The sequence below is a fragment of the Streptomyces sp. NPDC023541 genome, assembly GCF_055559995.1.
This window is the reverse complement of the sequence record NZ_JBVHJO010000001.1, coordinates 730215-785277: the sequence shown is the minus strand read 5'-3', so window position 1 is coordinate 785277 and position 55063 is coordinate 730215. Positions and strand designations below refer to the sequence as shown.

At 73.3% G+C, this 55063-nt stretch carries 54 protein-coding genes (2 of these 54 only partly in view); 27 read left to right on the top strand and 27 right to left on the bottom strand.

Going from position 1 to position 55063, the window contains the following annotated elements:
* A protein-coding gene (locus tag ACZ3X1_RS03740; RefSeq protein ID WP_391698838.1) for a lipase maturation factor family protein crosses the window boundary here: on the bottom strand, positions 1-341 show its start. The gene continues 1099 nt to the left of window position 1, outside the view; only the first 341 of its 1440 coding nucleotides appear in the window; the start codon lies at positions 339-341; its stop codon lies off the left edge, out of view.
* A 20-nt stretch (positions 342-361) separates the two neighbouring features.
* A complete protein-coding gene (locus ACZ3X1_RS03735) occupies positions 362-487 on the bottom strand; it encodes a DUF1990 family protein (protein ID WP_467276147.1) in 126 nt (41 codons plus the stop codon).
* A 171-nt stretch (positions 488-658) separates the two neighbouring features.
* On the opposite strand from ACZ3X1_RS03735, the gene ACZ3X1_RS03730 reads away from it, so the two are divergent.
* From ACZ3X1_RS03730 to ACZ3X1_RS03710, 5 genes are all read left to right on the top strand, one after another.
* The gene (locus tag ACZ3X1_RS03730; RefSeq protein WP_467276145.1) at positions 659-1942 is read left to right on the top strand and encodes a DUF6777 domain-containing protein; all 1284 of its coding nucleotides are present in this window, start codon (positions 659-661) and stop codon (positions 1940-1942) included.
* A gap of 7 nt (positions 1943-1949) precedes the next feature.
* A complete protein-coding gene (locus tag ACZ3X1_RS03725) occupies positions 1950-4013 on the top strand; it encodes a SpoIIE family protein phosphatase (protein ID WP_467276141.1) in 2064 nt (687 codons plus the stop codon).
* Between the two features lie 228 nt (positions 4014-4241).
* The gene (locus ACZ3X1_RS03720) at positions 4242-5495 is read left to right on the top strand and encodes a hypothetical protein (protein WP_467276137.1); all 1254 of its coding nucleotides are present in this window, start codon (positions 4242-4244) and stop codon (positions 5493-5495) included.
* A gap of 20 nt (positions 5496-5515) precedes the next feature.
* Complete coding sequence (locus ACZ3X1_RS03715; protein WP_467276134.1) at positions 5516-6376, top strand: Fpg/Nei family DNA glycosylase; 861 nt, start codon at positions 5516-5518, stop codon at positions 6374-6376.
* Positions 6377-6402: 26 nt separating this feature from the next.
* The gene (locus ACZ3X1_RS03710; RefSeq protein ID WP_356815451.1) at positions 6403-6789 is read left to right on the top strand and encodes a hypothetical protein; all 387 of its coding nucleotides are present in this window, start codon (positions 6403-6405) and stop codon (positions 6787-6789) included.
* A 3-nt stretch (positions 6790-6792) separates the two neighbouring features.
* Here the strand turns inward: ACZ3X1_RS03710 and ACZ3X1_RS03705 are convergent, their stop codons facing one another.
* Positions 6793-7257, bottom strand: coding sequence for a hypothetical protein (locus ACZ3X1_RS03705; protein ID WP_356815453.1), 465 nt, complete (start codon positions 7255-7257; stop codon positions 6793-6795).
* A 230-nt stretch (positions 7258-7487) separates the two neighbouring features.
* Complete coding sequence (locus tag ACZ3X1_RS03700) at positions 7488-8027, bottom strand: sigma-70 family RNA polymerase sigma factor (RefSeq protein ID WP_356815452.1); 540 nt, start codon at positions 8025-8027, stop codon at positions 7488-7490.
* 302 nt (positions 8028-8329) lie between these two features.
* On the opposite strand from ACZ3X1_RS03700, the gene ACZ3X1_RS03695 reads away from it, so the two are divergent.
* A complete protein-coding gene (locus ACZ3X1_RS03695) occupies positions 8330-9526 on the top strand; it encodes a CapA family protein (RefSeq protein WP_467276129.1) in 1197 nt (398 codons plus the stop codon).
* A gap of 99 nt (positions 9527-9625) precedes the next feature.
* Here the strand turns inward: ACZ3X1_RS03695 and ACZ3X1_RS03690 are convergent, their stop codons facing one another.
* Positions 9626-10087 carry a universal stress protein gene (locus ACZ3X1_RS03690; RefSeq protein ID WP_356815882.1) on the bottom strand — a complete coding sequence of 154 codons (462 nt, stop codon included), beginning with the start codon at positions 10085-10087 and terminating at the stop codon, positions 9626-9628.
* 82 nt (positions 10088-10169) lie between these two features.
* On the opposite strand from ACZ3X1_RS03690, the gene lysX reads away from it, so the two are divergent.
* Together lysX and ACZ3X1_RS03680 are read left to right on the top strand one after the other, a co-directional pair.
* Positions 10170-13472: a bifunctional lysylphosphatidylglycerol synthetase/lysine--tRNA ligase LysX gene (gene lysX, locus ACZ3X1_RS03685; protein ID WP_467276125.1), complete on the top strand. Its 3303-nt coding sequence runs from the start codon at positions 10170-10172 to the stop codon at positions 13470-13472.
* A gap of 90 nt (positions 13473-13562) precedes the next feature.
* Complete coding sequence (locus ACZ3X1_RS03680; protein ID WP_467276123.1) at positions 13563-14477, top strand: polysaccharide deacetylase family protein; 915 nt, start codon at positions 13563-13565, stop codon at positions 14475-14477.
* 63 nt (positions 14478-14540) lie between these two features.
* Here the strand turns inward: ACZ3X1_RS03680 and ACZ3X1_RS03675 are convergent, their stop codons facing one another.
* Positions 14541-15203: a class F sortase gene (locus tag ACZ3X1_RS03675; protein WP_356815885.1), complete on the bottom strand. Its 663-nt coding sequence runs from the start codon at positions 15201-15203 to the stop codon at positions 14541-14543.
* Between the two features lie 514 nt (positions 15204-15717).
* On the opposite strand from ACZ3X1_RS03675, the gene ACZ3X1_RS03670 reads away from it, so the two are divergent.
* On the top strand, positions 15718-16098 hold the full coding sequence (locus tag ACZ3X1_RS03670) for a hypothetical protein (protein ID WP_467276120.1): 381 nt from the start codon (positions 15718-15720) through the stop codon (positions 16096-16098).
* 165 nt (positions 16099-16263) lie between these two features.
* On the opposite strand, the gene ACZ3X1_RS03665 is transcribed toward ACZ3X1_RS03670, so the two are convergent.
* Both ACZ3X1_RS03665 and ACZ3X1_RS03660 read right to left on the bottom strand, forming a co-directional pair.
* A complete protein-coding gene (locus tag ACZ3X1_RS03665; RefSeq protein WP_356811007.1) occupies positions 16264-16905 on the bottom strand; it encodes a hypothetical protein in 642 nt (213 codons plus the stop codon).
* A gap of 183 nt (positions 16906-17088) precedes the next feature.
* Positions 17089-17859, bottom strand: coding sequence for a bestrophin-like domain (locus ACZ3X1_RS03660; protein ID WP_356811006.1), 771 nt, complete (start codon positions 17857-17859; stop codon positions 17089-17091).
* 1077 nt (positions 17860-18936) lie between these two features.
* Between ACZ3X1_RS03660 and ACZ3X1_RS03655 the strand changes: the two genes are divergently transcribed.
* Both ACZ3X1_RS03655 and ACZ3X1_RS03650 read left to right on the top strand, forming a co-directional pair.
* A complete protein-coding gene (locus ACZ3X1_RS03655) occupies positions 18937-19767 on the top strand; it encodes an SAM-dependent methyltransferase (RefSeq protein ID WP_362623408.1) in 831 nt (276 codons plus the stop codon).
* A 98-nt stretch (positions 19768-19865) separates the two neighbouring features.
* On the top strand, positions 19866-22007 hold the full coding sequence (locus ACZ3X1_RS03650) for a putative bifunctional diguanylate cyclase/phosphodiesterase (RefSeq protein ID WP_362623406.1): 2142 nt from the start codon (positions 19866-19868) through the stop codon (positions 22005-22007).
* A gap of 72 nt (positions 22008-22079) precedes the next feature.
* Here the strand turns inward: ACZ3X1_RS03650 and ACZ3X1_RS03645 are convergent, their stop codons facing one another.
* On the bottom strand, positions 22080-23159 hold the full coding sequence (locus ACZ3X1_RS03645) for an FAD-dependent monooxygenase (protein ID WP_467276116.1): 1080 nt from the start codon (positions 23157-23159) through the stop codon (positions 22080-22082).
* 106 nt (positions 23160-23265) lie between these two features.
* Between ACZ3X1_RS03645 and ACZ3X1_RS03640 the strand changes: the two genes are divergently transcribed.
* The gene (locus ACZ3X1_RS03640; RefSeq protein ID WP_356811004.1) at positions 23266-23919 is read left to right on the top strand and encodes a TetR/AcrR family transcriptional regulator; all 654 of its coding nucleotides are present in this window, start codon (positions 23266-23268) and stop codon (positions 23917-23919) included.
* 28 nt (positions 23920-23947) lie between these two features.
* Here ACZ3X1_RS03640 and ACZ3X1_RS03635 read toward each other — a convergent pair whose 3' ends face one another.
* Complete coding sequence (locus ACZ3X1_RS03635; RefSeq protein ID WP_356811003.1) at positions 23948-24826, bottom strand: LysR family transcriptional regulator; 879 nt, start codon at positions 24824-24826, stop codon at positions 23948-23950.
* Positions 24827-24898: 72 nt separating this feature from the next.
* On the opposite strand from ACZ3X1_RS03635, the gene ACZ3X1_RS03630 reads away from it, so the two are divergent.
* From ACZ3X1_RS03630 to ACZ3X1_RS03615, 4 genes are all read left to right on the top strand, one after another.
* A complete protein-coding gene (locus ACZ3X1_RS03630) occupies positions 24899-25594 on the top strand; it encodes a succinate dehydrogenase (RefSeq protein WP_362622551.1) in 696 nt (231 codons plus the stop codon).
* A 2-nt stretch (positions 25595-25596) separates the two neighbouring features.
* On the top strand, positions 25597-27546 hold the full coding sequence (locus ACZ3X1_RS03625) for a fumarate reductase/succinate dehydrogenase flavoprotein subunit (protein ID WP_356811001.1): 1950 nt from the start codon (positions 25597-25599) through the stop codon (positions 27544-27546).
* Positions 27543-28289 carry a succinate dehydrogenase/fumarate reductase iron-sulfur subunit gene (locus tag ACZ3X1_RS03620; RefSeq protein WP_356811000.1) on the top strand — a complete coding sequence of 249 codons (747 nt, stop codon included), beginning with the start codon at positions 27543-27545 and terminating at the stop codon, positions 28287-28289. Before ACZ3X1_RS03625 ends, ACZ3X1_RS03620 begins: the two co-directional genes overlap by 4 nt.
* Before the next feature lie 123 nt (positions 28290-28412).
* Entirely contained in the window at positions 28413-29063 is a 651-nt protein-coding gene (locus ACZ3X1_RS03615; protein ID WP_356810999.1) for a hypothetical protein, read from the top strand.
* Between the two features lie 3 nt (positions 29064-29066).
* Here ACZ3X1_RS03615 and ACZ3X1_RS03610 read toward each other — a convergent pair whose 3' ends face one another.
* The 5 genes from ACZ3X1_RS03610 to ACZ3X1_RS03590 all read right to left on the bottom strand — a co-directional run bounded on the left by ACZ3X1_RS03610 (position 29067) and on the right by ACZ3X1_RS03590 (position 33718).
* Positions 29067-29372 (bottom strand): hypothetical protein, encoded by a 306-nt coding sequence (locus tag ACZ3X1_RS03610; protein WP_467276111.1) that lies wholly within the window; start codon positions 29370-29372, stop codon positions 29067-29069.
* 76 nt (positions 29373-29448) lie between these two features.
* Positions 29449-31863 (bottom strand): excinuclease ABC subunit UvrA, encoded by a 2415-nt coding sequence (locus ACZ3X1_RS03605; protein ID WP_467276109.1) that lies wholly within the window; start codon positions 31861-31863, stop codon positions 29449-29451.
* 355 nt (positions 31864-32218) lie between these two features.
* The gene (locus ACZ3X1_RS03600; RefSeq protein ID WP_467276107.1) at positions 32219-32365 is read right to left on the bottom strand and encodes a hypothetical protein; all 147 of its coding nucleotides are present in this window, start codon (positions 32363-32365) and stop codon (positions 32219-32221) included.
* A gap of 39 nt (positions 32366-32404) precedes the next feature.
* Entirely contained in the window at positions 32405-32677 is a 273-nt protein-coding gene (locus ACZ3X1_RS03595) for a hypothetical protein (RefSeq protein ID WP_390074038.1), read from the bottom strand.
* Between the two features lie 45 nt (positions 32678-32722).
* On the bottom strand, positions 32723-33718 hold the full coding sequence (locus ACZ3X1_RS03590; protein ID WP_467276105.1) for an LLM class flavin-dependent oxidoreductase: 996 nt from the start codon (positions 33716-33718) through the stop codon (positions 32723-32725).
* Between the two features lie 149 nt (positions 33719-33867).
* Between ACZ3X1_RS03590 and ACZ3X1_RS03585 the strand changes: the two genes are divergently transcribed.
* The gene (locus ACZ3X1_RS03585) at positions 33868-34362 is read left to right on the top strand and encodes a phosphatase domain-containing protein (protein WP_356810993.1); all 495 of its coding nucleotides are present in this window, start codon (positions 33868-33870) and stop codon (positions 34360-34362) included.
* A gap of 28 nt (positions 34363-34390) precedes the next feature.
* Here ACZ3X1_RS03585 and ACZ3X1_RS03580 read toward each other — a convergent pair whose 3' ends face one another.
* Complete coding sequence (locus tag ACZ3X1_RS03580) at positions 34391-34606, bottom strand: dodecin (RefSeq protein WP_030663252.1); 216 nt, start codon at positions 34604-34606, stop codon at positions 34391-34393.
* Positions 34607-34770: 164 nt separating this feature from the next.
* Here ACZ3X1_RS03580 and ACZ3X1_RS03575 point away from each other — a divergent pair, with 164 nt between their 5' ends.
* From ACZ3X1_RS03575 to ACZ3X1_RS03565, 3 genes are all read left to right on the top strand, one after another.
* Positions 34771-36033 (top strand): extracellular solute-binding protein, encoded by a 1263-nt coding sequence (locus ACZ3X1_RS03575; RefSeq protein WP_467276101.1) that lies wholly within the window; start codon positions 34771-34773, stop codon positions 36031-36033.
* Between the two features lie 177 nt (positions 36034-36210).
* Positions 36211-37050, top strand: a complete 840-nt coding sequence (locus tag ACZ3X1_RS03570; protein ID WP_467276099.1) for a GNAT family N-acetyltransferase — start codon at positions 36211-36213, stop codon at positions 37048-37050.
* Positions 37047-37994, top strand: a complete 948-nt coding sequence (locus ACZ3X1_RS03565; protein WP_467276097.1) for a lysophospholipid acyltransferase family protein — start codon at positions 37047-37049, stop codon at positions 37992-37994. The genes ACZ3X1_RS03570 and ACZ3X1_RS03565 overlap by 4 nt, the downstream gene beginning before the upstream one ends.
* Here the strand turns inward: ACZ3X1_RS03565 and egtD are convergent.
* From egtD to egtA, 4 genes are read right to left on the bottom strand one after another with little or no spacing between them, the layout of a single operon-like run.
* Positions 37877-38851 (bottom strand): L-histidine N(alpha)-methyltransferase, encoded by a 975-nt coding sequence (gene egtD, locus ACZ3X1_RS03560; protein ID WP_356810990.1) that lies wholly within the window; start codon positions 38849-38851, stop codon positions 37877-37879. The two genes, ACZ3X1_RS03565 and egtD, sit on opposite strands and share 118 nt — an antisense overlap.
* Complete coding sequence (gene egtC, locus ACZ3X1_RS03555) at positions 38848-39606, bottom strand: ergothioneine biosynthesis protein EgtC (RefSeq protein WP_356810989.1); 759 nt, start codon at positions 39604-39606, stop codon at positions 38848-38850. Before egtC ends, egtD begins: the two co-directional genes overlap by 4 nt.
* Complete coding sequence (egtB, locus tag ACZ3X1_RS03550; protein WP_467276094.1) at positions 39606-40910, bottom strand: ergothioneine biosynthesis protein EgtB; 1305 nt, start codon at positions 40908-40910, stop codon at positions 39606-39608. Before egtB ends, egtC begins: the two co-directional genes overlap by 1 nt.
* The gene (gene egtA / locus ACZ3X1_RS03545; RefSeq protein WP_467276092.1) at positions 40907-42223 is read right to left on the bottom strand and encodes an ergothioneine biosynthesis glutamate--cysteine ligase EgtA; all 1317 of its coding nucleotides are present in this window, start codon (positions 42221-42223) and stop codon (positions 40907-40909) included. Before egtA ends, egtB begins: the two co-directional genes overlap by 4 nt.
* 107 nt (positions 42224-42330) lie before the next feature.
* Here egtA and ACZ3X1_RS03540 point away from each other — a divergent pair, with 107 nt between their 5' ends.
* Positions 42331-43200, top strand: a complete 870-nt coding sequence (locus ACZ3X1_RS03540; RefSeq protein ID WP_467276090.1) for a TIGR02452 family protein — start codon at positions 42331-42333, stop codon at positions 43198-43200.
* A 615-nt stretch (positions 43201-43815) separates the two neighbouring features.
* Here ACZ3X1_RS03540 and ACZ3X1_RS03535 read toward each other — a convergent pair.
* The 6 genes from ACZ3X1_RS03535 to ACZ3X1_RS03510 all read right to left on the bottom strand — a co-directional run bounded on the left by ACZ3X1_RS03535 (position 43816) and on the right by ACZ3X1_RS03510 (position 48876).
* The gene (locus ACZ3X1_RS03535) at positions 43816-44280 is read right to left on the bottom strand and encodes a type II toxin-antitoxin system PemK/MazF family toxin (RefSeq protein ID WP_467276088.1); all 465 of its coding nucleotides are present in this window, start codon (positions 44278-44280) and stop codon (positions 43816-43818) included.
* Positions 44281-44320: 40 nt separating this feature from the next.
* Positions 44321-44983, bottom strand: coding sequence for an O-methyltransferase (locus ACZ3X1_RS03530; RefSeq protein WP_467276086.1), 663 nt, complete (start codon positions 44981-44983; stop codon positions 44321-44323).
* Positions 44984-45039: 56 nt separating this feature from the next.
* Positions 45040-45486, bottom strand: a complete 447-nt coding sequence (locus ACZ3X1_RS03525) for a DUF7144 family membrane protein (RefSeq protein ID WP_391698915.1) — start codon at positions 45484-45486, stop codon at positions 45040-45042.
* Positions 45487-45682: 196 nt separating this feature from the next.
* Entirely contained in the window at positions 45683-47116 is a 1434-nt protein-coding gene (locus tag ACZ3X1_RS03520) for an amidase (RefSeq protein WP_467276083.1), read from the bottom strand.
* A 61-nt stretch (positions 47117-47177) separates the two neighbouring features.
* Positions 47178-47852 (bottom strand): hypothetical protein, encoded by a 675-nt coding sequence (locus tag ACZ3X1_RS03515; RefSeq protein ID WP_467276081.1) that lies wholly within the window; start codon positions 47850-47852, stop codon positions 47178-47180.
* A 244-nt stretch (positions 47853-48096) separates the two neighbouring features.
* The gene (locus ACZ3X1_RS03510; protein WP_467276079.1) at positions 48097-48876 is read right to left on the bottom strand and encodes a DUF4190 domain-containing protein; all 780 of its coding nucleotides are present in this window, start codon (positions 48874-48876) and stop codon (positions 48097-48099) included.
* A gap of 222 nt (positions 48877-49098) precedes the next feature.
* On the opposite strand from ACZ3X1_RS03510, the gene ACZ3X1_RS03505 reads away from it, so the two are divergent.
* The 5 genes from ACZ3X1_RS03505 to ACZ3X1_RS03485 all read left to right on the top strand — a co-directional run bounded on the left by ACZ3X1_RS03505 (position 49099) and on the right by ACZ3X1_RS03485 (position 54287).
* On the top strand, positions 49099-49284 hold the full coding sequence (locus ACZ3X1_RS03505; protein WP_467276077.1) for a hypothetical protein: 186 nt from the start codon (positions 49099-49101) through the stop codon (positions 49282-49284).
* 252 nt (positions 49285-49536) lie between these two features.
* Positions 49537-50736, top strand: a complete 1200-nt coding sequence (locus tag ACZ3X1_RS03500; RefSeq protein WP_390074043.1) for a thiolase family protein — start codon at positions 49537-49539, stop codon at positions 50734-50736.
* A 155-nt stretch (positions 50737-50891) separates the two neighbouring features.
* Positions 50892-52331, top strand: coding sequence for an aldehyde dehydrogenase family protein (locus tag ACZ3X1_RS03495; protein ID WP_467276075.1), 1440 nt, complete (start codon positions 50892-50894; stop codon positions 52329-52331).
* Positions 52332-52413: 82 nt separating this feature from the next.
* Positions 52414-52821, top strand: a complete 408-nt coding sequence (locus ACZ3X1_RS03490; protein WP_356810978.1) for a thioredoxin family protein — start codon at positions 52414-52416, stop codon at positions 52819-52821.
* Between the two features lie 41 nt (positions 52822-52862).
* The gene (locus ACZ3X1_RS03485) at positions 52863-54287 is read left to right on the top strand and encodes a dihydrolipoyl dehydrogenase family protein (protein WP_467276072.1); all 1425 of its coding nucleotides are present in this window, start codon (positions 52863-52865) and stop codon (positions 54285-54287) included.
* 33 nt (positions 54288-54320) lie between these two features.
* On the opposite strand, the gene ACZ3X1_RS03480 is transcribed toward ACZ3X1_RS03485, so the two are convergent.
* Positions 54321-54521, bottom strand: a complete 201-nt coding sequence (locus ACZ3X1_RS03480) for a DUF5988 family protein (RefSeq protein WP_362622487.1) — start codon at positions 54519-54521, stop codon at positions 54321-54323.
* Between the two features lie 348 nt (positions 54522-54869).
* Here ACZ3X1_RS03480 and ACZ3X1_RS03475 point away from each other — a divergent pair, with 348 nt between their 5' ends.
* Positions 54870-55063, top strand: the beginning of a protein-coding gene (locus tag ACZ3X1_RS03475; RefSeq protein WP_467276069.1) for a metallophosphoesterase. Its footprint extends 568 nt past the window's final position; only the first 194 of its 762 coding nucleotides appear in the window; it begins with the start codon at positions 54870-54872; its stop codon lies beyond the right edge, outside the window.

Here is a 55063-nt window from a genome sequence, read left to right as displayed (position 1 = left end):
ACGATGGAGAGGTACAGCACCCACAGCACGGCCCACATCGCCATGGCCGCGGCCAGCGGCACCTCGTCCCCGGCCCCGGCCGCCAGGGCCGCCGCGAGCGCGGCTCCTGTCCAGGCGCAGCCCGCGAAGAGCCGGTCCGAGTAGCGCAGTTGGAACAGGCTCGGGGCGCGCCGGAAGGGCACGTACCGTACGTAGCGCGGTACGGGCAGCATGCCGTGCGCCCCGATCAGGGCCCGGAACTGCAGGGCGGCCCCGACGAAGGCGACGAGGTAGACACCGGCCAGGGCCCGCTGGAAGACCAGCCGGGCGAGCCAGTACCCGGGCGCCGTGAACCAGTCCATCTCCTCCAGTATCGGCCTGGTCAGCCGGCGCCGGCCAGCTCGCGCAGCCGACGGCCGATCCGGCGGGCGCAGTGCCGCCGGAGGAAGGGGACCCCCGGTCCGGCGAGGCGGGTGTACCAGCGGTTCGGGCGGCTGAAGGCGGTCACGGCCGTCCCCGCCGACTCGGAGACGGCCCGCGTGCCGACGCCCTGAACGTGTTCAACTCGAAGCGGTGAGCCTATGGGGTCCCTTGGACATGTTCAAGGAGCGCTCCGGTTGCGGCTCACGCGCGGATGCGGCAGACAAGAGGGAGTAATCGGGGCGAAAAGGGAGAAATTGTGAACGGACCGTCACTTCCGACACCTCGTCAGGCGTCGCGTCGTCAGGCACCGGCCGGCGCCGCCCTCTTCGCCCTGCTCGGGCTGTTCGCCGCAGCCTGCGGCGGACACGACGAGCCGACCGGGGGCGCCGGACCCGAGAGCCAGGAGGTGTACCTCCAGCCGGTGGCCAACGTCGGCCCGGACCCCTTCACCGCATCCTCGGCCACCGGCGAGTCGGCCCCCGTCCAGCCCCCGCTGCCCAACCCCACCGGGCAGGGCATCCGCACGGTCAACGCGGCCACCCCCGGCCTCTACGGCGGTACCCAGCGGCTCGGCAGCTGCGACGTGGAACAGCAGGTCCGCCACCTGACCGACGACAGCGCGAAGGCCCGGGCCTTCGCCCAGGCGTCCGGCATCGAGGAGGCGGGCATCCCCGACTTCCTGCGCGGGCTGACCCCCGTCGTACTGCGCGCCGACACCCGCGTCACCAACCACGGCTTCCGCGGCGGCCGCGCCGACGGCTACCAGTCCGTCCTCCAGGCGGGCACCGCCGTCCTCGTCGACGAGCACGGCATGCCCCGGGTCCGGTGCGGCTGCGGCAACCCGCTGGGCTCCCCCCGCGCGGCCAAGGGGAGCCCCGTCCACAAGGGCGACCCGTGGCACGGCTACCAGCCCAACCAGGTCGTCGTCATCGAACCCACCACCCACGTGATCAACAACCTGGTGATCGTCAACATCGCCGACAACACCTGGATCGAGCGCAGGCGCGGTGACGACGGCGCGCAGGACCGGACCCCGCAGGCCCTGCCCCCGTACGACCCGGCCGACGGCATCCCGGAAGGCCCCGCCGTCCCGTCCGGTGCCGCGTCGGCCGAGCCCTGCCCGAGCACAGCGGGATCCGGTCCTGCGGCCTGCCCGTCGAACCCGTCCTCGCAGAGCTCGCCGGGCGGGAACGCGCAGCAGAGCCCCTCCGTGCCCCTGGGCCCTTCCACCCGGCCGCGCCAGCCCCAGCAGCCGCAGAAGCGGCCGCCGTCGGACGTCCCCTCGGACGTCCCCTCCGACCAGCTGACGCAGGACCCGGCCGATCCGGTGCTCCCGCCCTGGCCCGGCGGATCGACGACGCAGCCCGGCGATCCCCAGGACCCGTACGCCGATCCCCCCGCGGACCCCTCCACGGATCCGTACGCCGAGCCCTACGCCGATCCGTACACGAACCCCTCCGCCGATCCCTCCACCGACCCCTACGTCGACCCGGACCTGATGCCGACCTCCGAACCGGGCCACCCGCTGGAGAGCGCCTGACCGGCCCGTGTGTCATGGTGGACCGGTGCCGACCACCGTATCGCTGCCGGACGACTGGCCCGCACACCCGGACCGGTCGCTCTCGCTCAACCGCATGGGAAGTTTCGACTGGGACCTGGTCACCGGGCTCATGCACATGGACGAAGCCGCCCTCGACGTCTTCGACACGACCCCCGACGAGTACGACGGCCGGCCCGAGTCCCTCTCCCCGCGCGTCCCGCCAACCGAGTCGGCCCGGCTCGACGCCATGGTCTCCTCCGCCCTCAAGAGCAAGGGCGACAGCTACGGCGCCTACTTCCGCATCCGCTGCCGGGACGGGCGGCTGCGCTGGACGCACACCCAGGGCCGCGTCATGCGCGGCCCGGACGGGCGGCCCCACCGGATCATCGGCATCGTCCGGGACGCGACGGAGGAACTCAGCCACTCGGCGGAACGGCTCGGACTCGACGAGGAACGCCGCCGGCAGACCTCGGTGGTCGAGAGCACCACCGCCGCCCTCGCCCACGCCCGCACCGTGCAGGACGTCATCGACGCGCTCGGCGACGCCCACGGCCTGGAACGGCTGGGCTCGATGGGCATGGTGATGGGACTCGTCGAAGCCGGCCGGATCCACCTCGTGGCGGAAGGCCCGGAAGGCAGCTTCGTCCCCGGGACCCGCTACACCCGCATCGACGAGCAGTACCCGATGAGCGAGGTCGTCCGCTCCCTCCAGCCCCGCTTCCTCGACTCGGCCGAGGAATTCGCCCAGGACTATCCGGCGCTCTGGACGAAGATCTCCTACATGCGGATCTCGGCGGCCGCCTATCTGCCGCTCATCGCCCAGGCCCGCCCGATCGGAGCCATCGGACTGCTCTACCAGGACAAGGACGGCTTCACCCAGGAGGAGCGCAACCTGCTCGTCGCCCTCGGCAGCAGCATCGCGCAGAGCCTCCAGCGCGCCATGCTGCTGGAACAGGAGCACGACCTGGCCGAGGGCCTCCAGCAGGCCATGCTGCCCCGGCGGATCCCCGCGGTGCCCGGCGGGGAGATCGCCGTACGGTACCGCTCCGCCCGGATGGGCCAGGACATCGGCGGCGACTGGTACGACGTCATCCCGCTGCCCGGCGGCCGCGTCGGCGCCGTCATCGGCGACGTCCAGGGCCACGACACCCACGCGGCCGCGGTCATGGGCCAGCTGAGGATCGTGCTGCGCGCCTACGCCGCCGAGGGGCACTCGCCCGGCACGGTCATGGCCAGGGCCTCCGTCTTCCTCCACGAACTGGACACCGAACGCTTCGCGACGTGCACGTACGTGGAGGCCGACCTCTCCACCGGGGTGCTCCAGGTGGTCCGCGCGGGCCACATCGACCCGCTCCTGCGCACCCGCGACGGCGACTGCCACCGGCTGCCGGTGGGCGGCGGCATGCCGCTCGGCCTCTCGGCGGAGTTCGGCCGGCTCGAATATCCGGTGACCACGGTGGAACTCGATCCGGGAGAAACGCTCCTGCTGTGCACCGACGGCCTCGTCGAACACCCCGGCGCCGACCTCGACGACGGGATCCACGCGCTGGCCTCCCACATCCGCAGCGGTCCCGCCGACCTCCAGCTGCTGGCCGACCGGCTGTGCGAGATCGCCACCGAACGCGGCGGCAACGACGACATGGCCCTCCTGCTGCTGCGCCGCCGACCCGCACCCGCCCCGCCCGGCGGCGGCCGGCTGCAGCAGCACGTGGCACCGGGCGACCCGGAGGCCCTGGTGGCCGCCCGCCACATGATCGGAGCGGCGGTGCGCGCCTGGGGCGCGCGGGAGCGGGCCGACGAGATCGAGCTGGTCGCCGACGAGCTGATCGTGAACGCGCTCATGCACACGGACGGCCCCGCCCTCGTGACCCTGCGCATCCTGGCGGGCCACCAGCGCAGACTGCGCGTGGAGGTCGCCGACCGCTCCAGCGCTCTCCCGCGCCGACGGGAGGCGGGCGACTCCGGGGTCTCGGGCCGGGGCCTGATGCTGGTGGACCGGCTGGCCGACGTGTGGGGAGTGGAGCCGCGCGGCAGCGGCAAGTGCGTGTGGTGCGAGTTCGTCATGGGCTAGGCGCCGTCCGGCCGGTGTTGGCAGGGCCGATTGCCGACTCCCCGCCACTGCGGGGCAGCTGCACCGATCCAGCGGGAAACGCTGCGGTGAGAAGCGCGCGCTGCCACCCCAGCTCCTGCCACGCTTCCACGTCGTCCTGCCGCTCCACCCGCCGCCCGGGCGCGACGGGTGCCGGGGCCGGGAAAGTCCGTTGCGGGGACGGTGCGGGGTCCGTGAGGATCGGGGGCGATGACCAACGCCATGGACGAAGTACGCCGTTTGCTGCAGCAGGACGATCTGCCCGGAGCGGTCCGGTGTCTGCGACCGCACGCCGAGACGGCACCGATCGCCGAACTCGCCGAGGCCACCAGGGCCCTGGCCGACAGGGCCGGGTTCGAGGATCTGGCCGACGCCGCCCGCAAGGCCGCCGAACGCACCCACGAACCGCAGGCGCTCTACGACTTCGGGTACGCCTGCGTCGAGCGCGGCATCGCCTTCCTCGCCGTCGCACCCCTGCGCGAGGCCCTCCGGCTGCTTCCCGAATCGCGCACGCTCCTCGCCGAGCTGGTCTCCGCCTTGGAGGACGAGCACCGGCACACCGAGGCCGCCGCACTGCTCGCCGCCCGCGGCGACCGGCTGCCCGCCTGGCCCGAGACGTACCTCCTGGTGCACAACACCCTGTTCGCCGGAGACCTGGACACCGCCGAGGGGCTGCTGCCGGGTCTCCCCGCGCCCGAGGACCCGCAGTGGTCGCCGGCCCGGGAACGCCAGGCCCGCCAGGTCCTGCGTAGCGGGCAGTCCCGCCGCGCACAGCGGAGCGCCGGACACCCCGACCCGCTCGGCCCGGCCGACCTGCGCGGCTGGCACTACGGCCTCACGGGCGGACTGCTCGGCACCCTGTCCCCGTACGGCTGGGACGCCGGGATGACCGGCCGGTACGCCTACCTCGGCGACACCCACGAGCAGTGCCGCCTCGGCCTGGCCCGCCTCGGCCTCGCCCTGGAGGCCGCCGGGCGCCGCCCCGGGAGCGTCTCGCTGCTGCCCGGCCGGTCCGAGCGGATCCTCGGCCTCGCCGCCGCCGCGGTGCTCGGCCTGCCCGCCGTCCCGTACCGGCCGGACCGCACGGACACCCTCGTCGTCGCGTACGACCTGACCAAGGTCGACCCGGACCTCGTCCGCACGCTGCACGCGCGCACCGACGGCCAGGTCCTGTCCGAGCACGCCACCTGCTGGACCGGGCCGCCCGCGGTGAGCGCCGACTTCAGCACGCTGCTGTGCCAGTTCGTGGTTCCGCCCTGGCGGGACGACGACCGGCCCGAGGAGGAGATCGCCCGGGACATCGCCGCGGCGGACCCGGCTCCGGACGGCGGCGACGGAGCGGCCCCGCCCGATCCGGACAAGGCATTCCGCGCCTTCGCGGCCGGCGTCGCCCCCGGCTGGCTCGCGGCCCCCCGGGACCGGGTCCCGTCACCCGGCCCCGTTCCCAGCTCGCGTTTCGCCTGAGGCGGCGGCAGGCTGGGACCATGCCGGAACTGCCCGAGGTCGAGGCTCTGCGCGAGTACCTCGACGAGCACCTCACCGGGCGGGTGGTCGAGCGCGTCCTCCCGCTCGCGGTGAGCGTGCTCAAGACGTACGACCCGCCGCTGACCGCCCTCGAAGGGCAGCCCGCCGGAGCCGTCGTCCGGCACGGGAAGTTCCTCGACCTGCGGATCGGCGAGCTCCACCTCGTCACCCACCTGGCCCGGGCCGGCTGGCTGCGCTGGCAGGAATCCCTGCCGGCGCAGCCGCCGCGCCCCGGAAAGGGCCCGCTGGCGCTGCGCGTCGTACTGGAGGGCGGGGACGGCTTCGACCTCACCGAGGCAGGGACCCAGAAACGGCTCGCCGTGTACGTGGTCCACGACCCGCAGGAGCTGCCCGGCATCGCCCGCCTCGGCCCCGATCCGCTCGCCGAGGACTTCGACCGGGACGCCTTCGCCGCGCTCCTCGTGGGGGAACGGCGCCAGATCAAGGGCGTCCTGCGCGACCAGAGCGTGATCGCTGGGATCGGCAACGCCTACAGCGACGAGATCCTGCACGCCGCCCGGGTGTCGCCGTTCAAGCTCGCCTCCTCCTTCGACGAGGAGCAGGCCACGCAGCTCCACGCCGCCGTCCGGGACACCCTGCGCGAGGCGGTCGGCCGGGCGCACGGGGTCGCCGCCGGGAAGCTCAAGGCCGAGAAGAAGAGCGGGCTGCGCGTGCACGGCCGGGCCGGCGAGCCGTGCCCGGTGTGCGGGGACACGATCCGCTCGGTGTCCTTCGTCGACTCCTCGCTTGAGTACTGCCCCACCTGCCAGACCGGCGGGAAGCCGCTCGCCGACCGGCGGCTCTCGCGCCTCCTCAAATAGCGGGGCGCTGCGTAGACTCCGGCACCATGGCCGAGGAGCAGCAGCAGTCGCCGCCCCGGCGCGAGATCGTCACCGGGGTTCCCCGGGGCGCCCGCCGCCGGGCGCCCGCCCACACCCCGGCGCGTTCGGAGATCTCCGAACAGACCACCCTCGGGGCCACCTACGTACGGGCCCTCATGCGCAGCCAGCTGCGCGCGGGCCTGGGGGCCCTGGCCGCGCTGGTGTCGCTGGTCGGGACGCTGCCGCTGGTGTTCGCGGCGCCGCGGGCGAGGCCCGGCCCGCTCGTCTGGCTGGTGCTGGGGCTGCTGGTCTATCCGGTGATGTGGCTGATCGCCCGGTGGTACGTCCGGCGGGCGGAGCGCAACGAGGCCGATTTCACGGGCCTGGTGATGGATCCGGCCGACCGGTCGTAGCCGTCAGAAGAGGTGCATCGCCAGGTGGCCCAGGGGCAGCCCGAGCTGCCAGGCGGGGGTCCACACGCGCGCGTTCTCGTCCAGTTCGTACGGGCTGTCGGCGTGGCCGTGCCGCCCGGGATCGAGATTGGTGGCGAACAGTTCGGTGCCGTCCAGCCAGCGCCAGGCCGCCCGGGCCAGTTCCAGGTCGGGGTCCTCGCCGCGGCCGCCTTCCCGGGCCGCTTCGCCGAGGTCGAGGAAGCGGGTGTGCACCCAGTCGCGCCAGGGGTGTCCGTACGCCGTCAGCGACAGCCACTCGTCGAGCTGCGAGACCACGCGGATCCCGGAGAGCTCGCCCGCCGCGTCGGAGAGGTAGATGGTCAGGGCGAGCGTGTCGCGTCCGGCCCGGAACTCCAGGGTGCTGACCGGGATCAGCCGGCCCGTCCGCAGCAGTTCGTCGGCGATGTACTCGGCGTAGAGCCAGGCCATGGGCACCGCGAGCCCTCCGTCACTGGTGCCGTTCGTACCCTCGGGCTGCACCGTTCCACCTTCTCCCGCGCGTCGAGCGTCCCGTCGTCAGCCCCGAGCCTTCACCGAGCGGCTCACGGAGCGGGGGATGTTTACTCAACTTGGATGGTGTTCTGTCGAATTCGATGCGCTTTATGTCCGGTCCGCATCCCTTCACGGCGTTGCGGGACCCGTTCGCGGACCCGCAGGGCTCAGGCGCCGAGGCCGTAGCCGTACCCCTGCAGGTCCTTCCTCAAGGCGCGCAGGGCGTAGTAGGTGCGGGACTTGACGGTCCCGGCGGGGATGCCGAGCTCGGCGGCGGCCTCGGCGACCGACCGGTCCCGGAAGTAGACCTGGAGCAGCACCTCGCGGTGCTCCGGCCCCAGGGATCCCACGGCCCGCCGCACGTCGATCGCCGTGACGGACCCGGCCACCGCGTCCTCGACGGCGGGGGCCTGCTCCAACCCCTCGGGGTCCACTTCCAGCGGCCGTGACAGCCGGGCCCGCCGGGCGTCGATCGCGAGCCGCCGGGCCACCGTGAACAGCCAGGGGCGCATGGAGTCGTGTCCGCTGGCCAGGGCCTCCGGGTGCTGCCAGACCCGTACGAGGGTCTCCTGCACGAGGTCCTCCGCGCGCTGGGCGTCGCCGGCGGTGAGGCCGACCAGGAAACCGAACAGGGCCCGCCCGTGGTCGCGCTGGAGTTCGGCCAGGGCCTCGGGATCCGTACGCGGGAGGGTGGGGGAGAGCGGCACGAGTGGCTCCTTCCGGGGTGCGCGGGGGTCCTTGGGGGCGGCGCCCCGTCCACCCTGACCTGCGCAGAGCCCACCCGGAACCGTCATACCCCGGCGTTGCGCCCAAGCACCCGGGTGGTCCGACGGGCGGCCGTGCCGGGCGGTGAACGGTCGAACGGCGCGGCGAACGGCCGGCCGTGCCGTGTCCGCCGTTCGAGTGGGTCCGTCGGCGGGGTGCGGATCCGGTTCTTGACTTACTGCCTGTTGTTATATGCATTGCAGATGATGACATGTCAGATAGTCGTATAAAGGGGAGCCGATTGATGACCACGCGCACCCGGCCGAGGGCGGTCGCCCTGCTCTGCGCCCTCCTGCTGTCCGCGGCGGCGGGATGCTCGGCCGCCGGGGGCACCGCACCGGCCCGCCTGGGGGAGTCCGCCCCGCCGGCCCCCTCCAGCGCCGGCGGGGCGCCCGCCGCCAGGGGCTTCACCCTGGTCGCGAGCGGCGACGTACTGCCGCACACCTCGGTCATCCAGCGCGCCGCGGACGACGCGCAGGACGACGGCTATGACTTCCGGCCGATGTTCTCCGGCGTCAAGGCCATGGTCTCGGGGGCCGACCTGGCCCTCTGCCACATGGAGACCATCTACGGGGAGGAGGGCGGGCCCTTCTCCGGCTACCCGGCCTTCAAGTCCCCGCCGGAGGTCGCCGACGGCCTCAAGGACGCCGGCTACGACGGCTGCTCCACCGCCTCGAACCACACCCTCGACGACGGGGCCGCCGGGCTGCGCCGCACCCTCGACCGCTTCGACAGGGTCGGCCTGGGGCACGCCGGCTCGGCCCGTACGGCGGCCGAGGCGGCCAAGGTGACCACGTACACGGCCGGCTCGGCCAAGGTGGCGCACCTCGCCTACACCTACGACACCAACGGCTACCCGCTGCCGGACGGCCGGCTGTGGGCGGTCAACCTGATGAAGCAGGACGAGATCGTCGCGGATGCCCGGGCCGCCCGGAAGGCGGGCGCGGACGTGGTGCTGGTGAGCGTCCACTGGGGCACGGAGTGGCAGACCGAACCCGACGGGACCCAGCTCTCGCTGGGCAAGGCCCTGACCGCCTCGCAGACCGGCGGCCGGCCCGACATCGACCTCATCCTCGGCACCCACGCGCACATCCCGCAGCCCTACGAGAAGGTCAACGGGACCTGGATCGTCTACGGCATGGGCGACCAGGTGGCGGGCGAGATGTTCAACCACACGGGCGCGCGCGACCTGCGCGGAAACTACGGCTCGATCGCCCGCTTCACCTTCGCCCCGCCGGCCGCGGCCGGGCAGCGCTGGCAGGTCACCAAGGCGGAGTTCGTGCCGCAGATGATGGACCTGGCCGCCGGCCGCGTCGTCCACCTGCCCGACGCCCTGGCGAAGGATCCCGGCCGGGAGGACTACGAGGCCGCCCGGGACGAGATCACCGAGGCGGTCCTCAGCCGCGGCGCCGCCAAGGACGGACTGACGGCTGCTCGATGACGGCTCGGTTGGCGTCCGGGGCGCCTCGTGCCGGACCCACAGGTCCGTACGGCCCCGGCTCACCCGTCCGTGCAACGGGCGCCCCGCCGGCGTGCTCGGTCAGGGGACCACGGTCACCGGCCAGCGGCCCGCCTTGACCAGGCGGATCGCCACCGAGCCGACGATGCGGTGGCCCGCCTGCTCCGAGGCGCCGACCACCACCGCGTCCGCCATCAGCTCCTGCGCCGCGCTCACGAGGCCGGCGTAGGGGTCGCCGCGGAAGGTGTGGAACTCCCAGCGCACCTCGTAGATGCCCTTGAGCCGCTCCGCCGACTCGCGGATCTCGGCCACCAGCCCCTCCGCGATCTCCCCGGTGGTGTCGGCCACGGGCGCGCCGAGTGCCGCCCCGGCCGGCACCACCGGCTGGACGTACACCAGCGCCAGCAGGGCGTTCTGCCGCCGGGCCAGTCCGGCCGCGTAGGCCGCCGCCCGGAGCGAGGACTCGGAACCGTCCACCCCGGCCAGGATCACCTTCGGGCCGTCGGTACCGCGTTCGAATCCCGTGTTCACGTGCTCCGTCACCCTGCGAGGATAGGCGGTGGCGTGCGGACGCCCCCACCCGCTCGGCGCGCGCACCGGCGCACCCCTCCCTACAGTGCGAACCATGAGTGCCACCGTGGAGGACACGCACGGGACCCGGAACCGCTTCCTGAACCGGGTGCCCGACGCGTTCGGCGCGTTCTTCGGGACGATCGGCCTGCTGTGCGCACTGCTCGCGCTCTCCCCGACGCTGCGGCGGCTCCTGCGGCACGTCGTACGGTTCCTCGACCTGATCGTCGTACCGGTCAGCGCGAACCTCGCCTACGCCGTCTTCCTCTTCCTCTTCGCCGCTGCCCTCGGCACCCGCAAGAAGGTCGCCTGGTGGATGGTCATCACCTATCTGGCCCTGCTGATCGTCGACGACCTGCTGGACATCGCCGTCGGCGACTACTGGACCGGCATCTCCTCGATGGCCCTGGCCGTCGCCGCCATGGCCCTACTCATCGCCGCCCGCAGGGAGTTCTACGCCGCGTCCCGGCCCGGGGCGCTGTGGCACGCCCTGATCGTGCTCGGCCTCGGCATGCTCGCCGCCGTCCTCCTGGGCTGGGCGCTCGTCGCCCTCTTCCCCGGCTCCCTGCCCCGCGGCCAGTGGCTGGACTGGGCCGCCAAACAGGTCTTCGGCGGCCTCTTCTCGGCCCGGCAGTTCGACGGCCGCCCGCCCAGGCCGCTGTACTTCCTCCTCGGCCTCTTCGGCGCCGCCGCCCTGCTGAACGCGGCCGCGACCCTCTTCCGCTCCCAGCGCCTGACCGCCGCCCTGCACGGCGACGAGGAACCCCGCATCCGGGCCCTGCTCGGCGCGTACGGACGGGCCGACTCGCTCGGCTACTTCGCCACCCGGCGCGACAAGGCCGTCGTCTTCGCCCCCAACGGCAGGGCCGGCGTCACCTACCGCGTCGAAGCCGGCGTCTGCCTCGCCAGCGGCGACCCGGTGGGCGACCCGGCCGCCTGGACCCCCGCCATCGACGCCTGGCTGGCCGTGGCCGGCCGCTACGGCTGGCAGCCCGCCGTGATGGGCGCGTCCGAGGACGGCGCCACCGCCTACGCCCGCTCGGGGCTGAGCGCCCTCCAACTGGGCGACGAGGCCATCCTGCACGTCGCCCACTTCGACCTTGACGGCCGGGACATGCGCGTCACCCGCCAGGCCGTCAACCGCGTCAAGCGCGCCGGCGCGACCACCGTCATCCGCCGCCACTCGGCCCTCTCCGAGGACGAGATGCGGACCATCATCGACCGGGCGGACCGCTGGCGGGACACCGAGACCGAACGGGGCTTCTCCATGGCCCTGGACCGGCTCGGCGACCCGGCCGACGGGGAGTGCCTGCTGGTCGAGGCCTTCGACGACAAGGACGAGCTGATCGCCCTGCTCTCCTTCGTCCCCTGGGGCAGGGACGGAATCTCCCTCGACCTGATGCGCCGCGACCGCACCGCGCCCAACGGGGTCATGGAGTTCATGGTCGCCGAACTGTGCGCCGCCGCCCCCGGCCTCGGGGTGCGCCGGATCTCCCTCAACTTCGCCGTCTTCCGCTCCGCCTTCGAGGAGGGCGGCCGCATCGGGGCCGGTCCCGTCCTCAAGGTGTGGCGCAAGCTGCTGCTCTTCTTCTCCCGCTGGTGGCAGCTGGAGGCGCTGTACCGCTCGAACGTCAAATACGGCCCCGAGTGGTACCCGCGGTTCCTGTGCTACCAGGACGCCGGCTCGCTCGCCCGGGTCAGCCTCGCCTCCGGTATCGCCGAGGGCTTCGTCTCCGTACCCAGCCTGCGCACCCTGTGGGGCAACGGACACCCCAAGGGCGTCACCGCCCCCGCCACCACCGAGGGGCTGCCCCCGATCGAGTCCCTGGGCCTGGACGCCGTGGGGGAGGAGCTCCCGGGCGTGCCCGTTGAACGGCTGCCCGAACAGGTGCGCGTCCGCCACGCCAAACTGGACCGCATCCGGGCCTCCGGCACCGACCCCTACCCGGTCGGAATCCGCCTGCGGACCCACACCGTCGCCCAGCTGAAGGCGGCCCACCCGAGCCACCCGCCCGGTGCCCGGACCGGCGAGCAGGCCACCCTCGCCGGGCGCGTGATGGTCGTACGCGACCTCGGCGGAGTCGTCTTCGCCGTCCTGCGCGACTGGTCCGGCGACGTACAGCTGATGCTGACCCGTGACGAGGCCGGCGCCGAGGTGCTGGGGTCCTTCACCTCCCAGGTCGACTTCGGTGACCACGTGCTCGTGACCGGCGAGCCGGGCGCCAGCAGGACCGGCGAGCTCTCCCTCGTGGTCCGGTCCTGGCAGCTCACCGGCAAGTGCCTGCGCCCCCTCCCCGACAAGCGCAAGGGCCTCGCCGACCCGGAGGCCCGCGTCCGCCGCCGCTACCTCGACCTCGTTGCCAGTCCCGAGGCGCGCGACGTCGTACGGGCCCGCTCCAGCGCGGTCCAGGCCCTGCGCCAGGGCCTGCTCGACCGCGGCTACCTGGAGGTCGAGACCCCGATGCTCCAGCAGATCCACGGCGGCGCCAACGCCCGGCCCTTCCGCACCCACATCAACGCCTACGACCTCGACCTGTACCTGCGCATCGCGCCCGAGCTGTACCTCAAACGGCTCTGCGTCGGCGGCATGGAGAAGGTCTTCGAGATGGGCCGCACCTTCCGCAACGAGGGCGTCTCGTACAAGCACAACCCCGAGTTCACGATGCTGGAGGCCTACCAGGCCTTCGCCGACTACGACGTCATGCTCGGCCTCACCCGGGAGCTGATCCAGTCGGCCGCCACCGCGGCCTACGGCTCACCGGTCGCGCACAAGGCGGACGCCGACGGCAAGCTCGTCGTCCACGACATCTCCGGGTCCTGGCCGGTGAAGACCATGTACGGGGCCATCAGCGAGGCCCTCGGCGAGGAGGTCGGCGCCGACACCGAGGAGCACGTGCTGCGCCGGCTCTGCGACCGGGCCAAGGTGCCGCACGGTCCGGAGGACACCCGCGGCGACGTGGTCCTGGAGATGTACGAGCGGCTGGTGGAGGAGCGGACCGAACTCCCCACCTTCTACAAGGACTTCCCGACCGACGTCTCCCCGCTCACCCGCCAGCACCGGAAGGACCCGCGGCTCGCCGAGCGCTGGGACCTCGTCGCCTTCGGCACCGAACTGGGCACCGCCTACTCGGAGCTGACCGACCCCGTCGAACAGCGGCGCAGGCTCACCGCCCAGTCCCTGCTCGCGGCCGGCGGCGACCCGGAGGCCATGGAACTCGACAACGACTTCCTGGACGCCCTCGAATACGCGATGCCGCCGACCGGCGGCCTGGGCATCGGCGTGGACCGACTCGTCATGTTCCTCACCGGCCTGACGATCCGCGAGACCCTCCCCTTCCCCCTGGTGCGGCGCGGCTGACCGCTCGCGGGGTGGTCCGCACGAGTGAGCGGAACGGGGCGCGTCCGTGCCTCTCGACATCTGCGGGGATGTCGTTGATACGTAGTAATAATGAAAAATGACGAGCCGACAGTAGGGCGGCGCGTGCTCCTGCGCACCGCCGTCTTCCTCGGAGTCGCAGCCGCCGGGCTGATCACCACCGGCAACGGCAACGAAGGCGGTACGCCCGGACCATCCGGTGTGCCGGGCGAGGGCGGCGCACCGGGTCCCGCCGCCGGGCCCGGCCCGAACCCCGCGGCGGGGGCGCCCGGATCGCTGCCCCGGGCCCTGCCCGAGAAGTCCTACCGGCTGCGCCCCATGACGGCGGACGCCCCCGCCCGCCCGGCCGCCGTGAAACCGGCCGTGCGGACCCGGCCCATCCTCGAACTCCCGGCCGACGCAAGGACGCACAGCTCCATGGTGCTCACCTTCGACGACGGGCCGGACCCCCGCTACACCCCGGCCATCCTCGACACCCTCGGCCGCCACGGCGTGCGCGCCATGTTCTTCGTCTGCGGCGAGATGGCCGCGGAGAACCGGGACCTGCTGCGCCGGATGGTCGCCGAGGGGCACGTCATCGGCAACCACACCTGGACCCACCCCCTCATCCCCAAGCTGAGCCGACCCGCCCTCGCCGCCGAGATCGGCCGCACGAGCGAGGTCGTGCAGCAGGCCGTCGGCGAGGCGCCGCAGTGGTTCCGGGCACCCTACGGGGCGTGGAACCGGGCCGCCTTCGAGATCGGGGCCGAGCTGGGGATGGAGCCGCTCGCCTGGACCGTGGACAGCCTGGACTGGGAGGAGCCCGGCGTCACCACGATCGTCTCCCGTGTCATGCGGGGCGCCGGCCCCCGCGCGATCGTGCTGTCGCACGACGCGGGCGGCAACCGGACGCAGAGCGTCCAGGCCATCGCCTCCTACCTGCCCCAACTGCTCGCGCGGGGCTACCGGATGACGCTGCCCACCCTGACCGCCGTGGCGTCGCGCTAGGCCGTGTCGTCAAAGTCCCGCCATGGCGGGCGGGGCCGGGGCCCCCCCGGCCCCGGCCCCGGCTCAGCGGGCCTCTACCATCCGGGCGAAGACCACCACGTTGCCGTCGTACCCGCGTGCCTTGGAGTAGCCGCCGCCGCAGGTGATCACCCGGAGTTCGGCGTGCCCGGTGTCCCCGTACACACGGGATCCGGGGAAGGCCTCCTTGGAGAACACCTCCACCCCGTACACCTCGAACACCGCCGTGCGTCCGTCGTAGCGCTCCACCTCGATGCGGTTGCCCGGCTTGACCGAGCCCAGGCCGTAGAAGACCGCCGGGCCCTGTGCGTTGTCCACGTGCCCCACGATCACTGCCGAGCCGCGCTGCCCCGGCGAGATGCCGTTGAGGTACCAGCCCGCGAGGTTGCGCTCCTGCGGTGGCGGGGCGTCGATCCAGCCCTCCGCGTCCAGCCCGACCGTCATCACCGGCGCGTCCACGCTGATCGTGGGGATCCGGATGCGCTGTACGGAGGAGTGCTCCAGCAATTCCATGTCCGCGGGCGGCGTCGGCGGATTGGCCGGCAGCTGGTCGGCCGTCACCGCGACGGCCGAGGCCGCGGTGGGCTGGGGCGGTCCGTCGTCGATGTTCACGCCGTTTCTCACCATGGCGAGTCCGGTGAGCATGACCAGTGCGAGTACGCCCCACGGTGAGCGTTTGCGTGACTGCCCTGTCTCGTCCTCGCCCATCGTTCTCCCTTCCCGACGCGGGGGTCCCGACCCGCGTTCCTGTCCCACCCCTGTACGCCCTACTGCACGCACGCTAAGGCCGGGGAGGCAGGTCGGCGAGGGGGGAGGGGGCGAACGGGTGGCCGCGGCCGCGGACGGGGCCGGAAGGGGCCGGAAGGGATGCGTCCATCCAGGTAATCGTCACATAAATGCCTGACGGGTCGTGACCTGCGGATCCGTCAGCTCGGACGGCGGTGCTTCGGCGTGTCGCTCAACCGGGCGGCCCAAAGTCGGAAATGCAGAGATTGCGGTACGACCGGAGGGTTCGACGTGGGAGGCGTTCTCGTCGATCATCCGGGGCCGACGCTCCGGGGCGCTTTCCGCTGGAGGTTCCACCATGCGTGTCTTGCGCGCTCTTACCGTGACGGCGGCAGCCTGTGCCGTCCTCGGCCTCAGTGCCCCGCTCGCCTCCGCGAACCAGGACCCCGGGGGCCGGGGTGGGAATGGGGGTGGGAACGGCCCCAGCAACATCTCGGTGAACCCGTTCGCCGTGCACCAGGGTTCCACGATGCAGGTGAGCGCGGCGGGCTGCGGTCACGGCGGTACCGTCACCTCGCCCGGGAACTTTTCGCCGGCCAACCTCTCCGCCGGATCGATCGGGTTCGCGACCGTGCGGATCTTCAACCACGCCTCTCCGGGCACCCACACGCTGTCGGTGAAGTGCAATGACAGCAACCTGATCGCGACGGCCCGCTTCCGGATCCTGGAGGGCAACCCCTCGCAGGGCGGTATCGGCGGCTCCTTCGGCCCGTCCACCGCCGAGACGGCCATCGGCGCGGGCCTGGTCGGTGCCTCCGCCCTGGGCGCGGGTGCCCACGTGATGCGTCGCCGCCGTCCGCTCCGCGGCCGGAGCTGACCGTCGGCCTTCCCTGCCGGGCACCGTCCGCCCCAGCCGCCGCCCGCTCCCGCCGGTCGCCCCGCGTCCTCCCCGAGGACCGGGGCGACTGGCGGTGGAGGCGACTGGCGGTGGAGGCGACCGGCGGTGGAGGCGACCGGCGGTGGAAGGGCACGTGCGGGGGATTCAGTGACCGCGGCCGGATGCCCTGCGGCGCAGGGCGTAGGCCGTCCCGCCCGCGGCGGCGAGGAAGAGAGCGGCGCCGGCACCGAGTTCCACCGGGTCCATTCCGGCCACGCTGCCGCCCAGGCCGCCGCGGACACCCAGGGCCGCACCGGTCGTGACGGGGGCCGGGGCCGTGGCGGTGGCCGTCCGCGTCGAACTCGTCGTGGGCCTGGTCGTGCCGCCGGCGATCGTCAGGTCGGCCGAGCCGGTCTCCCCGTTGCACGTGAAGGAGACGGAGTACAGGGCTCCGGGCCGGGCGTCCCGGTCCACGGTGACCCGCACGGTCTGGCCGCGCGCGATGCTCACGGTGTCGAAGACGCCGGAGGAGGCGGTGGAGTAGGCGGCGTTGCAGCCGCTGACCGCGAGCACCACCTGGCCGCCGGGGGCGACGGTCGAGGGGGTGAGGGTGAAGCCGAACGAGACCTGCCGGGCGCGCTGCTCGGCGTGCCTCTCGGCGTACTTCTCGGTCTGGGGCATGGCCTGGGCTTCGGACCGGGCCTCGGCCGCGGACGCGGCGGGCGCGCCGAGGGCTCCGAGGGTGAGGACGGCGAACGTGGCGCCGGCACTCAGCAGGGCGGTGGCGGAGGTACGTATCGCACCCATGGTTGATTCTCCGGATCCCCGAGGAGCAGCCGCGGAACGGTTTCCGCACGTGGGGGGTCGTGCGCCTCGATGTCCGCCACGCTAGGTGCGGGTGGCGGGGCCCGCGATCAGGAACGGGCGAATGGGGCATGGCGGTAGGCCGAACCGGGGACGGGAGGCCCGTCCCCGGTTTGCCGGGCGGTGTCAGCCGCCCAGGTCCAAGTGGGAGAACTGCGTGAGGAACGGTTCGGCGGTGGCCGAGATGCCCCGCCCGAACGGTGCGTCGAAGTCCCAGATCAGGAACAGCAGGAACGCGATCAGCGCGCTGAAGAGCCCGGCCAGCAGCATCTCCCGGAACGAGCGCCTGATCTGCAGGGTGAAGATCAGGCCCACCGTGACCAGGGCTCCGGTGATCAACCCGAACCAGACCACCCCCGGCATGGTGGCCCCGGCGCTCGCGCCGCGTGCGCTGCGGGCGTCGTCGACAACCGCGACCTGGTCGACGAGCGGCTGGTAGGCCTGGCCCTCGTGATCGGTCTGCGGCTCGTAGTCCGTGACGTCCCGGCGGATACGTTCCAGCAGCTCCCCGCCGCGGTCCGTGAGTTCGCCGTCGTCGGCCATCGCCTTCCACTCGGTGTCCACCACGAAGGTCACGTACGCGTCGACGTCGGACCGGATCCTCGCCCGGACCCCGGCCGGGTAGACCTGCGAGCGGACGCTGATCTCGTGCAGGGCCTGTGCTTCCTGGCGCACGTATTCCTGGGCGGCTCCCCGGCCCTCCCAGACGCCCGCGATCGCCAGGCCCAGCACGATCGCGTAGATCACCCCGATCATCATCGTCATGTACTCGATGACGTCCGGGGTCTCGTTCGGATCGTCGTCGTCGCCGATCCTGCGGTGATTGAAGAAGGCGATGGACAGCACCACGGCACAGGCCGCGGCCATCGCGAGGGACAGGACGAGCCATTCCGACAAGATGACTCCAGATCGTTTGACGGTGGGCGGATTACCGCGGGCGCAGCGCGACGATCGCGAGCACCGCGGGAGCCGCGGTCAGCAAGGTGAAGGTCACCGGCGAGACGTGGTGCTCGGCCGGTTTACGGGCTTGCGCGCGGTACGCCGGGCGGGCCACCTGTTTCCGCGGCGGCGCGGCCACCGCGGGGGACGGCGGCGGTGGCGGCGCGGGTACCCCCGCCGCACGGGGCGGGGCGGGCGCCGGCTTCGGCGGGGCCGGTGCGGGCAGGACGGGCTTCGGTACGGGCCTGGGCGCCGCCCTGGGTGGCGCCGGAGCGGGCTTCGGAGGCGGCGGGGCCGGGGTCGGGACCGGCTTCGGCGTGGGCTTCGGCGGTGGTGGCGTGGGCTTCGGCTCGGGCGGCGGGGTGGGCTTCGGGGGCGGCTTAGGCGGACACGGCGGTGGCGGTGGCGGCGGTGGGCAGTCGGGGTCGCCGTGGTGGCCCCCGCCACGGCCGCCACCACGGTGTCTTCCGTGGTCGGAGCGGTGATCCGAACGGTGGTCCGCGCGGCGGTCGGCCCCGTGATGTCCACCACCCGGACCGCGTCCGCGGCCGTCGCCGGAAGCCACCGCGACCACGGCGGCGGCCGTCGCGGCCTCGCCGGGGTCGGTCGTCGCGTAGGCGCTGCTATCAGCCACGGCCGGCGTGACGGACAAGGCCGCCCACAGCAGGACCGGGACCGCCAGCAGGCGCCTGGCACAAGCTCTGTTCACCCGGGGAGCATGGGCCCGCGCACGCCGGCCCACGCTGGGCTCGGCCCCGGTTCGCCTGAACGGGTGTAGTGCCGAGCGGAAAGGTTTGAGCCAGCTGCGGAGCGGGCTCAGTCGAGTGCGATCATCGTCCGGTCAATTCCCAAAAGGGATTTGTCGGTACCGGTCATTTGCCCCGGGGGCGCCGCCGGGCGCCTTTGGTGTGTGACGAAGAACGGATCGCCAATTTCCGCTTTTGCTCGCCCTGTTGGTCAATGATCAGTAGATTCGGCTCGGACAGGAGTCCGACCCCGCACGGACCGCCGCAGGAACAACGCTTGGAGATCCCGATGGAGCGCCCCGCCTGGGCCCCGCCAGGCATCGACATCTCGGTGCCGAGCGTGTCCCGCATCTACGATTACTACCTTGGCGGGTCCCACAATTTTGAGGTCGACCGCCAGGCGGCCCGACGGGCCATGGAATTCATGCCGGGACTGCCCAAGATCATGCAGGCCAACCGGGCGTTCATGCGCCGTGCCGTCCGGCACGCCGTCGCCGAGGGCGTCACGCAGTTCCTCGACATCGGCTCCGGCATCCCCACCTTCGGCAACGTCCACGAGATCGCCCGGGCCGCCAGCCCCGGGGCCCGCGTGGTCTACGTCGACCACGACCCGGTGGCCGTGGCGCACAGCCATGCCGTCCTCCTGGACGACGAGCACACCGGCGTCGTCGCCGCCGATCTGCGCAAGCCCCAGGAGATCCTGGCCGCCCCCGAGGTCGGACGGCTCCTCGACTTCGACCGGCCGGTCGCCCTGCTCCTCGTCGCCGTCCTGCACTTCCTGGAGGACGCGGACCACCCGTACGACGCCGTGGCCGAGCTGCGCGACGCGCTGGCCCCCGGCAGCCTGCTGATCCTCACCCATGCCTCCTTCGAGGGCATCCCGCTCGTGGAGGAGGTCGCGGGCGGCGCCGTCGGCGTCTACCGCGACATCCGCAACCCCCTCGTCATGCGCACGGGGGAGCAGATCGCCCGCTTCTTCGAAGGGTTCGACATGGTGGAGCCCGGGCTGGTCTCCATGCCCGACTGGCGCCCGGACCGCTCCGCGGACGGGGAGGACGGCGAAACGCCGGAGGACCCCTACGCCTTCTCGGGCTACGGCGGCGTGGGACGCAAGGCGTGAGACTTCCGGCACAGACGGCGGGCGCGCCGAACACCGTCGCAGCGCCCGCGGCCGCACCCGCGCCGACCGCGCAATCCGCGGCGGCCCCCCACGGCGGCATCGAGGACCGGATCTCCCGCTTCGCCACGATCTGGGGACGGGCGATCTTCCCGGTCACCGCGACCTCGCTGACCCGGCCCGAGTTCGAACGGCACCTCGTGCCGCTCACCCGGACGCTCACCGAGGCCCTGCACGCACGGCCCTTCGACGCCGCCGTGGCGCAGCGGGTGGGCGCCGAACTCGTCGCCGTGCACTGCACCGACCCGGAAGCCCTGGCCGGCACCCTGGGCGTGATCGAGTCCTACCTGGTGCTCTACTGCGGTCCGGACGGACTCGAAGGCTCCGGCTTGGAGGCCACCGCCGAGTACCACTCGCGCTGCGCGCGGCTCCAGCACGCCATCGCCGCCGGATACGCACGCGCGCTGCGCGAGCGCACCCTCAGCGAGCAGGAGGCCATCGCCCGCTCCGCGCTGACCGCCCGTACCGACGCCCAGCAGGCCCTGCACGCGAGCGAGGAGCGCTTCCGGGCGGTCTTCGAGGGCGCGGCCGTCGGCATCGGCATCGCCGACCTCGACGGGAACGTCCTGGAGGTCAACGACACGCTGCTGCAGATGTTCGGCGGGCTGGAGGGGCACGTCCGCAGCCGCAACGTCAGCGAGTGGGGCCACCCCGACGACACCCCGCACGTCTGGCGGATGTACGGCGAGCTGGTGCGCGGCGAACGGGAGAGCTACCGCGTGGAGAAGCCGTACTACCGCCACGACGGGACCGTGCTCTGGACCAACCTCACGGTGTCGCTGCTGCGCGACGCCGACGGCAAGCCGCAGTACCAGCTGGCGCTGATGGAGGACACGACCGAGCGCCGCCTGCTGAACCTGCGGCTGCGCTACGAGGCCACCCACGACGCCCTCACCGGACTGCCCAACCGGACTCTGTTCTTCGAGCGGCTGGAGAAGGCCCTCAGCGGGGCCGGGGGTGACCGCTACGGCCTGTGCTACCTGGACCTCGACGGCTTCAAGGCGGTCAACGACAGCCTCGGCCACTCGGCGGGGGACCGGCTGCTGGTCGAGGTCGCCGACCGGCTGCAGAGCTGCGCGACCGGTCCCGGCGAGGTCGTCGCCCGGCTCGGCGGCGACGAGTTCGTAGCCCTGACCACCGGCTCCGACACCGAGCAGAAGGTGACCGACCTCGCGGTCCGCATCCTGACGGCCCTTTCGACGCCGATCCGGCTGGAGGGCCGGGAGCTGTCGGTCCGGGGCAGCATCGGCATCGTCGAGGGCCGCGCCAAGGAGCGCACCCCGGCCGAGGTGCTGCGCAGCGCCGACATCACGATGTACCGCGCCAAGGCGGCCGGCGGCAACCGCTTCGAGTTCGCCGACGCCGAGGCCGACGCCCGCGCGATCACCCGGCACGGCCTGACCAACGCCCTGCCGGCGGCGCTGGAGCGCGGCGAATTCTTCATCGAGTACCAGCCGCTGGTCCACATGCGCGACGGCACCGTGCACGGCGCCGAGGCGCTGGTGCGCTGGTCCCACCCGCAGTACGGGGTGCTCGGCCCCGACCGCTTCATCCCGCTCGCCGAACGGACCGGGCTGATCGTGCCCCTCGGCCGGTGGGTCCTGGAGGAGGCCGTCCGCCAAGCCCGCGTCTGGCAGCACGAGCACGGGGGCGCAGCCCTGCGGATCAACGTCAACCTCTCACCGACCCAGCTGCACCACCCGGGTCTGGTCGCCGACACGGTGGCGGTGCTGGAGAAGTCCGGCCTCGCTCCGGGCGCGCTGTGCCTGGAAGTCACCGAGTCGGCCCTGATAGGCGCTGACGACGAACTGCTGGAGCCGCTGCGCCGGCTGGCCGAACTCGGTGTGGACATCGCACTCGACGACTTCGGCACCGGCTACTCCAACCTGGCCAACCTGCGGCGCCTGCCGGTCAGCGTGCTCAAACTCGACCGCTCCTTCACCCAGGGGATGCAGCAGCAGCCCGCCGACCCGGTCGACGTCAAGATCGTGGAGGGGATCGTGGCCCTGGCCCACAGCCTCGAACTCGCCGTCACCGTCGAGGGCGTGGAGACCGGCGCACAGGCCGCCCAGCTGCGCGCGCTCGGCTGCGACACCGCCCAGGGCTGGTACTACGCCCGCCCCGGGGCCCCCGACCGCATCCACACCCTGTCCCTCTCCGACGCGGTGCCCACTCCCTCCTGAACGCAGCCCGGGCCCGCGGCGGTCCGGGCCGCGCGGTCCCGGTAGCGGCCGGCTCCGGCGCGCTGTGCCGCGTCAGTCCAGGCCGACCTCCGTTCCGCGGCCGGGGGTCCGCACGGCTTCCACGACCCGCTCGTACCGCTCGGCGGTGTCGGCCAGGACCCCAGCGGCGACCGGCAGCCGCTCCGCCTCGTAGGCGTCGAGCGCCGCGTCCGCGTCCGGTCCGGCGAGGGCGGCGGACAGGGCCCGGCCGAGCGCCGCCGCGTCCTCGATGCCGGTGTTCATGCCCAGGCCGCCGGCTATGGGGTGCACGTGCGCGGCGTCCCCGGCGAGCAGGACCCGGCCCTCCCTCATCCGGGCGGCCATGCGGACATTGACCCGCCAGGAGGAGAGCCAGGTGGGGTCCTCGAGCCGGATGCCCGGCACCCCGGCGCACCGGTCGAAGATCCGCTGGAAGCTCTCCAGGGAGGGCGGCAGCGGCTCGCCGTGCTCGTCCTGCTCGGGTGAGGCCTGCAGTTGGAAGGAGTCCGTCCCCGGCATCGGGCAGAGCAGTATTCCGCCGCCCTCCGAGGTGAACCACTGGTGCCAGACGTCCCGGCCGAGCCCCGGCGCCCTGACGTCGCCGATGACCATCGCGGGCTCCTTCTCGCCGTTGCCCTCGAAGGGGATGCCGAGCAGCTTGCGGGTGGTGCTGCGCCCGCCGTCGCACCCGGCGAGACAGCGGGCCTCGATCACGCTTCCGTCCGCCAGCTCGGCGCGCACCCCGGACTCGTCCTGGCTGATGCCGACGAGCTCCGCCCCGTACTCGACGCGCACGCCGAGTCCGGCGAGCCGGTCGCGCAGCGCCTCTTCGACCTGCCACTGCCCGATCAGCAGGCCCGCGTCCGCCGGGGTGGGGGTGTCGTTGATGTGCTCGCCGTCGAAGTACTTGCGCAGCACCACCCCCGCGGTGCCGGCGGCGATCAGGGGTTCGGCAACGCCGAGCCTCTCGAAGATCGCGAGGCTGCCGGCGCGGAGCCCCTTGCCCCGAGACTCGTGGTGCGGTTCGGTGCGCCGCTCGATGACACGGACGGCGATTCCGCGCAGGGCGAGATCACAGGCGAGCGTCAGCCCGGTGGGGCCGGAGCCGGCGATCAGTACATCGGTGTGGTTCATCGAAAGTCCTCTCCTCGTCTCTGACTCCAAGGAAAGCGACTCCCGACGCAAAAGGCAACCCGGTTAAAAAAATTACCCGGTCTCTCTTTCGTGCTACGCTGTGCGCATGGAGAACACGACGGGTCTGCGCGAGAGCAAGAAGCTCCGCACGCGCCGCCAGTTGGCGGCCACGGCGCTGGAACTCTTCCTGGAGCGGGGCTTCGACGCCGTGTCGGTGGCTGATGTCGCCGCGGCGGCCGAGGTGTCCAAACCCACCCTCTTCCGGTACTTCCCGACCAAGGAGGACCTGCTCCTCGACCGGTTCGCCGACCACCAGGACGAGGTGGCGCGCATCGTGCGCGACCGGCCCGCGGGCGCGACGCCGGTGGGAGCCGTGCACGCCCACTTCCTGACGGCCCTCGCCGAGCGGGACCCGATCACCGGGCTCTGCGACCACCCGGAGGTCCTCGCCTTCCTGCGCCTGCTCCACTCCACCGCCAGCCTGGAGTCCCGCCTGTCCCACTACACCGACCGCGAGGTCGAGCTGCTCGCCGCCGCCCTGGAGGCGGAGTCGGTGCCGCCGCTCGCCGCCCGGCTGGCGGCCGTCCACCTGGTGGCGGTCCGCCACGAGCTCGGGCGGGAGAACTGGCAGCGGCTCGATGCCGGGCGGAGCGCCGACGAGGCCCACCCCGCCGCCGTGGCCGACGCCGACCAGGCCTTCGGCATGCTCGCCGACGGCCTCGACCGAGCTCTTCCCGCGGCCCCGCCCACTCCCGACTGAGGCCCCACGTGGCATGGAGCCCCGGGCGTCACGCCATCAGCATCCGCTTCAGCTCTCGCGCCGCGCGCGGGGGAGCCACGTCGGTGCGGTGCGCGAGTGCGATCGTCCGGCGCAGCGGCGACCCGGCAAGCGGGGTCGTCCGCAGCCCCGGGCCCGCGTCCGCCACCACCATCGCCGGGACCACCGCCACGCCCAGCCCCGCCCGCGCGAAGCCCAGTACCGCGTCCATCTCCCCGCCCTCCACGGTGAACGCCGGCTCGAAGCCCTCCGCCCGGCACGCGGCCACCGTCAGCTCCCGCAGGTCGTAGCCGTGCCGGAACATCACCATCGGCTCGTCGCGCAACGCCGCGATGGTCAGCTCCCGGCCCCCGCCGGGCGCCGGAAGCTTCGTCGAGGACACCACCACCAGGTCCTCCGTCAGCAGCTCCACCGTCGTCAGGGCCGGCGCAGAGGGCGGCAGCGGCAGGGCGATCAGTGCCAGGTCCAGTGCCCCGCGCGCCAGCTCCCGCACGAGGTCGAGCGAACCGCTCTCCTCGATCAGCAGCTCGATCCCCGGATGCGCCGCGTGGAAGGCCCGCAGCACACCCGGCAGCAGACCCGTGCACACGCTCGGGGTGGCCCCCAGCCGGATCCGCCCGCGCCGCAGCTGCGCCAGCTCCTGCACCTCCAGCCGCGCCGTGTCCGCGTCCGCCAGGATGCGCCGCGCCAGCGGCAGCAGCGCCTCGCCCGCGTCCGTCAGCGTGATGTTGCCCCGGGCGCGGCTGAACAGTTCGGCCCCCAGCTCCCGCTCCAGCGCCTTGATCTGCTGGGAGAGCGACGGCTGGGCCACGTGCACCTGCTCCGCGGCCCGGGTGAAGTGCCGGGTCTCGGCGACGGCCACGAAGTAGAGGAGCTGCTGGAATTGCATAGGCCATGTCTATCAATATGACCGACATCATGTCTTGGACCTTTCGGGTCCTCCGTCCCTACCGTCGATGGCATGGCTCTGGCAACGCGCACCCGGACGAGCGCCCCCTCGTTCTGGGGCTCCACCATCGGAAAGAAGACCGTCATGGCGGTCTCCGGGCTGATCATGCTCGGCTACCTCGTCGTGCACATGCTCGGCAACCTCAAGATCTTCTTCGGGGCGGACGAGTTCAACGGCTACGCCCACTGGCTGCGCACCCTCGGCTCGCCCTTCCTCCACCACGAGTGGGCCCTGTGGATCGTCCGCGTGGCGCTCCTCGCCGCCGTCGTCGCGCATGCCGTGTCCGCCTACCAGCTCAGCCGCCGCGACATCAAGGCCCGCCCGGTCAAGTACGTCCACAAGCGCCGCCGCGCGAGCTATGCCACCCGCACCATGCGCTGGGGCGGCATCATCCTCGGCCTGTTCATCGTGTGGCACCTGCTCGACCTCACCACGCTCACCGTCAACGAGCGCGCCTGGGCCGGCCACCCCTACGAGAACGTCCTCGCCACCTTCTCCACCTGGTACGGCAACACCATCTACATCGTGGCGATGGCCGCACTCGGCCTGCACGTCCGGCACGGCTTCTGGAGCGCCGCCCAGACCCTCGGCGCGGGCCGGGCCCGGCGCGAGCGGACGCTGAAAGCCTTCGCAGGCGGCCTGGCCGCCGTCCTCTTCGCGGGCTTCGTGTCCGTCCCCGTCGCCGTCATGACCGGAATGGTGAACTGACCGTGAGCAGCTACGCCCACCACACCACCGGCGAGCCCATCGCCGACACCAAGGCCCCCGAAGGCCCCATCGCGGAGCGCTGGGACCGCCGCCGCTTCGAGGCCAAACTCGTCAACCCCGCCAACCGCCGCAAGCACACCGTCATCGTCGTCGGTACCGGCCTGGCCGGCGGATCGGCCGGCGCGACCCTCGCCGAACAGGGCTACAACGTAGTCCAGTTCTGCTTCTCCGACTCCCCCCGCCGGGCCCACTCCATCGCCGCACAGGGCGGCATCAACGCCGCCAAGAACTACCGCAACGACGGCGACTCGGTGCACCGCCTCTTCTACGACACCGTCAAGGGCGGCGACTTCCGCGCCCGCGAGTCCAACGTCCACCGCCTCGCCCAGATCTCCGTCGAGATCATCGACCAGTGCGTGGCCCAAGGCGTCCCCTTCGCCCGCGAGTACGGCGGCCTCCTCGACACCCGCTCCTTCGGCGGCGTCCAGGTCTCCCGCACCTTCTACGCCCGCGGCCAGACCGGACAGCAGCTCCTCCTCGGCGCCTACCAGGCCCTCTCCCGGCAGATCGCCGCGGGCAACGTCGAGATGCACGCCCGCACCGAGATGCTCGACCTGATCGTCGTCGACGGTGTCGCCCGCGGCATCGTCGCCCGCGACCTGGTCACCGGAGAGATCTCCACCCACTACGCCGACGCCGTGGTGCTGGCGAGCGGCGGATACGGCAACGTCTTCTACCTCTCCACCAACGCCATGAACTCCAACGCGACCGCGGTCTGGCGGGCGCACCGGCGCGGCGCCTACTTCGCCAACCCCTGCTTCACCCAGATCCACCCCACCTGCATCCCGCGCACCGGCGACCACCAGTCCAAGCTCACCCTGATGAGCGAGTCCCTGCGCAACGACGGCCGCATCTGGGTCCCCAAGGCCAAGGGCGACACCCGCCCCGCCGCAGACATCCCCGAGGCGGAGCGCGACTACTACCTGGAGCGGATCTACCCCTCCTTCGGCAACCTCGTGCCCCGCGACATCGCCTCCCGGGCCGCCAAGAACGTCTGCGACGAGGGCCGCGGCGTCGGCCCCGGCGGGCAGGGCGTCTACCTCGACTTCGCCGACGCCATCCGCCGCATGGGCCGCGACAAGGTCGCCGAGAAGTACGGCAACCTCTTCGACATGTACGAGCGGATCACCGCGGAGAACCCGTACGAGGTCCCCATGCGGATCTACCCCGCCGTGCACTACACGATGGGCGGCCTGTGGGTCGACTACGACCTGCAGACCACCGTCCCCGGCCTCTTCGCGATCGGCGAGGCCAACTTCTCCGACCACGGCGCCAACCGCCTCGGCGCCTCCGCCCTGATGCAGGGCCTCGCCGACGGCTACTTCGTGCTCCCCTCCACGATCAACGACTACCTCGCTCGCCACCCCCACCGCGACACCGTCGACGACACCCACCCCGAGGCCGTGGCCGTCGTACGCGAGACCCGCGATCGGCTCGCGCGACTGCTCGCCGTCGACGGCGACCGCACCCCCGACTCCTTCCACCGCGAGATCGGCGAACTCATGTGGGAGTACTGCGGGATGGCCCGCAGCGAACAGGGCCTGCGCAAGGCCCTCGACCGGATCCCGCAGATCCGCGAGGAGTTCTGGCGCCGCATCAAGGTGCCCGGCACCGGCGACGAGTTCAACCAGTCGCTGGAGAAGGCCAACCGCATCGTCGACTACCTCGAACTCGCCGAGCTGATGTGCCTCGACGCGCTCCACCGCGCCGAATCCTGCGGCGGCCACTTCCGCGAGGAGTCCCAGACCCCGGACGGCGAGGCGGCCCGTCAGGACGGGGCCTTCGCCTACGCCGCCGCCTGGGAGTTCACCGACACCGGCGCCGCCCCCGTCCTGCACAAGGAAGACCTCGTCTTCGAGTACGTCCACCCCACACAGCGGAGCTACGCATGAAGCTCACCCTGCGCGTCTGGCGCCAGCGCGGCGCCGACGCCCCCGGCCACATGGCCTCGTACGAGGTCGACGGGATCTCCGAGGACATGTCCTTCCTGGAGATGCTCGACACCCTCAACGAGGACCTCATCCTGCGCGGTGAGGACCCGGTCGCCTTCGACCACGACTGCCGAGAGGGCATCTGCGGCGCCTGCAGCCTCGTCATCAACGGCGATGCCCACGGCCCCGAGCGCACCACCACCTGCCAGCTCCACATGCGCTCCTTCGCCGACGGCGACACCATCGACGTCGAGCCCTGGCGGGCAGCGGCCTTCCCCGTGGTCAAGGACCTCGTCGTCGACCGGGGCGCCTTCGACCGGATCATCCAGGCCGGCGGCTACATCACCGCCCCCACCGGCTCCGCCCCCGAGGCACACGCCACCGCCGTGCCCAAGGCCGACGCCGACTTCGCCTTCGAACACGCCGAGTGCATCGGCTGCGGCGCGTGCGTGGCGGCCTGCCCCAACGGCTCCGCGATGCTCTTCACCTCCGCCAAGGTCAACCACCTGAACGTCCTCCCGCAGGGCTCACCCGAGCGCGGGACCCGCGTCCTGGACATGGTGGCCCGCATGGACGAGGAGGGCTTCGGCGGCTGCACCCTCACCGGCGAATGCGCCACCGCCTGCCCGAAGGGCATCCCGCTGCCGTCGATCGCCGCAATGAACAGGGAGTGGCTGCGCGCGGTCCGCAAAGGTCCCCGCTGACCCGGCCGCCGGCCCGGCGCAGGACCCCGCCGCCGCGAGGGGCCCTGCGCCGATCGGCTGACCGGCCGGGCACCCGCCGCGCCGCGCCCCGGCGGCGCCCCGGCCATGGGAGACAGTGACCCCATGCCAGAAGCCCCCGCCGGGACCGGACCATGCCGCAGAGCCGTACTGGCCGCCGCCCTCGTCCCACTGGCCGCGACGGGGTGCTCCGGCGGGGAAGCGCTCCGCCCCCCGGCCGCCGGGCAGCAGCCCGACGCCAAGGACGCCGTGGTCATGGTGATCCGGCACGCGGAGAAGCCGTACGCCGGTGATTCCGGCTGGGACGAGGACGGCGAGGACGACCCCGGCTCACTGGCCGGGCGCGGCTGGCGCCGGGCCGAAGCGCTGCCGCGGCTCTTCGCGCCGGCCAAGCGTTCCGTACTGCCCCGCCCCGCCGCCGTCTTCGCCGCAGGCGGCAAGGCACCCGCCCCCGCCCGGTGCCGGCAGACCGTGACCGCCCTGGCCGCCGCACTGCGCACCCCCGTACGCGCCGAGTTCGCCGTCGGAGCCGAACCCGCCCTGGCCCACGCCGCGCTGGCCGGCCCCATGCCCGTACTCGTCTGCTGGGAGCACACCGGGATCCCCCGCCTGGTGCGCGCCCTCGGCGCCCACCAGGTCCTCGGCCTTCCCGCGACCTGGCCCGACCGCTACGACCTGGTCTGGCAGTTCACACGCCGTGGCGAGCAGTGGAGCTTCCGAGAACTGCCCCAGCAACTCCTGCCCGGCGACGCCTGAGCCTCACGGCAACCGGTACAGCTCGTTCCCGTGGGCGCCCAGGAGCAGGACCAGGTCGCCGTACGGCCGGACCACGGGCGTGCCCGCGAGGTACTGCAGTTCGAACGGCTCATCGGGAACGCTGGTACCCGCCACCCAGGGACGGGCCGCGCCCGCCATGCCCACGGTCACGACCGTCACCTTCGCGCCCGGCTCCAGCCACTCGCTCCAGCAGTACGGTTCGAGGAAGAGCTCCAGCAGACGCCCGCCGTCGTCGGTGACCGGCAGCCGTGCCACCGGCACCGCCGGGTCCCACGGCTCCGGGGGCACCGGGATCGCTCCTCCGCCTTGCGGTGCACTGCATCTGAGGCCGCGCGCTGACTTCCCGGGGATCACCGGACAGCCCTCAGCCAACCGCTTCCGGGCTGTTGGCGAGAGCGCGGGCCAGGTACGGCGCCGTACGGCTGCCCGGCGTCCGGGCCACCTCGCGCGGGGTGCCCGCGGCGACGATCCGGCCGCCCTCCGCGCCGCCGCCCGGGCCCAGGTCGATCACCCGGTCAGCGCCCGCCACCACGTCCATGTCGTGCTCCACGACCACCACCGAATGCCCAGCGTCCACCAGACCGTGCAACTGCCGCAGCAGCACCCGCACATCGGCCGGGTGCAGACCCGTCGTCGGCTCGTCCAGCAGGTACAGCGTGTGGTCCCGGCGCTGCCGCTGGAGCTCCGTCGCCAGCTTGATCCGCTGCGCCTCGCCGCCCGACAGCTCGGTCGCCGGCTGCCCGAGCCGCAGGTAGCCCAGCCCGATCTCCTCCAGCGCCCGCAGGCTGCGCGCCGCCGCAGGGACACCGGTGAAGAACCCGGCCGCGGACTCCACCGTCAGCCCCAGCACCTCCGCGATGTTCAGGCCCTCGTACCGGACCTCCAGCGTCTCGGCGTTGTACCGCGCGCCGCCGCACTCGGGGCACGGGGCGTACGTACTCGGCAGGAACAGCAGCTCCACCGAGACGAAGCCCTCGCCCTGACACGTCTCGCACCGGCCGCCCGCCACGTTGAAGGAGAACCGGCCCGCCTTCCACCCCCGCGCCCCCGCCTCCGGGGACGCCGTGAAGAGCCTGCGCACCACGTCGAAGAGCCCGGTGTACGTGGCCAGGTTGGACCGCGGGGTCCGGCCGATCGGCTTCTGGTCCACCTCCACCAGCCGCCGTACGGGGAACCCCGGGTCGGCGATGCGCTCGCGGACCTCCCGCGCCAGCGCCTGACCGACCAGCGTGGACTTCCCCGACCCCGACACCCCGGTCACCGCGGTGAACACCCCGAGCGGGAACCGCGCGTCGAGGTCCCGCAGGTTGTGCCGGTCCACCCCGCTCAGCCGCACCTCCCCGGTCGGCCTGCGCACCGCCCGGCCGGGCACCGCCGGCTCCCGCGCCGACGCGAACAGGTGCCGGGCCGTCGCCGACTCCGCCACCCCGGCCAGCGCCGCCGGCGGCCCGCTGTGCAGCACCCGCCCGCCGCGCTCCCCGGCCAGCGGGCCCACGTCCACCAGCCAGTCCGCGTGCCGCACCACGTCCAGATGGTGCTCGACGACGAAGACGGTGTTCCCGGCCTCCTTCAGCCGGTCAAGTACGCCGAGCAGCGCCTCGGTGTCGGCCGGGTGCAGCCCCGCCGACGGCTCGTCCAGCACGTACACCACCCCGAACAGCCCCGACCGCAGCTGCGTCGCCAGCCGCAGTCGCTGGAGCTCGCCCGCGGACAGGGTCGGCGCGGTCCGGTCCAGGCTCAGGTAGCCGAGCCCCAGCTCCGTGACGGGCCCGATCCGCGACCGCAGGTCGTCGGCGAGGACCCGCGCGGCCTCCCCGTCCAGGGACGCGGAGGCCAGTACGGCGTCCAGGTCCGTCAGCGCCAGCGCCGCGAGCTCGGCGATGGTCCGCCCGGCGAAGGTGACGGCGAGGGCCTCCGGGCGCAGCCGGCGCCCCTCGCACACCGGGCACGGCGAGTCGGCGAGGAACTTCTCGGCGCGGGCCCGCAGGGTGGCGCTCTTGCTGTCGGAGAAGGTCCGCATGACATAGCGGTGGGCGCTCATGTACGTGCCCTGGTAGGGCCGTTGGATCCGGTCGGCGTCCCGCACCGGGTGCACGGTCACCACCGGCTGCTCCTCGGTGAACAGGATCCATTCGCGGTCCTTCGCGGGCAGCTCCCGCCAGGGCCGGTCCACGTCGTGGCCGAGCGTCTCCAGGACGTCCCGCAGGTTCTTGCCCTGCCAGGCGCCCGGCCAGGCGGCGATGGCGCCCTCGCGGATCGACAGCCCGGGATCGGGTACCAGCAGCTCCTCGCTGGTGCGGTGGATCCGGCCGAGCCCGTGACAGGAAGGGCAGGCGCCGGCGGCCGTGTTGGGCGAGAAGGCGTCCGAGTCCAGTCGCGGCGCGCCCGGCGGATACGTACCGGCCCGCGAGAACAGCATCCGCAGGGAGTTGGACAGCAGCGTCACCGTACCGACCGAGGAGCGCGAGCCGGGGGAGGAGCGGCGCTGCTCCAGCGACACCGCCGGCGGCAGACCGGTGACGGAATCCACCTTCGGGGCGCCGATCTGGTGGATGAGGCGCCGGGCGTACGGGGCCACCGACTCGAAGTACCGCCGCTGGGCCTCGGCGTACAGCGTGCCGAAGGCGAGCGAGCTCTTCCCGGAACCGGACACCCCGGTGAACACGGTCAGCGCATTGCGCGGGATGTCCACGTCGACCCCGCGCAGATTGTGCTCCCGGGCGCCCCGCACCCGTACGTAGGGATCGTGGTCGGGCCGGGGTTCGGTGGACTGGTGCATTCGTCCCACTTTACGGCCCGGGTGCGCGGGCGAGGTCAGGGGCGGTGCCTGGTGACTGCGCCGGACACCGAAGGATGCCTCGGGTAGTCGAGCACGCTGTGCGGCCGCAGGGGACGTCCGGCCGGTGTCGCAGCAGCGAGGCCCTGACCCGCTCGCGCACGGGCTCGCGCCCGGCTGCGAAGTACCGCGTGACCTCGGGGAAGAACAGCCGCACGCTCTTCTCGACCACTGCGGGCCGCGCGCCCGCCCGCTCGGCGACCTGGCCGCAGATCCACCGGAGCCGACCCGTGGCCCGGCCCTGCGCCCCGCTCGGATCCCCCCCCCGGGCCCGCGCCCACTGCCCGACGAGCGCGAGTTACCCGTCGGCGGGCTCCGCGCTCTGCCGCTCGCTGCGCAGCAGGTCGGCGTAGTACGCCGTCTCCAGGTCGAGGCCGGCGGCGGCGTCCCCCGAGGGCGGAGAGCCAGGCGGAGCACAGCCGGGCGCTGCCGAGGTGGGGCGCACTGTCGGCGGCCTTGTGGTTCCGGACACCGAGGACGCGGGTCATTCGGGGGGCTCCTGTGCGCGTGTGCCGCCGCAGCTGTGGACGGCGACGGCTCCATTGCCCGTCGAGGTGCCGGCCGAGCACGTGTCCACGAGGAAGACGACGCGCCGGTCGTCGCCACTCCGTTCGGCCTCCTGCTGCGCCTTTTCGATCCACCGGTCGACGTCGACGTCGCGGTCGTCGTGCGCCACGAGGGAGAGACGGCCGCTGCGATCGGCCCGACCGTGTCCGATCAGGTGGACGACGAGGATGTCGGCGGAGTTCCGGCTCAACACGCGCCTCGCACGCGTCGGTTGGCTCTCGACGCTACTCGATCCCTACGGCCGCAGGCCCGTGATACGGGCCAGCCGGGCGTACGAGTCCAGCAGGGCCGTGCGGTCGTACGTCGAGGTGGTGACCAGGAGCTCGTCCGCGCCGGTGCGTTCGGCGACCTCGGACAGCTCTGCCGCCACCCGGTCCTCCGTTCCGTGGATGTGACCGGTGAGGGCGCCCTCGTACAGTTCCCGCTCCTTCGGGGTCATCTCCAGGGCCTCGACGTCCTCCGCAGGGCGGAGCGGCGGGAAGCTGCCGCGGGTGCGGGAGTACGCGAGGGACCAGGCCTCCGGGAGCAGGATGCGCCGGGCCTCCTCGGTGGTCGCCGCGACGGCCACCGTCCCCGAGACCACGACGTACGGCTCCGCGCCCCGGGCGGAGGGCCGGAACTCCTTGCGGTACCCCTCCACGATCTCGGTGACCCGGCCGCGGCTGCGCAGGTCGCCCACCACCAGCGGCAGCCCCGCCCGGGCGGCGATCCCGGCGCCCTCGCCGGTTGCCAGCACGTACGCCGGTATCCGCAGGCCCTCGGCGGGGTGGGCGTGCACCTCGGGGTGTGCCCGCTGGGTGCCGTCGAGCCAGCCGAGGAGTTCGGTGAGCTGTTCCTCGAAGCGGTCGGCGTCCTCTGTGTCCCGGCCCAGCGCCCGCCGGATGCCGTTCGTGAAGCCGACCGAGCGGCCCAGCCCCATGTCGATCCGGCCGGGGTAGAGCGATTCCAGCACCCCGAACTGCTCCGCGACCACGAGGGGCTGGTGGTTCGGCAGCATGACCCCGCCCGTGCCGACCCGGATCCGTTCCGTCGCCCCGGCGACGGCGGCGGCCAGGAGGGTCGGCGCCGAGCCCGCGACGCCAGGCACACTGTGGTGTTCCGACACCCAGAAGCGGTGGTAGCCGAGGTCTTCGGCCGTCCGGGCGAGCGCCACGGTGTCGCGCAGGGCCTGCGGGGCCGGGTGGCCTTGGCGGGTGCGGGACCGGTCGAGTATCGAGAGTTTTCGGATCACACGGGAGTCAACGCCCGCAGGCCCGGAGGATTCCCGCCCGTCCCGCGCCCCCCGGCTCCCTCCCCGCCGCCGCCCCCGGCCCCCCACCCCGCCGACCCCGGCCCGCTCGCGTCCGGGCCCGTGTCGGTGCCCGGCCATAGGCTGGCCGGATGAGTGAGAAGCGCACCTCGCGGCCGTTGGCCGTCTTCGACATCGACAACACCCTGGCCGACACCGCCCACCGCCAGCACTTCCTGGAGCGCCGCCCCAGGGACTGGCCCGGCTTCTTCGCCGCGGCGCCGGCCGATCCGCCGCTCGCGCGCGGGATCGCCCTGGCGGTGGAGAGCGCGGCCGACTGCGAGGTGGTGTACCTGACCGGGCGGCCCGAGCGGTGCCGGGCGGACACCCAGGAGTGGCTCACCCGGCACGGTCTGCCCGAGGGGCGGGTGTGGATGCGCGGCAACCAGGACCGGCGGCCGGCCCGGACGACCAAGCTGGAGGTGCTGGGCCGGATCGCCCGGGGCCGGGAGGTACGCATGTTCGTGGACGACGACGAACTGGTCTGCCAGGCCGCGCGGGCGGCCGGCTTCCGCGTCGTCGTCGCCGACTGGGCGGCGGACGCGCCCGAACTCACGTCCGGCCAGGAGGTAGAGGGCCGGACCTGAGCGGCCGGCCGCCCGCAGGGGAAGGGCCTCAGTCCTCGCCCTCGAGCCGGAAGCCGACCTTCAGCCCCACCTGGTAGTGGGCGATCTCCCCGTTCTCGATGTGGCCCCGCACTTGGACCACCTCGAACCAGTCCAGGTTCCGTACGGTCTGCCCCGCCCGGGCGATGCCGTTGCGAATGGCCTGATCGATGCCCTCGTGGGAGGTGCCGACGATCTCGGTCACCCGGTACGTGTGGTTGGACATGGAGTCTCCCGACAGTGGGTCGCTTTTGCCTGGTTCTAAGGTGCCCCAGTAAGTCCGGCTGCGCGAACTCTGACCCAACAATCCCGAGCGAAAGACCCTTGACCGGCCTATTGGTCTATGCCAATTTCGAGCCATCGGAGACCGAGCCCCAGAAGGTGACCCTCTTGAAGATGCGCTTCCTCGCCGTGTGCACGGCCCTCGCGGCCGCGACCGCCCTCACGGGCTGCAGTCAGTGGACCGATCCGGGCGCGGGGCGGCAGAAGGTGACCCTCTGGCTGATGAAGGGCAGCGCCTCCGAGGACTTCATCGAGAGGTTCACCGCGTCCTTCGAACAGGAGCACCCCGACGTCGACCTGGACGTGAGGATCCAGGAGTGGACGGGCATCGGCGACAAGGTCAACGCCGTCCTGAAGGGCACGAGCAAGGAGCCGGCCGATGTCATAGAGGTCGGGAACACCCAGGTCGCGCAGTACATCGAGACCAAGGGCCTGTCCGAACTCACCCTGGAGGGACTGCGCGAGTGGGACAGCAAGCACTGGCTCAAGGGCCTCTCCGAGCCGGCGAGCGTCAACGGCGCCCAGTACGGCGTCCCCTGGTACGCCGCCAACCGCGTGGTCGTCTACAACAAGGACCTCTTCGCGAACGCCGGGATAAAGGCCCTGCCCAAGAACCGCCAGGAATGGATCCAGGCCACCCAGAAGCTCGACAAGGGCGAGCAGCAGGGCATCTACCTCGCGGGCCAGAACTGGTACGTCCGCGCCGGCTTCATCTGGGACGAGGGCGGCGAGCTCGCCGTCGAGACGGGCGGCCGATGGGTCGGCACCCTCGACGAGGAGAGGGCCCTGGCCGGCATGGAGTTCTACAAGCAGCTCCAGGCCCTCGGGGACGGACCCAGGGCCGCCGACGAGGAGACGCCCCCGCAGTCGCAGGTCTTCGCCCGCGGCCAGGTCGCCCAGATCATCGCCCCGCCCGGCCAGGCCGCCGAGATCGAGGCGGCCAACCCCGCGCTGAAGGGCAAGCTCGGCTTCTTCCCGATCCCCGGCAAGACCTCCGACAAGGCGGGCTCCGTCTTCACCGGCGGCTCCGACCTGATCATCCCGGAGCGGACCGGGAACCGGAAGGGCGCCGTCGACGTGATCACGGCCCTGGTCAGCGAGAAGTGGCAGACCGAACTCGCCCGCACGATGAGCTACGTACCGAACAAGACCACCCTCGCGCACGTCGTCCAGGGCAACGAGGGCGCCACCAACATGGCCCCCGGAGCCGCCCAGGGCCGGGCCACCCCGGCGTCCGCCCGCTGGGCCGAGGTCGAGGCGAAGAACCCGATCAAGCCCTACATGACGGCCGTGCTCAGCGGCCAGGACCCCAAGCAGGCCGCCCGCGCCGCCTCCGAGGAGATCGGCCGGGTGCTCAGCTCGGACCGCTGAGACGGCGCGCCGCCCGCCGCGGAGTCCCGCCGCCGCGACGGGGTACCGGCGAGTTCAGCGTCCGCACACCCGAGAGCCGCAGAGCGGTCATGTCGAATCCAGCCGGTCACGGAAGAAGTAGAGGAGCCAGGCCACCACCTGTCGGCCCGGCCCTCCGTGCCCGGTTCAGGAGCCGCCATGACCATCGCACCCCTGTCCCCGTCCCTCTCCACGGCCCCCGCCCCCACCTCCCCGCTCCTCACCCCCGCCCCCGCCCCCCGCCCGGCCAAGGCCGCCGCCCCCTCCTCCGGCCCCCACTACACCGTGCGCCTGGCCCGCGACGAGGACGAGGTACGGGCCGCGCAGCGCCTGCGACACCAGGTCTTCGCCGGCGAGCTCGGCGCCCGCCTCGACGGCCCCGACCCGGGCCTCGACGCCGACGCCTTCGACGCGTACTGCGACCACCTCCTCGTGGTCGACGAGGAGGCCGAACAGGTCGTCGGCACCTACCGGCTGCTGCCTCCCGAGCGCGCCGCCGTGGCGGGCCGGCTCTACTCGGAGGGTGAGTTCGACCTCTCCGCGCTCGCTCCCATCCGCCCCGACCTCGTCGAGGTGGGCCGCTCCTGCGTGCACCCCGACCACCGCAACGGCGCCGTCATCGCCCTCATCTGGGCCGGCCTCGCCCACTACATGGACCGCGCCGGCCACAACTGGCTCGCCGGCTGCTGCTCGATACCGCTCGCGGACGGCGGCGTCCTCGCCGCGGCCACCCGCGAGAGCGCCCTCACCCGCAGCCCCGCACCCGAGGAGTACCGCGTCACCCCCCACGTCCCCTGGAACCCCGAAGGCATCGACTGCCCCGACCGCATGGAACTGCCCCCGCTGCTGCGCGGCTACCTGCGCCTGGGCGCGTGGGTCTGCGGCGAGCCCGCCCTCGACGCCCAGTTCGGCTGCGCCGACCTGTACGTGCTGCTCTCCCTGCGCCGGACCAACCCGCGCTACCTGAAGCACTTCCGCTCGCTCATCCCGGGCGCATGAGCGTCTGGCTGCCCACCTCGCCCTGCACCCCCGAGGCCTGCACCGGCCACGAGGGGCGCACCGCGAGCGTCCCGCACGCGGTCCTGCGGCTCGCCGGCGCCTCGGCCCTGATCCTGCTCGGGATCCTGGGCGCGCCGCCGGTCCGGCTGCTGCCGGCCGGCCCCCGACAGGCGGTGGTACGGGCCTGGTCGGCCGCACTGGTGCGCGCCTTCGGCATACGGATCACCGTGCACGGGAGCCCGGGCCGGCGCGGTGGCCGCCTGCTCGTCGCCAACCACATCTCCTGGCTCGACATCCCGCTCGTCGCCGCCGTCATGCCCAGCCGGATGCTGGCCAAGAGCGACATCCGGGCCTGGCCCGTCCTCGGCCGCCTCGCCGGGCAGGCCGGAACCCTGTTCATCGAGCGCGACCGGATCCGCGTGCTGCCCGCCACCGTCACCACGATGACCCGCGCCCTGCTCGCCGGCGACCGGGTCACCGTCTTCCCCGAGGGCTCCACCTGGTGCGGGCGCGCCCACGCCCAGGGTGCCTTCCGCCGGGCCGCCTTCCAGTCCGCCCTGGACGCGGAGGTCCCCGTACAGCCCGTCCACCTGGCGTACGTGCGCCCCGACGGGAGCCCCGCCGGGGCGCCCGCGTTCGTCGGGGACGACGCGCTGACCGCCTCGCTGTGGCGGATCGCCCGGGCCCGCGGGATCCGGGCCGAGGTCACGCTGCTGCCGCGGATCCCGCCGGGCCGTCACACGGACCGGCGGGACCTCGCGGCCGCCGCGCAGCGGGCCGTGACCGGCCGCGCGTCCGAGCGGACGCCGCGGACGGTCCTACCCGGTCAGACCGCCGGCCCGTCGGCGACCGACAGGGACAGCGCGAAGCGTCCCGCCGCGTCCGTCCACCACTGGGTCAGCTCCAGCCCGGCCGCGGCCAGCTCCTTCCGTACGCCCTCCTGACGGAACTTCGCGGACACCTCCGTCAGGATCTCCTCACCCGCCGCGAACGGCACCACCAGGTCCAGTGCCCGGACCTTCACCGTCAGCTCGGACCGGGCCCGCAGCCGCATCTCGATCCACTCCTGCTCGCTGTTCCACACCGCCAGGTGCTCGAAGTCGGCGGTGTGGAAGTCGGCGTCCAGCTCCCGGTTGATGACGGCCAGTACGTTCTTGTTGAACTCCGCCGTCACCCCGCGCGCGTCGTCGTACGCCGTCACCAGCACGGCCTCGTCCTTCACCAGGTCCGTGCCCATCAGCAGCGCGTCCCCGGGCGACAGCATCGCCCGTACGGACGCCAGGAACACCGCCCGCTCCGGCGGCAGCAGGTTGCCGATCGTGCCGCCCAGGAACACCACCAGCCGGGGTCCGGGAGAGTCCGGCAGGTGCAGCGCAGCGGTGAAATCGGCCAGCAGGGCGTGCACCCGCAGCCCCGGATGGTCGGCGAGCAGCGTCTCCGCCGCGCCCCGCAGGGCGCTTTCGCTGACGTCCACCGGCACATAGGTGTCCAGCGCCGGCATCGCCTCGATCAGGTGCCGGGTCTTCTCGGAGGAGCCGGAACCGAGCTCCACCAGGGTGCGGGCGCCGCTCACGGCGGCGATCTCCCGCGCCCGTTCCAGCAGGATCTCCCGCTCCGCGCGGGTGGGGTAGTACTCGGGCAGCCGGGTGATCTCCTCGAAGAGTTCACTGCCCCGCGCGTCGTAGAACCACTTGGGCGGCAGCACCTTGGGCGTGTGGGCCAGCCCGTGCAGTACGTCCGCGCGCAGTGCGGTCTCCGCCGCGTCCTCGTCGAGGGTCCGGGTCAACTGGAAGCTGGTCACGGGCGGTTCTCCTTGAGCGGGGTCAGTCGGACCCGGGTGGGGGTGGCGGTCAGCAGGGTCCGGTCGGGCACTTCGCACCACCGGGTGTCGTCGTCGTACGGCTCGGACGCCACCACGGTGCGCCTGCCCGCGGGATCGGCCAGGTACCAGAGGGAGTCGCCCCAGGCTGTGGCGGCTATCGCCGCTCCGTCCGTCAGGAGCAGGTTCAGCCGGGAGCCGGGCGCGGCCGTGGACAGCTCACGCACGGGTTCGGCGAGCGCCGTGCCCAGGTCGTCCCCGGCCCGCAGGCGGCGTCGTACCAGCGCCCAGACCAGCGCCGAGTCCGTGCGGGCGGCCAGCTGGAGCAGCTCCTCGGGCGGCAGCGCCGCCGCGAGCGGGGCGGCCGCCGCGGGCCAGTTCCGCATCGCGCCGTTGTGGCTGAACAGCCACGGCCCGTCCGTGAACGGAGCGGCAGCGGCCTCCCCGTCGGCTCCGGCCAGCGTGGCGTCGCGTACGGCGGCCAGCACGGCCCCGCTGCGTACGACCCGGGCGAGATCGGTGAAGGTCAGGTCGCCCCAGATCGGTCCGCCGCGACGGTAGCGGGCGGGGACCGGGTCGCCCTCCGCGTACCAGCCGACGCCGAAGCCGTCGGCGTTGACCGTGCCGTGCTGCTGACGGCGCGGCTCCCAGGACTGGCGGACCAGTGAGTGCTCGGGCTCGCTCAGCAGCCTCCCGAGCGCCACCACCGGCCCCACATAGGCGAGATGACGGCACATCAGACGTCCCTCGCGGTGCGGAAGCCTGAGAAGATCTGCCGCCGCACCGGCAGGTCCCAGTTGCGGAAGGTGCCCCGGCAGGCCACCGGGTCCACCGCGAAGGAACCGCCCCGCAGCACCTTGTGCTCCGGGCCGAAGAACACCTCCGAGTACTCCCGGTAGGGGAAGGCCCGGAATCCCGGGTACGGCAGGAAGTCGGAGGCCGTCCACTCCCACACGTCGCCGATCAGCTGGCGCACGCCCAGCGGGGACGCCCCCGCCGGGTAGCTGCCCGCGCGGGACGGGCGCAGGTGGCGCTGTCCCAGATTCGCGTGGGCGGGCGTCGGGTCGGCGTCGCCCCACGGGTAGCGGGCCGAGCGGCCGGTCGCGGGATCGAAGCGGGCCGCCTTCTCCCACTCGGCCTCCGTGGGCAGTCGCCGGCCCGCCCAGCGGGCGTAGGCGTCCGCCTCGTACCAGCTGACGTGCAGAACCGGTTCCTCATCGGGGACGGGCTCGATCACCCCGAAGCGGCGGCGCAGCCACTCGCCGCCCTCGCGGTGCCAGAACAGCGGTGCTTCGATGGAGTGTCGGCGGATCTGGTCCCAGCCGGGAGCCGCCCACCAGCGGGGTTCGCGGTAGCCGCCGTCCGCGATGAAGGCGCGGTACGCGCCGTTCGTCACCGGCAGGGTGTCCATCCAGAAGGCCGCGGTCTCCCGTTGATGCGCCGGCCGCTCGTTGTCCAGCGACCACGGCTCGGCGGAGGTCCCCATCGTGAACGGGCCGGCGGGTATGAGGACCTCGCAGGCGCCCGGGGGGTCGTAGGGGGCGTCCGGCTCCGGGGCGGTCAGCACGGGAGCGCCCCGCCTCAGTTGATGGGTGATCAGCATCGTCTCGTCGTGCTGCTGTTCGTGCTGGGCGATCATCCCGAAAGCGAATCCGTCGTCCAAGAGCGCGCCGCCCTCCAGCGGGGTGCGCTCCAGCAGGTCGAAGACCCGGCCGCGGACCTCGGCCGCGTACCGGCGGGCCTCCTCGGGCCCCAGCAGCGGCAGCTTCGGCCGTTCGGCGCGCGGATGCTCGAAGGCGTCGTAGAGGGGGTCGATCTCCGGGCGCATCGACTCGCGTCCGGCGACCCGGCGGAGGAGCCAGAGCTCCTCCTGGTTCCCGATGTGCGCCAGGTCCCAGACCAGCGGCGACATCAGGGGGGAGTGCTGGGCGGTGAGGTCGGCGTCGGTCACCGCGTCGGTGAGGGCCGCCGTCCGGGCCCGCGCGGCGGTCAGCGAGGCGGCCGCCCGTTCTCGCAGCCCGGGGTGGGATTCGGTGGTCATCGCAGGGCCTCCTTCCCTTCCGGCCGCAGCTGCGGCGGCTCGTCCCCCGGACATCGGCCGCGCAGTACGAAGCGCTCGCTGAACGCGCCGACGGTGTCCCGGACGTGCCTGCTCGCGCCGAGGCGGGGCAGTGCCTCCGCCGCCGCGCGGAAGCAGGTCTTGGCTGCCGCCCGCAGTTCGGGATCGGTCAGACCGTGCCGGGCGGCGGACCGCCAGAGCGGATTGCGGGGCGCGGGCTGCGAACCGTAGGCGTCGGCCAGGGCCTTGGTCACCCGGTAGGCGGTCTCGGCGGCCTCGGGGTCGTCGAACAGCGCGTGCACGACGGCCACCGGTACCAGCCAGCCGTCGTCGCCGGGCTGCGCGTCGATCATGCGCAACTCCATGTGGCCACGCGGCCGCACGGGCGGGAACAGCGTCGTGAGGTGGTAGTCCAGGTCCTCGGCGGTGGGCGCCGGCAGGGCCCGCCCGGCGTCCCCCGCGCGCAGCCAGTCGCGGAACGTCGTACCGGGCGGGACGTCCCACGGCTCGCCCGCGTACGACCGTACGCACATCACCTCGGTGTCCAGCGCCTGCCGTACCCAGCCGTCCCGCGGGCCCGCGTCCAGCGGCGGGGCGAGGGTGCGCCGGGAGTCCAGGTCGTTCCAGATCCCCTGGCGGGAGCAACGCCAGCCGGCGTACGGGCCGTCGTGCGCGGGGGAGTTGGCGAAGGCGGCCACCAGGACCGCGCCCAGCAGGTGGGCCAGTCGCCAGCGCCGGCCGTGGCCGAGCACGCCCGGCTCCTCGTACCCGGCGTCCACGCAGACCTGCACGGAGGCTGAGGCGCACATCATGGCGCGGCCCGCCGGGCCGGTGCGGTCGAAGTAGGCCTCCATCGCGTCGTAGCGCGGGCTGTTCAGCAGCCGGTGGTACGGGAGGCGGGTGTCCCGGCCGAGGCCGTGCAGAACCAGTCCCTGCTCGCGCAGGGCGGCGCGGACGGCGGTGAGGTCGTCCTGGAGCCCGTCCACGCACCCGGTGAGGGAGGTGGCGGGGGCCGAGCTGAGTTCGAGCTGGCCGCCGGGCTCGACGGTCACCCGGGAGTTCAGGGGGAGCGCGCGGGCCGCGGCGTGCGCCGCCCGGAGCCGCTCGGGGGTCACGCGCAGTCCGGGCCGCTCGGCGTCCAGGACCAGCCATTCGAGTTCGGCACCGAGCAGACGGGGCGGGCCGGTCTTGAAACAGATGCCGTGGATCAGGTGCTCCGCCTGCGTCTCACTGATTGCGGGGGCGGGTGGAGCGTCGTTCGGCGGGGGTGGGGGAACGGGTGGGTCGAGGGGCATGACCGGGTCCTCTTCTCCTGTCGTCGGCCGTGACATCACCCGTGCCTACCCCTCCGCCGGGCACAAAATCCTTTGCCGCCGGGGAAAGGAGTGCCGAGGATGGCGGCGTGAGCAGCAGATTGCGCGAGATCGCGCGGGAGAACGCGGAGATCCTGGCGGCCGGGGGGTACCGGACGCGGTCGGGGCGGCAGGTCGAGCTCGCCGCCGCCCTGGCGGAGGCCAAGGCAGGAACCAGAATATATGGACCAAACCGGGTCATTCCAGGCGAACGGATCGTGGGTGGCGGCCGCGCGACCGCCGTCGAGGTCACGGGGGAGAGCAGCACGGTCGCTGCCCGGAGGCTCGCGGCGGATGCTCCGGCGGGGACGGCGGCGGCCGGGGTGGCGGTCCTGAACTTCGCGTCGGCCCGGAATCCCGGGGGCGGTTACGTCCGGGGGGCCAAGGCCCAGGAGGAGGCCCTGTGCCGCGCCTCCGCGCTGTACGAGACGTTGCTGGAGGCCCCTGAGTACTACGAGGTGCACCGCGCGGAAGTCAGCACCTTCTACACCGACCGGGTGATCCACTCGCCCGCGGTACCGGTCTTCCGCGACGACCGGGGCGAGCTGATGGAGTCGCCGTTCCTGGCCGGCTTCCTGACCTCGCCCGCTCCCAACGCGGGCACGATCCTGCGGCAGGAGCCGGAGCGGGCCGCCGAGATCCCCGGGGCGCTCGCCCGGCGTGCGGCGCTCGTCCTGGAGGTGGCGGCCTCGCACGGGTACCGGCGGCTGGTGCTCGGGGCGTGGGGCTGCGGGGTGTTCCGCAACGACCCGGCGCACGTGGCCGAAGCCTTCCGCGGGCTGCTGTCGGGCCGGTTCGCGGGAACCTTCGACCGCGTGGTCTTCGCGATCCTGGACCGCAACCCCTCCACCCGCGAAGCCTTCGAACGAGCCTTCGCGGCGTTCCCGGCCGCAGGGCGCGGCCCCGGCCCGCAGGCATAGCCGCGCCGCGGACTTCGGGACGGATCCGCCGGCCCGTGCAGGAGGGCAGCCCGAGGCCGTTCGGCCGGAGCCGCGCAGGCACCCGCGGTACGGGTCCACCGGGCGGGAAAATCAGGGGGCGGGGCGGTGCGAGACCGTGCAGCTCCGGCCGGCAGCGGGCAACCGTGGCGGGGCGTCGGGGGCTCGGGCGGGTTCGGTCCGGCCGACACCCACCGCCGGGCCTGTCGGCCGCGGTGGGGGCACTCGGCCGGCGTCAGGCGGCTCGGGCGCGGCCCGTTCGGTTGCACCGGCGACCGCCGGACGGCTCCGCCGCGCCGGGCGGGCAACCGTGGCGCGCGCGTCGGCAGGCTCGGCGCGGCCCGTCGCCCGGGGCCGTTGCCCCGCCGGACGGCTCGGCCGCCGCGCTGAGCCCGCCCCGCCGTTCCCGCGGACCGCCCGCACAGGTGCCCCAGGCGGGCCCGCGGCTTCCCGGGTCCGCAGGGCCCGAGGAGATCCCGCGCCCCGGGGCCGTGGCGGCACCCTGGCCGCAGGACCCGACCAAGCTGTCTCTGTCGGATCGTGCAGGGCCCGCGTTGTCCGACGCGGGCTCGGCCGACAAGATCCGAAAGCGACGACTCAGTGCCAGCCGTAGCGTTCGCGCAGGCGATTGACCACCAGGCCGAAACGGCCTCGGTCCAGCGCGCAGGCCTCCCGCCGCATCCCCGACTCGTGGACCCGCAGCACCCGGTCGACGGCCACCCACGACTCACGGCCCGCGCTGTCCCACGGGCCCGTCCCGATCGGAACCCATTCGTGGTCGTGGTCGTGCCGCTTGCTGGACAGCTGCACGGCGAGCAGCGTCCGGCCACCCGGTTCGCGGGCCACGACCAGTACCGGGCGGTCCTTGCCGCGGCCGTCGTTCTCTTCGTACGGGACCCAGGTCCACACGATCTCGCCAGGGTCGGGGTCGCCGTCGGGATCCGGCGCGTACTCGGTCCGTACCGGCCCGATGGCGTGCGGATCGGCCTCGGTGGTGGCCGTGGCGCCGTCGCGGCCCGGCTGGTCGGCGCGGCCGCTGCTGTGCTGGGAAAGTGCCGTCATCCGGGCGAGGGTACTGCCTGCCGGGGGCCGGGCCGGCCGGTCAGTCCGTGACCAGGGCCATGACGAAGCCGTCGTACCCCTTGACGCCGACGGTCTGCAGAGCCGTGGCGGTGAGGCGGGGATGTTCGGCGATGAGTTCGGTGAAGCGGCGTACTCCCTGCACCCGGGGATCGTCGGCGGCGGGGTCGACCACGGCGCCGTCACGTACGACGTTGTCGCCGATGATGACGCTGCCGGGCCGGGTGAGCTCGAGGGCCCACTGCAGGTACTCGGGGTTGGACGGCTTGTCCGCGTCGATGAAGACGAAGTCGAAGGGGTCCAGGCCGGTCAGCGCCGGCAGGAGGTCGACGGCCCTGCCGCGGCGGATCTCGACCCGGTCCTCCAGCCCGGCGCGGGCGATGTTGGCGGCCGCGGTGTCGGCGCACCGCTCGTCCGCCTCCAGCGTGACCAGCCGCCCGCCCTCGGGCAGCGCCCTGGCGAGCCAGATGGTGCTGTAGCCGCCGAGGGTTCCTATCTCCAGGATGGAGCGGGCGCCCCGGATCCGGGCCAGGAGGTGGAGCAACTTGCCTTGGTTCGGCGCCACCTGATGAGCGGGCAGTCCCGCCGCCTCACTGGCCGCCGCGGCGGCCTCCAGCGCCTCGTCCTCGTCGACCAACAGCCCGTCGAAGTACGCGTCGACCGCCGTCCACGTCCGCTGACCCACGCATCCCCCCTCGTCGCGTCCATCCGCGTCCGTTCGCGTCCGTTCCCAGAGGGAACTTACAGGACGCGCCCCTCCGCCTCGTGGTGCGCGCCCGTGCACAGCGCCCAGACGACGAGGATGTTCACGGCGATGAGCACCAGCGCCCACAAGGGGTAGTACGGCAGCCACAGGAAGTTGGCGAACGCGCCCAGACCGGCGACGGTGATGCCGAGGTAACGCGCCCACAGGGCGCCGGTGGCGAGGACGGCGCATCCGGCCGCGACGAGGACGATGCCCAGGATGAGGTGGACCCAGCCCCAGCCGGTCAGGCTGAACTCGAACAGGTAGTGGCGCGTCACGACGAACAGGTCGTCGCTGGCGACGGCGGCGATCCCCTCGAAGAACGCCATCGCCCCGCCGAAGATCATCAGGACCGCCGCCAGAACGGTTCTGCCCGACGTGGCCGCGTGCCAGGGGTCCGGATGCGTGCGGGCCGCCTGCGACCCGCCGGCGTCAGTGGCCATTTCGGTCTCCTTGGGTGCCAGGGCCGGCCGGCCGGGCGCGGCCGGGACCGGCGAGATCCCCCCTTCAGCGTGTCACGGGTGCTCACCGTCGGCATTCCGGCCTGTCGACCGCCCGCCTCCGCACCGCCCGCGCACCACCCCCCGCATCGAGCCCGCCCCGGCGGCCCCTCCCCGAAACCGCCCCCGTGACCTCCTCTCAGCCCGGTCGCCGCTCCGCCCAGCCCTCCGCCGCCTCCACCTGCGCGGCCAGCCCCAGCAGCAGCGGCTCCGAGTCCGCCGGGCCGAGCAACTGGGCCCCCATCGGCAGCCCGTCGTCCGTCAACCCGGCCGGGATGTTCACGCCCGGCCAGCCCAGCACGTTCCACGTCCAGGCGTACGGGCAGGCGGCGATCATCGCCCGGTCCGTGGCCATGGCCCCCAGTCCGGCCAGCGCCCCGATCCGCAGCGGCGGAGTGGCCGTCGTCGGGGTCAGGACCACGTCGAAGCGGCCGAAGATCTCCCCGACCCGCCGGTGCAGCAGGGCCTCCGCCCGGCGCGAGACCCGCAGCGGCAGACCGCCCAGCAGACGGCCCGTCCGCACGGCCTCGTGCGTACGGGGGTCCAGCAGCGCCGGATCCGGCGTCCGCGCCGCCCAGTCCCGTACGCCGCTGGTCGCGCGGGGTACGAAGGTCAGGCCGATCGGGCCGTAGCGGGGGTCCTCCGGGATCACCTCGTGGCCCAGCGACTCCAGCCGCGCGGCCAGCCGCTCCACCGCGGAACGCACCTCCGGGTCGAGCGACTTGGGCGTCGCCGTGAAGGCCATCCCGAAGGAGAGCGCGATCCGCAGCCGGCGCGGGGCGCGCCCGGCCGCCTCGACCGCGCGGATGCGGGCCGGGCGGTGCAGGTCCTCGGGGTGCTGCCCGCTCGCGGCGTCCAGCAGGAGCGCCGCGTCCGCGACCGTACGGGCCAGCACCCCGTTGACCGTGAGCCCGTTGAAGGACTCCGGCTCGGGCCAGGTGGAGATGCGCCCGCGCTGCGGTTTCACGCCGACCAGATGCGTCCAGGCGGCCGGGATCCGCACGGACCCGGCCCCGTCCGAACCGAGCGCGGCCGGTACCAGGCCCGCCGCGACGGCGGCCGCCGAGCCGCCCGAGGAGCCACCCGGCGTGTAGGACCGGTTCCACGGATTGCGGGTCTCGCCGAAGGCCCCGCCCTCGGTGAAGGGCCACTGGCCCAGCTCCGGTGTCTGGGTCTTGCCGACGATGACAGCACCGGCCGCCCGCAGCCTGCGGACCGCCTCGCTGTCGGCGGTCTTCCGGGCGAAGGCCCCGGCGCAGCCGAACGCCGTCGGCTCGCCCGCCACGTCCATGTCGTCCTTCACCGCGAGCGGCACCCCGAGCAGCGGCAGCCGCTCGCCCGCGGCGAGCCTCCGGTCGGCCGCTTCGGCCTCGGCGAGCGCCGCTTCCGCGCGCACCGTCCGGAACGCGTTCAGCTCGGGCTGCGCCGCGACGATCCGGCGGAGCGCCTCCTGGGTCAACTCCCTTGCGGAAAAACTTCCTTCGGCCAGTGCGGCGGTCATCTCGACCAAGCCGCAGGGCATCGTGGACCCTGCGGTGGACTGGGCCGTGGCAGCACCGGATGACTCAGACATCGCGAACCCTCCCCCATTACCGATCGGTAGGAAGACCGTAACGCCGGAGCCGCCCCGGATGTCAGAGCAAGGACGAGACCGGGACCTCCTCGCCCCAGCAGGAGAGCGTGTCGACGGCACGCAGGCGGTACGGGCCCTCACCCAGAGCCGCGGCGCGGACCCGCTCGCGGTGCCCAGGTATCTGCTCGGCGAGGGCGGGCAGCCGGAGCACGGCCAGGAGCACGCCCAGAGCCGCCGCGCGGACCTCGGGACACCCCGTGTCGAGGAAGGGCCACGCGGCCGCGTGGAAGTCCGGGGCGAGATCGAGGAACGCCTCAAGGTCCTCCTCGTCGCCGTAGGGCCGCTCCCGCTGCGCCACCGCCTCCACGACCGAGTCCCCCAGCCAGCCCAGCAGCCCGGCCCGCAACGGGAACGGGGTCTGCGGACCGAGGCCGTCCTCCTCCTGCGCGCAGCGGTCGGTGACCTGAGCGAGCGTCCGCGGATCACCGAGGACCGCGGCCACGAACCGGGCGGCGGGAGCCGTGGCGGTGTAGAACACCTGCTGGCGCGTGTGGGCCTCGACCAGGTCCCGGAAGGCCCGGCCCTGTATGACGGGGTCCTCGTCGAGGAGCTCCAGCAGGATCACGGGCGTGGCCGGCGCCACGTCCGGGCAGCAGTGTTCCACCGCGTTCCAGTCGGTCCGCAGCAGCAGGTCCCGCGGGTCGACAAGGGCTTGGTACTCACCGGCATTGCTCATGGCGCCAGTGTCGCAACCGCCTCTGACACCCGGCGGCCTGATCGACCACCAGTCGAACGGGTCGGCGAGCCCACCGGGTGGCGGGAAGGCCGGCACGGCGCGCTGACCACGAGGTGAGGCAGGGACCACGGGGCCGGCCACGACGGTGCGGGGCCGCCACCGGATGTGGTGGCGGCCCCGCACAGGCGTACGGCTCGGGACCGGCGCAGACGTCGGCGTCAGCGCCGGAGCCCGAGCCGGCGGTTCAGGAACCGGTGGCGCGGACCGAGCCGGTGCTCGCACCGCTGGTGTCGCCCAGGAAGCAGGTGACCTCGCGGTCACCGAGGGCCCAGGTGGCGGCCTGCGGGAAGTAGTAGTAGACCTCCAGCTTCTCCGACAGCTTGGGGTTCTTGCCCACGTAGTCGGTCAGCAGCTTGCCGGCGCACTTCTCCTCGGCGAGCGAGGTGACCTTCTCCGTGCCCGGGTAGGCCCCGTCGTCCAGGTTGAAGACGGCGTACGCCTCGCCCTCGTGCGGCTGGTCGCAGGGCAGCACGCGCACCGAGAAGGAGGCCTCGCCGCCGTCCTCGTCCTGGTACTCCGCCAGATCGCCGTTGGTGTTGAAGCAGTCCCCCGTGCGGATGTCGCTCACCTTGCTGGAGCCCGAGTCGGTGACCTGGCCGCTGGTGTCGCGCTTCGGCGCGGGGCCGTCGTCCAGCGCTCCGGTGAGGCCGAGGACCAGGAGGATCCCGTAGAAGGCGATGGTCACGCAGTGGATGACGATCGCCGCGACGGCGAAGCCCTTGCCCTTCTCGCCGCGCTTGCGGATCTGGGAGAGGGCCACGATGCCGAGAACCAGGGGGACGAGCGGCAGCGCGCACACGAGCGACATGACGAACGCGACGATGGCCAGCGCGTTGGTCTTCTGCTGGACCGGCGGCGGATACCAGCCCTGCGGGCCGCCGAACGGCGCGGGCTGCCCCGGCTGTCCGTACGGTCCCGGCTGCGGGTACGGCTCGGGGGACGGGGGGCCGGGCGGTATGGACATGCGCGTGGAGCTCCTTGCTCAGAGGGTGGGACGCAGCCGACGGCGGGCCGGTGGCGGCGATGGCCGCCGCCCCGTGAAGGCAGGCTTGATGGTCGCACGGGGCTCGGACAGCCCGAGCCCCGGTATCCCTGAGGCCCCTCCGCATCCGCCCCGCCTCACGCCCCGTCGGCGCTACCGCGACGGCGCGTCCTGGATCCACCCCTCCAGGGAGCCCAGGGCGCCGTGATCGGTGCCGGCGACGCGCTCGTCGGGCGGCTGCTGCGGCCCCGGCTGAGCACGGTGCGCATCGAGATGCCGACGGGCGATCATCTGGCGTCGCTCGTGGACCCCGCGGTGCGCGAGCCGTCCGAGGCCACGGAGCGGCACGACCTCATGGCCGCGCAGGCCGTCCACCGCGAGTCGACCTGACGGCGCCGCCGCCCCACCGCCCGGCGCCGCCGCCGGCGCCGCCCGCCCGGCACAGTGCGCCGCCGCGTCCGGCAGGACCCGCCGTGCGGGGCCCCTCCGGCGGGGCGCGCTCGGAGGGGGGCCGTTGACAGGCGGTGACCTGCGGACGGACACTGCGGGCGCGCCCCACCGGGCGCGCCCGGTGGCGTGCCCCGGTGCCCACACCGGCACCGGTGCGCCCGCGCCCGTACGGATCCGCCCAGGAGAGACCCCATGAGCATCCGCACCGTCCGCGACGTATACGTCGTCGACGCCGTCCGCACCCCGATCGGCAAGTTCGGCGGCGCCCTCGCCGGGGTACGGCCGGACGACCTGGCCGCGCACGTGGTGCGCGCGCTGGTGGACCGTACGCCCGACCTCGACCCGGCCCGTATCGACGACGTCGTCTTCGGCGACGCCAACGGCGCGGGCGAGGACAACCGCGACGTGGCCCGCATGGCCGTACTGCTGGCGGGGCTGCCCGTGACCGTCCCCGGCGTCACCGTCAACCGGCTCTGCGGATCCGGCCTGGAGGCCGTGGTCCAGGCGGCCCGCGCCATCGCGCTCGGCGACGCCTCGGTGGCCATCGCGGGCGGCGTCGAGTCGATGAGCCGCGCCCCCTGGGTGGTCCAGAAGCCCGAACGGGCCTTCCCCGCCGGGCACCAGCAGATGTGGTCCACCACGCTGGGCTGGCGGATGACGAACCCGCGGATGCCCGCCGAGTGGACCGGCTCCCTCGGTGAGGGCGCCGAACTGATCGCCGACAAGTACGCCGTCACACGCGAGGCACAGGACGCCTTCGCGCTGGAGAGCCACCGCAAGGCCGCGGCCGCCTGGGCCGCCGGCCTGTACGACGGCGAGGTCGTGCCCTACGACGGCGTGGACCTGGCGCGGGACGAGTGCATCCGCGAGGGCTCCACGCCCGAGGCGCTGGCCAGGCTCAAGCCCGCCTTCCGGACGGACGGCCGGGGCACAGTCACGGCCGGCAACGCCTCCCCGCTCAACGACGGTGCGGCCGCGCTGCTGCTGACCGACGAGGCGGGCCTGGCTGCCACCGGCCGGGAACCGCTGGCCCGGATCAGCGCCTCCGCCGTCACCGGGATCGAGCCCCAGCTCTTCGGCCTCGGCCCGGTGGACGCAGTACAGCGCGCCCTCGGCAAGGCCGGACGCGGTCTCGGCGACCTCGCCGTCCTCGAACTCAACGAGGCTTTCGCGGCACAGGCGTTGGGCTGCCTGGCGGCCTGGCCGGAGCTGGACCCGGCCGTGGTCAACCCGCGAGGCGGCGCCATCGCGATCGGCCACCCGCTCGGCGCCTCTGGCGCCCGGCTCGCCGGCTCGGTCGCGCACCAACTGGCCGCGGCGGGCTCCGGTACGGGCATGGCGGCGCTGTGCATCGGCGTCGGACAGGGCATCGCACTCGTCCTGGAGCGCTGACCCCCGCCCCCAGGGCGTCGATCGTTTCCGGTCAGTGCCCCTCGCCAACTGCCCAATAACTGAACAGAAGTGGCGCCTCCGGTCTGGCACGATGGCGCGTGCTGCCGCCCCCCTCGCACGGCATCCCGCCCATCCCCACCCGGAGGCCCCGCGCCATGCCGCTCCTCGACCCGACGCTCTGGCAGGACGGACCCACACTCACCGGCGGCGCGGCCCCGGTCGTCGAACCGGCGACCGGCCGCACCCTCGCCACCCTCGACCTCGCCGCGCCCGCCGATGTCGCGGAGGCCGCCGTACGCGCCCGGGCGGCGCAGCGCGCCTGGGCCCGCACCACCCACCCCGAGCGGGCGGCCGTACTGCGCCGAGCCGGGGACCTCTTCACCGCCCACGCCGACGAGCTGCGGCAGTGGCTGGTGCGCGAGTCCGGGTCGATACCCGGCAAGGCCGCCTTCGAGCTGCACGTCGCCGCGCAGGAGTGCTACGAGGCGGCGGCGCTGGCCTCGCGTCCGACCGGGCAGGTGCTGCCGAGCGAGGCGCCCCGGCTGTCCTTCACCCGCCGGGTCCCGGCCGGCGTGGTCGGGGTCGTCGCACCCTTCAACGCCCCGCTGATCCTGGCGATCCGCTCGGTCGCGCCGGCGCTGGCGCTCGGCAACGCCGTGCTGCTCAAGCCGGACCCGCGCACCGCCGTCTGCGGCGGACTCGCGCTCGCCGCGGTCCTCACCGCCGCGGGGCTGCCGGACGGGCTGCTGCACGTCCTGCCCGGCGGCGCCGCCACGGGCGCGGCGGTGGTCGCCGACCCGCGGGTGCGGGTGGTCTCCTTCACCGGCTCCACCGCCGTCGGCCGTACCGTCGCGGAACTGGCGGGACGTCACCTCAAGCGCGTGCACCTGGAATTGGGCGGCAACTCGGCTCTCGTCGTGCTCCGCGACGCCGACGTCGAAGCCGCCGTCGCCCAGGCCTCCTGGGGCTCCTTCTTCCACCAGGGCCAGATCTGCATGACGGCGGGCCGCCACCTCGTGCACGCCTCGCTCTACGACGAGTACGTCGAGCGGCTCGCCGCGCGCGCCGAGGAACTGGCCGTGGGCGACCCGTACCGCGAGCAGGTCCACCTGGGCCCGCTGATCGACCGCGCCCAGCTGGAGCGGGTACACGCGCTGGTGGAGGCCAGCACCGCGGCGGGGGCCAAGCTCGTCGCCGGCGGCACGCACCGCGACCTCTTCTACCGGCCGACCGTGCTCGCGGGCGCCGCCGACGACACCCCCGCCTACGCCGAGGAGGTCTTCGGCCCGGTCGCTCCCGTACGGTCCTTCGCGACGGACGACGAGGCGGTGGAACTGGCCTCGGCGGGACCGTACGGCCTGTCCCTCGGGATCGTCACCCGCGACGCGGGGCGCGGCCTCGACCTGGCGGAGCGCATTCCGACCGGGATCGCGCACGTCAACGACCAGACGGTGGGCGACGAGGCCGTCGCGCCCTTCGGCGGTGTCGGCGCCTCCGGGACCGGCGCCCGCTTCGGCGGCGAGGCGAACCTCGACGCCTTCACCGAACTGCGCTGGACCACGGCACGCACCACGCCCGCCGGCCACCCGTTCTGAGAGCGCCCCGCTCCGGGGCGGAATGCACGGGACGGGTCGTTCGTTCAACCAGCAGACGGCTCTATCAGGAGGTCTGGACACCGTGGCTACAGTCGAGCTCACCAAGGAGAACTTCGACCAGACGGTCAGCGAGAATCCGTTCGTGCTGATCGACTTCTGGGCGGGCTGGTGCCGGCCGTGCCTGCAGTTCGCACCGGTCTACGAGCGGGCCTCGGAGGCCCACCCCGACCTGGTCTTCGCCAAGGTGGACACCGAGGCCCAGCAGGAGCTGGCCGGTGCCTTCCAGATCACCTCGATCCCGACCCTGATGATCGTCCGGGACCAGGTGGCCATCTTCGCCCAACCCGGCGCCCTGCCGGAGGCGGCCCTGACCGACCTCATCGGGCAGGCCCGCGCCCTCGACATGGACGAGGTACGCGCCAAGATCGCCGCCTCCCAGCCGGGCGCGCAGGACCCCGGCGGCGACGGGTCCGGCACGCCGGAGGCGTGAGTGCGTGACGGGGCCACCGATCAGCGGTGAGACTGGGCCGCATGAATGAAGTCGTGGAGTACGACGTCGTGGTGCTCGGCGGGGGACCGGCCGGCGAGAACATCGTCGACCGGACCCGCGCCGCAGGGCTGAGCACGGCCCTCGTGGAGAGCGAACTGGTCGGCGGAGAGTGCTCGTACTGGGCGTGCATCCCCAGCAAGGCGCTGCTGCGCCCGGTGCTGGCGCGGGCCGACGCCCGCCGGGTGCCCGGGCTGGCGGGCGCCGCCGAGCCTCTGGACACGGCGGCGGTGTACGCGCACCGCGACTACTGGGTCGGCGACTGGAAGGACCAGGGCCAGATCGACTGGCTCGACTCCACCGGCGCCGACGTCCACCGCGGCCACGGCCGCCTTTTCGGGGTCCGCAAGGTGGCCGTCACCAGCCCCGAGGGCGAGCACCAGGTGCTGTCGGCCCGGCACGCGGTGGTCGTCGCCACGGGGACCCGGGCCGTGGTCCCCGACCTGCCGGGCATTGCCGACGCCCGCCCCTGGACCAGCCGGGAGGCGACCTCCGCGCGCCAGGCGCCCCGTCGGCTGATCATCGTGGGCGGTTCCGTGGTGGCCTGTGAGATGGCCACCGCCTGGCAGGCTCTGGGATCGCAGGTGACCGTCCTCGTACGCGGCTCCCGGCTGCTGCCGAGGATGGAGCCCTTCGCGGGGGAGCTCGTCGCCGACGCCCTGCGCGAGGCGGGCGCGGTGATCCGTACGGGGGTGGCCGTCGAGTCGGTCGTACGGGACGGCTCGACCGGGCCCGTCAGCGTGGTGCTGGGGGGCGGGGAGGTCGTCGAGGGCGACGAACTGCTGATGGCGACGGGTCGCGCGCCGCGGACCGAGGACATCGGGCTGGACACCGTCGGGCTGGCGCCCGGCGGCTGGATCGGGGTCGACGAAACCTGCCAGGTGCCCGGCTTCGACTGGCTCTACGCCGTCGGGGACGTCAACCACCGCGCCCTTCTCACCCACCAGGGCAAGTACCAGGCCCGCATCGCGGGCGCCGCCATCGCCGCCCGCGCGGCGGGCACCCCACTGGACACCGCCGCTTGGGGCGCCCATGCGGCGACCGCCGACACCCGCGCGCTCCCGCAGGCCGTCTTCACCGACCCGGAGGCCGCCGCGGTGGGCCTCAGCCTGGCCGAGGCCCAACAGGCGGGCCACAGGGTGCGCGCGGTCGACTACGACATGTCCAAGGTCTCCGGCGCCGGGCTGTACGCCGACGGCTACCGCGGCCGGGCCCGGATGATCGTCGACCTCGACCGCGAGGTCCTGCTGGGGGCCACCTTCGTGGGCCCCGGCGCCGCCGAACTGGTGCACGCGGCGACCGTCGCCGTCGCCGGAGAGGTCCCGATCGCGCGCCTGTGGCACGCGGTACCTGCCTTCCCGACCGTCAGCGAGATCTGGCTCCGCCTGCTGGAGACCTATCGCGGCTGAGGCGGGGGCGGGCCCGGGCCGCCGCGGCGGGCCTCATTCGGCGATCTCGGTGCGTTCCCACCACTCGTAGACGGGGAGCCGCCCCTCGGGCCCGTCCTGGGTCCGCGACGTGCTCCTGAAGTGCTCGTAGCCGCCGCGGTGCGCAATCTTCAGGTCTTCTCCGGGAGGGGCGGCCTCGACGATCCGTTCCTGCAGATCGTCCGGGCCGCCCTCCAGGGCTGCCTTGTTCGCCATGCCCCCAGTGTTGCCAGCCGTGAGGCCGCCCGCATCAGGAAGGCCGCCATCGGGATCCCGTCGGGACCGCCGTCGGGTCCGCCGTCGGGGCCCTGGACAGCCGGCCGGCGCTACCGTCGGGGGCGGCTCGGCCGGTGGCGCATCCGGCGTCACGGTCGGCGGTACGGGCACCACCCGTGGCGCACTGGTGCTCACGACGGCGGGCTGGGTGCTGGTACGCCGCACCCGACAGTGCCGCAGCGCCTGACGACTCGCGGGGAACGGTGGGAACGGCGCGGCCCGTCAGCGCCGTTGAACGTGTCGACCGCATCTGTCGACCAGGGATCCAGGATCCAGGAGGCACCGCCCGTGATCGTGATCGCCCACCTCAGCGACGTACACCTCGACGGTGACCGGCGCGCCGCCGACCGCACCCGCGCCGTCATGGACTACCTCGACGGCCTGCCCCACGACCTGGACGCCGTACTCGTGAGCGGGGACATAGCCGACCACGCCGAGGACGCGGAGTACCAGGAGGCCGCGAAGCTGCTTCGGTCACGCCA

What these genes read in the sequence shown, in the direction of transcription:
- ACZ3X1_RS03525 (WP_391698915.1), bottom strand. Translation starts at nt 45,486, where the DNA reads ATGGCCACTGACGCCGGCGGGTCGCAGGCGGCCCGCACGCATCCGGAC.
- ACZ3X1_RS03485 (WP_467276072.1), top strand. Translation starts at nt 52,863, where the DNA reads ATGAATGAAGTCGTGGAGTACGACGTCGTGGTGCTCGGCGGGGGACCG.
- ACZ3X1_RS03585 (WP_356810993.1), top strand. Translation starts at nt 33,868, where the DNA reads ATGAGTGAGAAGCGCACCTCGCGGCCGTTGGCCGTCTTCGACATCGAC.
- ACZ3X1_RS03680 (WP_467276123.1), top strand. Translation starts at nt 13,563, where the DNA reads ATGAAAAATGACGAGCCGACAGTAGGGCGGCGCGTGCTCCTGCGCACC.
- ACZ3X1_RS03630 (WP_362622551.1), top strand. Translation starts at nt 24,899, where the DNA reads ATGGCTCTGGCAACGCGCACCCGGACGAGCGCCCCCTCGTTCTGGGGC.
- ACZ3X1_RS03695 (WP_467276129.1), top strand. Translation starts at nt 8,330, where the DNA reads ATGACCACGCGCACCCGGCCGAGGGCGGTCGCCCTGCTCTGCGCCCTC.
- lysX (WP_467276125.1), top strand. Translation starts at nt 10,170, where the DNA reads ATGAGTGCCACCGTGGAGGACACGCACGGGACCCGGAACCGCTTCCTG.
- ACZ3X1_RS03720 (WP_467276137.1), top strand. Translation starts at nt 4,242, where the DNA reads ATGACCAACGCCATGGACGAAGTACGCCGTTTGCTGCAGCAGGACGAT.
- egtA (WP_467276092.1), bottom strand. Translation starts at nt 42,223, where the DNA reads ATGCCCCTCGACCCACCCGTTCCCCCACCCCCGCCGAACGACGCTCCA.
- ACZ3X1_RS03535 (WP_467276088.1), bottom strand. Translation starts at nt 44,280, where the DNA reads ATGACGGCACTTTCCCAGCACAGCAGCGGCCGCGCCGACCAGCCGGGC.
- ACZ3X1_RS03565 (WP_467276097.1), top strand. Translation starts at nt 37,047, where the DNA reads ATGAGCGTCTGGCTGCCCACCTCGCCCTGCACCCCCGAGGCCTGCACC.
- ACZ3X1_RS03495 (WP_467276075.1), top strand. Translation starts at nt 50,892, where the DNA reads ATGCCGCTCCTCGACCCGACGCTCTGGCAGGACGGACCCACACTCACC.
- ACZ3X1_RS03710 (WP_356815451.1), top strand. Translation starts at nt 6,403, where the DNA reads ATGGCCGAGGAGCAGCAGCAGTCGCCGCCCCGGCGCGAGATCGTCACC.
- ACZ3X1_RS03640 (WP_356811004.1), top strand. Translation starts at nt 23,266, where the DNA reads ATGGAGAACACGACGGGTCTGCGCGAGAGCAAGAAGCTCCGCACGCGC.
- ACZ3X1_RS03500 (WP_390074043.1), top strand. Translation starts at nt 49,537, where the DNA reads ATGAGCATCCGCACCGTCCGCGACGTATACGTCGTCGACGCCGTCCGC.
- ACZ3X1_RS03705 (WP_356815453.1), bottom strand. Translation starts at nt 7,257, where the DNA reads ATGGCCTGGCTCTACGCCGAGTACATCGCCGACGAACTGCTGCGGACG.
- ACZ3X1_RS03480 (WP_362622487.1), bottom strand. Translation starts at nt 54,521, where the DNA reads ATGGCGAACAAGGCAGCCCTGGAGGGCGGCCCGGACGATCTGCAGGAA.
- ACZ3X1_RS03615 (WP_356810999.1), top strand. Translation starts at nt 28,413, where the DNA reads ATGCCAGAAGCCCCCGCCGGGACCGGACCATGCCGCAGAGCCGTACTG.
- ACZ3X1_RS03570 (WP_467276099.1), top strand. Translation starts at nt 36,211, where the DNA reads ATGACCATCGCACCCCTGTCCCCGTCCCTCTCCACGGCCCCCGCCCCC.
- ACZ3X1_RS03605 (WP_467276109.1), bottom strand. Translation starts at nt 31,863, where the DNA reads ATGCACCAGTCCACCGAACCCCGGCCCGACCACGATCCCTACGTACGG.
- ACZ3X1_RS03510 (WP_467276079.1), bottom strand. Translation starts at nt 48,876, where the DNA reads ATGTCCATACCGCCCGGCCCCCCGTCCCCCGAGCCGTACCCGCAGCCG.
- egtC (WP_356810989.1), bottom strand. Translation starts at nt 39,606, where the DNA reads ATGTGCCGTCATCTCGCCTATGTGGGGCCGGTGGTGGCGCTCGGGAGG.
- ACZ3X1_RS03520 (WP_467276083.1), bottom strand. Translation starts at nt 47,116, where the DNA reads ATGTCTGAGTCATCCGGTGCTGCCACGGCCCAGTCCACCGCAGGGTCC.
- ACZ3X1_RS03645 (WP_467276116.1), bottom strand. Translation starts at nt 23,159, where the DNA reads ATGAACCACACCGATGTACTGATCGCCGGCTCCGGCCCCACCGGGCTG.
- ACZ3X1_RS03655 (WP_362623408.1), top strand. Translation starts at nt 18,937, where the DNA reads ATGGAGCGCCCCGCCTGGGCCCCGCCAGGCATCGACATCTCGGTGCCG.
- ACZ3X1_RS03715 (WP_467276134.1), top strand. Translation starts at nt 5,516, where the DNA reads ATGCCGGAACTGCCCGAGGTCGAGGCTCTGCGCGAGTACCTCGACGAG.
- ACZ3X1_RS03635 (WP_356811003.1), bottom strand. Translation starts at nt 24,826, where the DNA reads ATGCAATTCCAGCAGCTCCTCTACTTCGTGGCCGTCGCCGAGACCCGG.
- ACZ3X1_RS03665 (WP_356811007.1), bottom strand. Translation starts at nt 16,905, where the DNA reads ATGGGTGCGATACGTACCTCCGCCACCGCCCTGCTGAGTGCCGGCGCC.
- ACZ3X1_RS03580 (WP_030663252.1), bottom strand. Translation starts at nt 34,606, where the DNA reads ATGTCCAACCACACGTACCGGGTGACCGAGATCGTCGGCACCTCCCAC.
- ACZ3X1_RS03620 (WP_356811000.1), top strand. Translation starts at nt 27,543, where the DNA reads ATGAAGCTCACCCTGCGCGTCTGGCGCCAGCGCGGCGCCGACGCCCCC.
- ACZ3X1_RS03675 (WP_356815885.1), bottom strand. Translation starts at nt 15,203, where the DNA reads ATGGGCGAGGACGAGACAGGGCAGTCACGCAAACGCTCACCGTGGGGC.
- ACZ3X1_RS03515 (WP_467276081.1), bottom strand. Translation starts at nt 47,852, where the DNA reads ATGAGCAATGCCGGTGAGTACCAAGCCCTTGTCGACCCGCGGGACCTG.
- egtB (WP_467276094.1), bottom strand. Translation starts at nt 40,910, where the DNA reads ATGACCACCGAATCCCACCCCGGGCTGCGAGAACGGGCGGCCGCCTCG.